The sequence below is a fragment of the uncultured Amnibacterium sp. genome (assembly GCF_964250715.1).
GTDB lineage: Bacteria > Actinomycetota > Actinomycetes > Actinomycetales > Microbacteriaceae > Amnibacterium.
Map to the genome: position 1 here is coordinate 1 of NZ_CAXUGX010000015.1, position 45,753 is coordinate 45,753.

At 70.5% G+C, this 45,753-nt stretch carries 45 protein-coding genes, 1 tRNA gene, 2 rRNA genes and 1 pseudogene; 36 read left to right on the forward strand and 13 right to left on the reverse strand.

The features are described 5' to 3' along the window. From ACFE7H_RS12635 to der, 18 genes are all read left to right on the forward strand, one after another. A 23S ribosomal RNA gene (locus tag ACFE7H_RS12635) occupies positions 1–633 on the forward strand; the annotation flags it as partial. A 165-nt stretch (positions 634–798) separates the two neighbouring features. After that, a 5S ribosomal RNA gene (rrf, locus tag ACFE7H_RS12640) occupies positions 799–915 on the forward strand. A 253-nt stretch (positions 916–1,168) separates the two neighbouring features. Continuing rightward, positions 1,169–2,050 (forward strand): hypothetical protein, encoded by an 882-nt coding sequence (locus tag ACFE7H_RS12645; protein WP_375401596.1) that lies wholly within the window; start codon positions 1,169–1,171, stop codon positions 2,048–2,050. After that, positions 2,040–3,056, forward strand: coding sequence for an HAD-IIA family hydrolase (locus tag ACFE7H_RS12650; RefSeq protein ID WP_375401597.1), 1,017 nt, complete (start codon positions 2,040–2,042; stop codon positions 3,054–3,056). The genes ACFE7H_RS12645 and ACFE7H_RS12650 overlap by 11 nt, the downstream gene beginning before the upstream one ends. 24 nt (positions 3,057–3,080) lie before the next feature. Continuing rightward, positions 3,081–3,215: a hypothetical protein gene (locus ACFE7H_RS12655; RefSeq protein ID WP_375401598.1), complete on the forward strand. Its 135-nt coding sequence runs from the start codon at positions 3,081–3,083 to the stop codon at positions 3,213–3,215. Between the two features lie 13 nt (positions 3,216–3,228). Further along, positions 3,229–4,044 (forward strand): TlyA family RNA methyltransferase, encoded by an 816-nt coding sequence (locus ACFE7H_RS12660; RefSeq protein WP_375401638.1) that lies wholly within the window; start codon positions 3,229–3,231, stop codon positions 4,042–4,044. Next, the gene (locus ACFE7H_RS12665) at positions 4,041–4,985 is read left to right on the forward strand and encodes an NAD kinase (protein WP_375401599.1); all 945 of its coding nucleotides are present in this window, start codon (positions 4,041–4,043) and stop codon (positions 4,983–4,985) included. The genes ACFE7H_RS12660 and ACFE7H_RS12665 overlap by 4 nt, the downstream gene beginning before the upstream one ends. Before the next feature lie 43 nt (positions 4,986–5,028). Then, the gene (gene recN, locus ACFE7H_RS12670; RefSeq protein WP_375401600.1) at positions 5,029–6,735 is read left to right on the forward strand and encodes a DNA repair protein RecN; all 1,707 of its coding nucleotides are present in this window, start codon (positions 5,029–5,031) and stop codon (positions 6,733–6,735) included. A 120-nt stretch (positions 6,736–6,855) separates the two neighbouring features. Beyond that, positions 6,856–8,589 (forward strand): CTP synthase, encoded by a 1,734-nt coding sequence (locus ACFE7H_RS12675; RefSeq protein ID WP_375401601.1) that lies wholly within the window; start codon positions 6,856–6,858, stop codon positions 8,587–8,589. Next, the gene (locus ACFE7H_RS12680; protein WP_375401602.1) at positions 8,582–9,280 is read left to right on the forward strand and encodes an NUDIX domain-containing protein; all 699 of its coding nucleotides are present in this window, start codon (positions 8,582–8,584) and stop codon (positions 9,278–9,280) included. The genes ACFE7H_RS12675 and ACFE7H_RS12680 overlap by 8 nt, the downstream gene beginning before the upstream one ends. An 11-nt stretch (positions 9,281–9,291) precedes the next feature. After that, on the forward strand, positions 9,292–10,230 hold the full coding sequence (xerD, locus tag ACFE7H_RS12685) for a site-specific tyrosine recombinase XerD (RefSeq protein ID WP_375401603.1): 939 nt from the start codon (positions 9,292–9,294) through the stop codon (positions 10,228–10,230). A 371-nt stretch (positions 10,231–10,601) separates the two neighbouring features. Further along, positions 10,602–11,483 carry a ParA family protein gene (locus tag ACFE7H_RS12690; RefSeq protein WP_375401604.1) on the forward strand — a complete coding sequence of 294 codons (882 nt, stop codon included), beginning with the start codon at positions 10,602–10,604 and terminating at the stop codon, positions 11,481–11,483. Beyond that, positions 11,452–12,336 carry a segregation and condensation protein A gene (locus ACFE7H_RS12695; protein WP_375401605.1) on the forward strand — a complete coding sequence of 295 codons (885 nt, stop codon included), beginning with the start codon at positions 11,452–11,454 and terminating at the stop codon, positions 12,334–12,336. The genes ACFE7H_RS12690 and ACFE7H_RS12695 overlap by 32 nt, the downstream gene beginning before the upstream one ends. A gap of 91 nt (positions 12,337–12,427) precedes the next feature. Beyond that, a complete protein-coding gene (gene scpB, locus ACFE7H_RS12700; protein ID WP_375401639.1) occupies positions 12,428–13,033 on the forward strand; it encodes an SMC-Scp complex subunit ScpB in 606 nt (201 codons plus the stop codon). Beyond that, positions 13,023–13,814 carry a pseudouridine synthase gene (locus ACFE7H_RS12705; protein WP_375401606.1) on the forward strand — a complete coding sequence of 264 codons (792 nt, stop codon included), beginning with the start codon at positions 13,023–13,025 and terminating at the stop codon, positions 13,812–13,814. The genes scpB and ACFE7H_RS12705 overlap by 11 nt, the downstream gene beginning before the upstream one ends. Before the next feature lie 226 nt (positions 13,815–14,040). Next, the gene (locus ACFE7H_RS12710) at positions 14,041–15,117 is read left to right on the forward strand and encodes a prephenate dehydrogenase (protein ID WP_375401607.1); all 1,077 of its coding nucleotides are present in this window, start codon (positions 14,041–14,043) and stop codon (positions 15,115–15,117) included. Then, the gene (gene cmk, locus ACFE7H_RS12715) at positions 15,114–15,806 is read left to right on the forward strand and encodes a (d)CMP kinase (protein ID WP_375401608.1); all 693 of its coding nucleotides are present in this window, start codon (positions 15,114–15,116) and stop codon (positions 15,804–15,806) included. Before ACFE7H_RS12710 ends, cmk begins: the two co-directional genes overlap by 4 nt. A gap of 20 nt (positions 15,807–15,826) precedes the next feature. Then, the gene (der, locus tag ACFE7H_RS12720) at positions 15,827–17,341 is read left to right on the forward strand and encodes a ribosome biogenesis GTPase Der (RefSeq protein ID WP_375401640.1); all 1,515 of its coding nucleotides are present in this window, start codon (positions 15,827–15,829) and stop codon (positions 17,339–17,341) included. Positions 17,342–17,613: 272 nt separating this feature from the next. On the opposite strand, the gene ACFE7H_RS12725 is transcribed toward der, so the two are convergent. From ACFE7H_RS12725 to ACFE7H_RS12740, 4 genes are all read right to left on the reverse strand, one after another. Further along, the gene (locus ACFE7H_RS12725) at positions 17,614–19,527 is read right to left on the reverse strand and encodes a gamma-glutamyltransferase family protein (protein ID WP_375401609.1); all 1,914 of its coding nucleotides are present in this window, start codon (positions 19,525–19,527) and stop codon (positions 17,614–17,616) included. Between the two features lie 76 nt (positions 19,528–19,603). Continuing rightward, complete coding sequence (locus ACFE7H_RS12730; protein ID WP_375401610.1) at positions 19,604–20,473, reverse strand: Rieske 2Fe-2S domain-containing protein; 870 nt, start codon at positions 20,471–20,473, stop codon at positions 19,604–19,606. A 109-nt stretch (positions 20,474–20,582) separates the two neighbouring features. After that, on the reverse strand, positions 20,583–22,226 hold the full coding sequence (locus ACFE7H_RS12735; RefSeq protein WP_375401611.1) for an AMP-binding protein: 1,644 nt from the start codon (positions 22,224–22,226) through the stop codon (positions 20,583–20,585). A gap of 13 nt (positions 22,227–22,239) precedes the next feature. Next, positions 22,240–22,920, reverse strand: a complete 681-nt coding sequence (locus ACFE7H_RS12740; protein ID WP_375401612.1) for a QsdR family transcriptional regulator — start codon at positions 22,918–22,920, stop codon at positions 22,240–22,242. A 105-nt stretch (positions 22,921–23,025) separates the two neighbouring features. Here ACFE7H_RS12740 and ACFE7H_RS12745 point away from each other — a divergent pair, with 105 nt between their 5' ends. From ACFE7H_RS12745 to ACFE7H_RS12765, 5 genes are all read left to right on the forward strand, one after another. After that, the gene (locus ACFE7H_RS12745; RefSeq protein WP_375401613.1) at positions 23,026–24,276 is read left to right on the forward strand and encodes an acyl-CoA dehydrogenase family protein; all 1,251 of its coding nucleotides are present in this window, start codon (positions 23,026–23,028) and stop codon (positions 24,274–24,276) included. A 46-nt stretch (positions 24,277–24,322) separates the two neighbouring features. Beyond that, complete coding sequence (locus ACFE7H_RS12750) at positions 24,323–25,816, forward strand: aspartate ammonia-lyase (RefSeq protein ID WP_375401614.1); 1,494 nt, start codon at positions 24,323–24,325, stop codon at positions 25,814–25,816. Positions 25,817–25,839: 23 nt separating this feature from the next. Then, on the forward strand, positions 25,840–26,373 hold the full coding sequence (locus tag ACFE7H_RS12755) for a GNAT family N-acetyltransferase (protein WP_375401615.1): 534 nt from the start codon (positions 25,840–25,842) through the stop codon (positions 26,371–26,373). 70 nt (positions 26,374–26,443) lie between these two features. Then, on the forward strand, positions 26,444–27,859 hold the full coding sequence (locus ACFE7H_RS12760; protein WP_375401616.1) for a GH1 family beta-glucosidase: 1,416 nt from the start codon (positions 26,444–26,446) through the stop codon (positions 27,857–27,859). Beyond that, positions 27,856–29,568 (forward strand): alpha-glucosidase, encoded by a 1,713-nt coding sequence (locus ACFE7H_RS12765; protein ID WP_375401617.1) that lies wholly within the window; start codon positions 27,856–27,858, stop codon positions 29,566–29,568. Before ACFE7H_RS12760 ends, ACFE7H_RS12765 begins: the two co-directional genes overlap by 4 nt. A gap of 53 nt (positions 29,569–29,621) precedes the next feature. Here ACFE7H_RS12765 and ACFE7H_RS12770 read toward each other — a convergent pair whose 3' ends face one another. Then, positions 29,622–30,293 (reverse strand): peroxiredoxin-like family protein, encoded by a 672-nt coding sequence (locus tag ACFE7H_RS12770; protein ID WP_375401618.1) that lies wholly within the window; start codon positions 30,291–30,293, stop codon positions 29,622–29,624. Positions 30,294–30,366: 73 nt separating this feature from the next. Then, positions 30,367–31,023 (reverse strand): NAD(P)H-binding protein, encoded by a 657-nt coding sequence (locus ACFE7H_RS12775; protein ID WP_375401619.1) that lies wholly within the window; start codon positions 31,021–31,023, stop codon positions 30,367–30,369. A gap of 76 nt (positions 31,024–31,099) precedes the next feature. On the opposite strand from ACFE7H_RS12775, the gene trxA reads away from it, so the two are divergent. The 3 genes from trxA to ACFE7H_RS12790 all read left to right on the forward strand — a co-directional run bounded on the left by trxA (position 31,100) and on the right by ACFE7H_RS12790 (position 32,601). Continuing rightward, entirely contained in the window at positions 31,100–31,525 is a 426-nt protein-coding gene (gene trxA, locus ACFE7H_RS12780) for a thioredoxin (RefSeq protein ID WP_375401620.1), read from the forward strand. 68 nt (positions 31,526–31,593) lie between these two features. After that, the gene (locus ACFE7H_RS12785; RefSeq protein WP_375401621.1) at positions 31,594–32,454 is read left to right on the forward strand and encodes an aldo/keto reductase; all 861 of its coding nucleotides are present in this window, start codon (positions 31,594–31,596) and stop codon (positions 32,452–32,454) included. A gap of 73 nt (positions 32,455–32,527) precedes the next feature. Continuing rightward, positions 32,528–32,601 (forward strand) — tRNA-Pro (locus tag ACFE7H_RS12790). A 105-nt stretch (positions 32,602–32,706) separates the two neighbouring features. On the opposite strand, the gene ACFE7H_RS12795 is transcribed toward ACFE7H_RS12790, so the two are convergent. The 4 genes from ACFE7H_RS12795 to ACFE7H_RS12810 are packed head-to-tail and all read right to left on the reverse strand — an operon-like array spanning position 32,707 to position 36,198. Further along, the gene (locus ACFE7H_RS12795; protein ID WP_375401622.1) at positions 32,707–33,633 is read right to left on the reverse strand and encodes a TIGR03564 family F420-dependent LLM class oxidoreductase; all 927 of its coding nucleotides are present in this window, start codon (positions 33,631–33,633) and stop codon (positions 32,707–32,709) included. Then, positions 33,630–34,145 (reverse strand): cupin domain-containing protein, encoded by a 516-nt coding sequence (locus ACFE7H_RS12800; RefSeq protein ID WP_375401623.1) that lies wholly within the window; start codon positions 34,143–34,145, stop codon positions 33,630–33,632. The genes ACFE7H_RS12795 and ACFE7H_RS12800 overlap by 4 nt, the downstream gene beginning before the upstream one ends. Beyond that, positions 34,142–34,987 carry an alpha/beta fold hydrolase gene (locus tag ACFE7H_RS12805; RefSeq protein ID WP_375401624.1) on the reverse strand — a complete coding sequence of 282 codons (846 nt, stop codon included), beginning with the start codon at positions 34,985–34,987 and terminating at the stop codon, positions 34,142–34,144. Before ACFE7H_RS12805 ends, ACFE7H_RS12800 begins: the two co-directional genes overlap by 4 nt. 38 nt (positions 34,988–35,025) lie before the next feature. Next, positions 35,026–36,198, reverse strand: coding sequence for an SDR family NAD(P)-dependent oxidoreductase (locus ACFE7H_RS12810; RefSeq protein WP_375401625.1), 1,173 nt, complete (start codon positions 36,196–36,198; stop codon positions 35,026–35,028). On the opposite strand from ACFE7H_RS12810, the gene ACFE7H_RS12815 reads away from it, so the two are divergent. From ACFE7H_RS12815 to ACFE7H_RS12835, 5 genes and pseudogenes are all read left to right on the forward strand, one after another. Next, positions 36,179–36,931 (forward strand): Lrp/AsnC family transcriptional regulator, encoded by a 753-nt coding sequence (locus tag ACFE7H_RS12815; protein WP_375401626.1) that lies wholly within the window; start codon positions 36,179–36,181, stop codon positions 36,929–36,931. The genes ACFE7H_RS12810 and ACFE7H_RS12815 overlap by 20 nt on opposite strands. Positions 36,932–37,063: 132 nt before the next feature. Beyond that, positions 37,064–37,945 carry a sugar phosphate isomerase/epimerase family protein gene (locus tag ACFE7H_RS12820; protein ID WP_375401627.1) on the forward strand — a complete coding sequence of 294 codons (882 nt, stop codon included), beginning with the start codon at positions 37,064–37,066 and terminating at the stop codon, positions 37,943–37,945. Beyond that, positions 37,945–38,722, forward strand: a pseudogene (locus ACFE7H_RS12825) (MFS transporter). Before ACFE7H_RS12820 ends, ACFE7H_RS12825 begins: the two are co-directional and overlap by 1 nt. A gap of 24 nt (positions 38,723–38,746) precedes the next feature. Continuing rightward, positions 38,747–39,061, forward strand: a complete 315-nt coding sequence (locus ACFE7H_RS12830) for a hypothetical protein (RefSeq protein WP_375401628.1) — start codon at positions 38,747–38,749, stop codon at positions 39,059–39,061. Further along, on the forward strand, positions 39,058–39,219 hold the full coding sequence (locus ACFE7H_RS12835) for a hypothetical protein (RefSeq protein WP_375401629.1): 162 nt from the start codon (positions 39,058–39,060) through the stop codon (positions 39,217–39,219). The genes ACFE7H_RS12830 and ACFE7H_RS12835 overlap by 4 nt, the downstream gene beginning before the upstream one ends. Positions 39,220–39,379: 160 nt before the next feature. On the opposite strand, the gene ACFE7H_RS12840 is transcribed toward ACFE7H_RS12835, so the two are convergent. Continuing rightward, entirely contained in the window at positions 39,380–39,517 is a 138-nt protein-coding gene (locus tag ACFE7H_RS12840) for a hypothetical protein (RefSeq protein WP_375401630.1), read from the reverse strand. Positions 39,518–39,726: 209 nt separating this feature from the next. Here ACFE7H_RS12840 and ACFE7H_RS12845 point away from each other — a divergent pair, with 209 nt between their 5' ends. Continuing rightward, entirely contained in the window at positions 39,727–41,526 is a 1,800-nt protein-coding gene (locus tag ACFE7H_RS12845; RefSeq protein ID WP_375401631.1) for a carboxylesterase/lipase family protein, read from the forward strand. A gap of 18 nt (positions 41,527–41,544) precedes the next feature. Here ACFE7H_RS12845 and ACFE7H_RS12850 read toward each other — a convergent pair whose 3' ends face one another. Then, complete coding sequence (locus ACFE7H_RS12850; protein ID WP_375401632.1) at positions 41,545–41,961, reverse strand: MarR family transcriptional regulator; 417 nt, start codon at positions 41,959–41,961, stop codon at positions 41,545–41,547. A 98-nt stretch (positions 41,962–42,059) separates the two neighbouring features. Here ACFE7H_RS12850 and ACFE7H_RS12855 point away from each other — a divergent pair, with 98 nt between their 5' ends. Genes ACFE7H_RS12855 through ACFE7H_RS12870 form a run of 4 tightly spaced genes read left to right on the forward strand, consistent with a single transcriptional unit; the run spans position 42,060 to position 43,976 of the window. Continuing rightward, positions 42,060–42,596 (forward strand): hypothetical protein, encoded by a 537-nt coding sequence (locus tag ACFE7H_RS12855; RefSeq protein WP_375401633.1) that lies wholly within the window; start codon positions 42,060–42,062, stop codon positions 42,594–42,596. A 25-nt stretch (positions 42,597–42,621) separates the two neighbouring features. Beyond that, positions 42,622–43,071 (forward strand): YdeI/OmpD-associated family protein, encoded by a 450-nt coding sequence (locus tag ACFE7H_RS12860; protein WP_375401634.1) that lies wholly within the window; start codon positions 42,622–42,624, stop codon positions 43,069–43,071. Between the two features lie 39 nt (positions 43,072–43,110). Beyond that, a complete protein-coding gene (locus ACFE7H_RS12865; RefSeq protein ID WP_375401635.1) occupies positions 43,111–43,401 on the forward strand; it encodes a hypothetical protein in 291 nt (96 codons plus the stop codon). A gap of 44 nt (positions 43,402–43,445) precedes the next feature. Further along, positions 43,446–43,976 (forward strand): hypothetical protein, encoded by a 531-nt coding sequence (locus tag ACFE7H_RS12870; RefSeq protein ID WP_375401636.1) that lies wholly within the window; start codon positions 43,446–43,448, stop codon positions 43,974–43,976. A gap of 22 nt (positions 43,977–43,998) precedes the next feature. Here the strand turns inward: ACFE7H_RS12870 and ACFE7H_RS12875 are convergent, their stop codons facing one another. Then, positions 43,999–45,153, reverse strand: a complete 1,155-nt coding sequence (locus tag ACFE7H_RS12875; protein ID WP_375401637.1) for a spore photoproduct lyase family protein — start codon at positions 45,151–45,153, stop codon at positions 43,999–44,001. Positions 45,154–45,753: the final 600 nt, after the last annotated feature.

Consider the following 45,753-nt stretch of genomic DNA (forward strand, 5'->3'; position numbering starts at 1 on the left):
AGTAACGGAGGCGCCCAAAGGTTCCCTCAACCTGGTTGGCAATCAGGTGTCGAGTGTAAGTGCACAAGGGAGCTTGACTGTGAGACTGACAGGTCGAGCAGGGACGAAAGTCGGGACTAGTGATCCGGCAGTTGCGTGTGGAAGCGGTGTCGCTCAACGGATAAAAGGTACCCCGGGGATAACAGGCTGATCTTGCCCAAGAGTCCATATCGACGGCATGGTTTGGCACCTCGATGTCGGCTCGTCGCATCCTGGGGCTGGAGTAGGTCCCAAGGGTTGGGCTGTTCGCCCATTAAAGCGGTACGCGAGCTGGGTTTAGAACGTCGTGAGACAGTTCGGTCCCTATCCGCTGCGCGCGTTGGAAGTTTGAGAAGATCTATCCCTAGTACGAGAGGACCGGGATGGACGAACCTCTGGTGTGTCAGTTGTTCCGCCAGGAGCACCGCTGATTGGCTACGTTCGGACCGGATAACCGCTGAAAGCATCTAAGCGGGAAGCCGTCTTCGAGATGAGACTTCCGTTCCTTTTGGAGAGAGGCTCCCAGTAGACGACTGGGTTGATAGGCCGGATGTGGAAGCAGGGACGAAAGACCTGTGGAGCTGACCGGTACTAATAAGCCGATGACTTGATTACCCAACCTCTCTGTTGATTCGTCAGCAGGCAGTTTGGACAGCAGTATGAAGACTGTTGCTCGCGTCCACTTTGTGGTTCCCGATGTACGGGAACCGGCATCCCGCTTATGGGAGCTCTTCGGTCACGGAGGGTTCTCACGAACGGGACCCGAGACATCCATAGTGTTTCGGCGGCCATAGCGAGAGGGAAACGCCCGGTCACATTCCGAACCCGGAAGCTAAGACTCTCAGCGCCGATGGTACTGCGGGGGGGACCCCGTGGGAGAGTAGGACACCGCCGGACTTCTTTTCACGACACGAGGCCAGCCGGATTTCCGGGTGGCCTCGCTGTCGTTAAGGGGTGGTGTCGTTGGATTCGCCGAAGGAGATGCGTGGCTGAGGATCGCGAGCCCGACGAAGAGCCTCGGCGCCGCCGGGACGACCGACCGGCCGGAGCACGGCATTCCAGGCCGCAGCGGGCCGACCGGCCAGGTGTTCCGGACGGTGGCGGCCGCCACCGCGGCAGTGCTCCCGTCCGGCGTGCGCCTGGTGATCGGGTGCCGGCGCCGCGCGACACCCGCCGGCATGCCGGGGGACCGCGTGACAGCGCGTTCGCCGACCGGCGTGGAGGTCCGGACCGTCGCGCCGGCCAACGTCCCGACGCGGAGCGCCCTCGGAACGCCGAGCGGGCCGACGAGCCGGCCCTGCCCGACGACCTGAAGCCGAACGAGCTGGATCGCTCCGCGCGGGCAGAGTTGAAGACCCTGTCCAAGGAGAACGCCGACGAGGTCGCCCGCCACCTGGTGATGGCGTCCCGCCTGATCGACTCCGACGTGCAGCTGGCCCACCGGCACGCATTGGCTGCCGGCCGTCGAGCCGGCCGCATCGCCATCGTGCGGGAGAGCGTTGCGATCACGGCGTACGCCGTGGGGGACTTCGCCCTCGCACTACGGGAGCTGCGCACCTTTCGCCGAATCTCGGGATCCGACGACCAGATCGGCCTGATGGTCGACAGCGAACGCGGGATGGGGCGTCCGGAGCGGGCACTGGAACTCGGCCGGACCGTCGACCGGGCGGTCCTGCCCGTCGCCGCGCAGGTCTCTCTGTCCATCGCGATGTCCGGAGCCCGCCTGGACTTGGGCGACCCCGCGGCGGCCCTCGACGAGCTGGATCGCGCTCCCCGGGACGATGCGCGGCTCTACCCCTGGTCGCCCGAGCTCTACTTCGCCTACGCGGCGGTCCACGAGGACCTCGGTCACGCCGGCGAGGCTGCAGCATTCGCCCAGCGGGCGACCCGAGCCGGCGAGCTGCTCGATTCGCTCGGCGACGAGCAGGACTCCGTCGACGTGACAGTGGAGGAGCTTCCGCCCGAGCCCGACCCCGAACCCGGCTCCGAGGCCGCACCCGCGACTGAGCAGGATCGCGCGAATGAAGGCTGACCGGATTCCCCTCGGCGACACCGATGTCCTGCTGCTCGACCTGGACGGCGTGGTCTACGTGGGCAGGTCGGCGGTGCCGAACGCGGTCGACACCCTGGCGGCCGTGCGCGAACGGGGTGTCACGGTCGGCTACATCACGAACAACGCCTCGCGGCGGCCCGACGTGGTCGCCGACCAGTTGCGGGGATTCGGGCTGATGGTGACCGACGACCAGGTCGTCACCTCGCCGCAGGCCGCCGTCGTGCTGCTCGCCGAGCACCTGAGTCCAGGTGCCCGGGTGCTGGTGATCGGCGGGGACGGGCTGACGACCGTGGTGCGCGAGGCCGGATTCACGGTCGTCGACTCCGCGGACGACGCCCCCGACGCGGTCGCGCAGGGCTTCGCGCCGGAGGTCGGCTGGAAGGACCTGGCGGAAGCCTCCTTCGCGCTCGCCGACCCCGACCGGTTGTGGGTCGCGACGAACACCGACTGGACGATCCCGGTCGACCGCGGGATCGCCCCCGGGAACGGCACGCTCGTCTCCGCCGTGCACTCCGCGGTCGGGCGGTTGCCCCTGGTGGCGGGCAAGCCGCAGCGGCCGATCTTCGACGCGGCCGTCGCCCGCTTCGGCGCGAAGCGTCCGCTGTTCGTCGGCGACCGGATCGACACAGACATCGCGGGCGCCGTCGCTGCGGGCATGCCCTCCGCGATGGTGCTGACCGGGGTCGACGGCGTGCTGCCCCTGCTCGCCGCCGGCGAGCAGGCCCGACCGGACTACATCCTGCGCGATCTGGCCGGTCTGCTGCAGCCGTACCCGGAGGTGCGGATGAAGCGGGACGGCGCGCACGTCGGTCGGGCGGTGGCGCGGGTGCAGGGCCAGGACCTGCAGGTGGTGCGCGACGGGGATCCCGTCGATGTGCTGCGCGCCTGCTGCGCCGCGGTGTGGTCGGCGGGCGTCGGCGCCTACGCGCTGCGCATCCCCGACGCGGTGCGCTCCCTGCCCGTGCGCTCCGTCGCGGCCCGCTGACCCGCCGGTACGGTGATGGTCGTCATGGCGAGCGACGAACAACAGATCAGTGCCGCACTGAGCGAGACCGAGCAGGCGCCGCTGGAGGAGCGCGCCGCACGCTACCGCGAGCTGGTCGACCGCCTGGTGGAGCGGCTCGAACCGCCGGCGACTTCCTGACGGTGGCGGCGTTCTGACGACCCGGCGGCTCGACGCCGAGCTGCTGTACCGGGGCCTCGTCCGATCCCGCACCGTGGCTGCCCGCCTGATCCGTGACGGCGCCGTGCGCGTGGACGGGGTCGTGGTGCTGCGGCCCGCGCAGCCGGTCTCGGCGGCGGCGGCGCTGGACGTGCAGGACGACGGATGGGTGAGCAGGGCCGCGCTGAAGCTGGATGCTGCGCTGACGGCCTTCGATCTGCCCGTGGCCGGCCGGCTCGCCCTGGACGCCGGAGCGAGCACCGGGGGCTTCACGCAGGTGCTGCTCGCCCGGGGAGCGCGACGGGTGCTGGCGATCGATGTGGGCCACGGTCAGCTGGATCCCCGCATCGCCGGCGACGAGCGGGTGATCGCCGTGGAGGGCATGAACGTGCGCTTCCTCGACTCCGCGGGTCTGCTCGCGGCGACCGGCGAATCCGGCGCGCCCGGAGTGGTCGTCGCCGATCTGTCCTTCATCTCCCTGCGGCAGGTGCTGCCGGCGCTCGCCGCCGTGGCGGCGCCGACCGCCGACCTGGTGCTGCTCGTCAAGCCGCAGTTCGAGGTGGGCCGGCCGCGCATTGGCGGCGGCGTGGTGCGCGACCCGGGGCTTCGCCGATCCGCCGTCGAGGATGTGCTGACCGACGCGTGGCGGCTGGGCCTCGGGACGGCGGGTTTGATCGAGTCGCCGATCGCCGGCGAATCCGGCAACCGCGAGGTGCTCGTCCGGCTCTCGGGACCCTCCGGCACGCATCCGACAGAATGGGCGACGCGCCTGACGGATCTGACGGCGCCGACACGACGGAGGAGCCGGTGACCGAAGCCGCCAGCACCGCCCCCGCCCCGGATGAGCGGACCCGCTACGTCGCGGTCGTCGCGCACACCGGTCGGGACGACTCCATCGACGCCGCGCTCGGCGTGCTCGACCTGCTGCGCGCCGGCGGCATCACGCCCGCACTCACCGTGCAGGAGCGCACCGACCTGGAGCGAGCCCGTGGACCGCTGTCCGGGATCGCGGTGCTGGGGACGGATGTGTCGCTCGGCGATCTGGAGCTGGTCGTCGTGCTGGGCGGCGACGGAACGATCCTGCGAGCGGCCGAGATGGCCCGCGGTACCGGCGCACCGATCCTCGGGGTGAACCTGGGCCACGTCGGGTTCCTCGCCGAGAGCGAGCGGGAGGACCTGACCGACAGCATCCGCCGTGTGATCGCCGCCGAATGGGACGTCGAGGAGCGCATGACGCTCGACGTGCAGGTGCTGCAGGGCCGCGAGGTGGTCCACCGCGACTGGGCCCTGAACGAGGCGACCGTGGAGAAGGCCAGCCGGGAGCGCATGCTGGAGGTCGTGATCGAGGTCGACTCCCGGCCGCTGTCGTCCTTCGGCTGCGACGGCGTCGTCGTCTCCACCCCGACGGGGTCGACCGCCTACGGCTTCAGCGCCGGCGGACCGGTGGTCTGGCCGAACCTGCGGGCGATGCTCTGCGTTCCGCTGTCGGCGCACGCCCTGTTCGCCCGGCCGCTCGTCGTACCGCCGGAGTCCGTGCTGGCCGTCGAGGTGCTGCGCCGCACCGCCGCGACCGGGGTGCTCTGGTGCGACGGCAGGCGCACGGTGCCCTTGGCCGCGGGCGCCCGGGTGGAGGTGCGCGCGTCCGAGGTGCCGGTTCGCCTGGCCCGCCTGCACACCGGCCGCTTCACCGACCGCCTCGTGCAGAAGTTCGATCTGCCGGTCGCCGGCTGGCGCGGCCCCGCCGACTCGTGATGGCGTCATTCGCGATGCGCCGGGAGCGTCGCGGGCGGCGACTGTGATCGAGTCGATCGGCATCCGCGGCATCGGCGTGATCGAGTCCGCGGAGTTGCCGCTCGGGGCCGGCTTCACCGCGCTGACGGGCGAGACCGGCGCCGGCAAGACGATGGTGATCACTGCGCTGTCGCTGCTGCTCGGGGGTCGCGCCGACTCGTCGATGGTGCGGGGCCGAACCGGATCGGCGGTCGCGGAGGGGCGCTGGCTGGTCCCGGTCGCGGGCGACGTGGCCACCCGGGTGGAGCAGGCCGGCGGCGAGTTGGAGCCGGTCGGCGACGCCGCCGCCGAGCTGCTCGTAAGCCGGTCGGTGTCTGCGGAGGGCCGCAACCGGGTCACCGTCGGCGGCCGGAGCGTGCCGGTCGGTGTGCTGGCCGAGCTGGCCGGTCGCCTGGTGGCGGTGCACGGCCAGTCCGAACAGCTGCGCCTGAAGTCGCCGGCGACGCAGCGCGAGATGCTCGACCGGTTCGCAGGCGGCGCCGTCGCTGCTGTCTTCGAGCGGTACACCCACGCGTACCACCGCTGGCGGGCCAATCGCGAGCAGCTCGCCGCCGTCGTCGCGGAGCGCGATGCGCGCACCCGCGAGGCGGACGAGCTGCGCGCCGCGCTCGCCGAGATCGAGGGCGTGGCACCGCAGCCCGAGGAGGACGTGGCCCTCGCCGCCGCCGCGGAGCGGCTCGGCAACCAGGACGAGCTGCGGCTGGCGGCGGCGTTCGCCCACGAGGCGCTCAGCTCCGACGACGTGGGCGGTGCCCCGGACGCGCTCGGACTGCTGGACGCCGCGCGGCGGGCCGTGGAGCGCGCCGCACCCCTCGACCCGGCGCTTGCCGCCCTCGCCGAGCAGCTGACGACCGTTGCGGCACTCGCCGTCGATGCCGCGGCGGACCTGGCCGGCTACCTGGACGGACTCGACCCGGACGCGCCGGGCCAGCTCGCGTTCACGCAGCAGCGCATCAACGAGTTGGCGGTGCTCGCCCGCAAGTACGGCCCGAGCCTGACCGAGGTACTCGACTTCGCCAGCGCGGGCGGCGACCGGCTGTTGGAGCTCGACTCCGACTCCGAGCGCATCGACGCGCTGGCCGCGTCGGACGCCGAGGACGAGCGACTGGTCGGCGAACTCGCCGCCGAGTTGTCGGCCGCCCGTTCCGCAGCGGCGGAACGACTCGCGAGCGCCGTCACCGCCGAGCTGGCCGACCTGGCGATGGGCAGTGCACAGTTGATGGTCGACGTCGCCAGCCGCGAGGAGCCCGGGTCGACCGGCCGCGACACGGTGCAGCTGCTGCTGCAGGCCTATCCGGGAGCCGAGCCGCGGCCCGTCGCCCGGGGCGCATCCGGCGGCGAGCTCTCGCGCGTGATGCTGGCGCTGGAGGTGGTGCTGGCCGGCACCGATCCGGTACCCACGTTCGTGTTCGACGAGGTGGACGCCGGCATCGGCGGAGCGGCGGCGATCGAGGTGGGCAAGCGGCTGGCCCGGCTGGCCGACACCAGCCAGGTCATCGTCGTCACCCATCTGGCCCAGGTCGCCGCCTTCGCGACGAACCACCTGCGGGTCACGAAGAACCCGGACGGCGAGGTGACCGCCTCCACCGTCGCGCGGCTGCAGGGGGCGGCCCGCGTCGCCGAGATGGCCCGGCTGCTCTCCGGGCTGGAATCGAGCGAGACCGCGCTCGCCCACGCCCGCGAACTGCTCGCCCTCGCCGGCACCGCGTGATCGCCCTGCCTCCACCTCCACCTCCACCTCCACCTCCACCTCCACCTCCACCTCCACCTCCACCTCCGCTGCCGCTGATCCGCCGGTCCCGTCGGTCCGCCTGCCATAGGATCGAACTCCGTGGTGGATGCAGGGGCGGGCACGGGCAGCACGGGTGTGAACGGCAGGACGACGAAGCACGTCTTCGTCACGGGGGGTGTGGTCTCCTCCCTGGGCAAGGGCCTGACCGCCGCGAGTCTGGGCAATCTGCTGACCGCGCGCGGGTTGCGGGTGGTCATGCAGAAGCTGGACCCGTACCTGAACGTGGATCCGGGCACCATGAACCCGTTCCAGCACGGCGAGGTGTTCGTCACCGACGACGGCGCCGAGACCGACCTGGACATCGGCCACTACGAGCGGTTCCTGGACATCGACCTGAGTGAAGCCGCGAACGTGACGACCGGGCAGATCTATTCGCAGGTGATCGCCAAGGAGCGGCGGGGCGAGTACCTGGGCGACACCGTGCAGGTGATCCCGCACATCACCGACGAGATCCGCCGACGCATGCGCCTGCAGGCATCCGACGATCCGCAGCCGGACGTGATCATCACCGAGATCGGCGGCACGGTCGGCGACATCGAGAGCCAGCCGTTCCTGGAGGCCGCGCGGCAGGTGCGCCACGAGCTGGGGCGCCGCAACGTCTTCTTCGTCCATGTGTCGCTGGTGCCGTACCTGAATACCGCAGGCGAGCAGAAGTCCAAGCCGACCCAGCACTCCGTCGCCGCTCTGCGCTCCATCGGCATCCAGCCCGACGCGCTGGTGCTGCGCAGCGACCGGCCGGTGTCGGAGGCGAACAAGCGCAAGATCGCGCTGATGTGCGACGTGGACGAGGACGCGGTGGTGAACGCCACCGATGCATTCAGCATCTACGACATCCCGCAGATGCTGCACCAGCAGCGGTTGGACGTGACGATCACCGACGCGCTCGGGCTGGTCGCCGGCGAGGTCGTCTGGGGTCGCTGGGCCGGCGTGCTGCAGGCCGTGCACGAGCCGCGGCACGCCGTGACGATCGCGCTCGTCGGCAAATACGTGGACCTGCCCGACGCCTACCTGTCCGTCACCGAGGCGCTGCGCGCGGGCGGGTTCGCCAACGCCACGCGGGTGACGGTGCAGTGGGTCGTCAGCGACGACTGCGAGACGGTGGAGGGGGCCGCGCGGCAGCTCGCCGACGTGGACGGCATCTGCATCCCCGGCGGGTTCGGCGTGCGCGGCATCGAGGGCAAGCTCGGCGCGTTGCGCTTCGCGCGCGAGAACGGCATCCCGGTGCTCGGGCTGTGCCTCGGCCTGCAGTGCATGGTGATCGAGTACGCGCGGCACGTCGCCGGCATGGCGGACGCGTCGTCGACGGAGTTCGATCCCGACACCACGCACCCGGTGATCGCGACGATGGCGGAGCAGGTGGCGATCCTCTCCGGCGGCGACCTGGGCGGCACGATGCGCCTCGGCCTCTATCGCGCGGATCTGGCGGAGGGGTCGCTGGCGCGCGAGGTGTACGGGCGGGCTGAGGTCAGCGAGCGGCACCGGCACCGCTACGAGGTGAGCAACCACTACCGCGACCGCCTGACCGCCGCCGGGCTGGTCTTCTCCGGCACCTCGCCGGACCACAAGCTGGTCGAGTTCGTGGAGCTGCCGCGCAGCGTGCATCCCTACTACATCGGCACGCAGGCCCATCCCGAGCTGCGGTCGCGGCCGACGCGGGCGCATCCGCTGTTCCGAGGGCTGGTCGCCGCGGCGCTGGAGCGGCAGCGGGCCAGTCGGCTGTTCGACGACGAGGCGGCGGCCCTGGAGGGCGAGCAGGTCGTCGCGGATGTCTGAGGTATCGGAGTCGGGCACGGCGGGATCTGGGCGCCACGCCGCATCGCCGGACCTCGTGGACGTGCCGGAGCACCACCCGATCACGGAGCGGACGGTGCTGCATCACGGCCGGGTCTGGGACGTGGTGCGGGAGGCGTTCACCTACGGCGACGGCACGATCATCCGCGAGGTGGTGGATCACCCGGGTGCGGTGGCGATCCTGGCGCTCGACGACGACGACCGGATGCTGCTGATCCGCCAGTACCGCCATCCCGTGCGGCAGCGGGACTGGGAGATCCCCGCCGGCCTGCTGGACATGGCGGGTGAGCCGCCCCTGACCGCCGCGCAGCGCGAGCTGGGCGAGGAGGCCGACCTGGCGGCGACCGACTGGTCGGTGCTGGCCGAGTTCCTCAATTCGCCGGGCGGCAGCAGCGAGACGATCCGCGTCTACCTGGCCCGCGGCCTCTCCGCCCTGCCGGCGTTCGAACGGCATGACGAGGAGGCGGACATCGAGGTGGCGTGGGCGCCGCTCGACGAGGTCGTGGCCGCGGTGCTCGCCCGCCGCGTGCAGAGCCCGTCCCTGGTCGTCGGCGCGCTGGCCGCCGCCGCCGCGCGGGCGCGGGGCTGGTCGTCGCTCGGCGCCGGGACCGAGCCGTGGGTGCGCCATCCGCGGCTCGGCGAGCCGCCGTGGGCAGTGCCGCGCGACGCCTGAGGCTGTCGCCCGTGAAGGTCGACACCGCGGTCTCCCGCTACCTGCGGCACGTCGCGGTGGAGCGCGGCCTGGCCGACAACACGCTCACCGCGTACCGGGCCGACCTGGGCCGCTACGCCGAGCACCTGCGCGCCGCCGGCGTGGACGAGATCGGCGCGGTCCGCACCCCGCACGTGACGGGCTTCGTCGCCGGACTGCGCCGCGACTCCGGTGCCGCCGCATCGTCGACCGCCCGGATGCTGTCGACGGTGCGGGGCCTGCACCGGTTCCTGGCGGAGGACGGCGCGGTGCCCGAGGACGTGGCGGCCGAGGTGGATCCGCCCAAGCAGCCGATGCGTCTGCCGAAGGCGATCACGATCGACGAGATGGCCCGCCTGCTGGCCGCGACGGACGGCGACGAGCCCGCGCGCATCCGTGACAAGGCGCTGCTGGAGGTGCTGTACGCCACCGGGACCCGCGTGAGCGAGGCGGTGGGCCTCGACGTCGACGACGTGGCGATCGGCGGGGACGGGAACGGCGACGGCGCGACGATCGGCGAGATGGTGCGCGTGCTGGGCAAGGGCGGCAAGCAGCGGATGGTCCCGGTCGGCGGCTACGCGGTCTCCGCGGTGCAGGACTACCTGGTCCGCGTGCGTCCGGTCTTCGCGGTCCGCGGCACCGCCACCCCGGCGCTGTTCCTCGGCGCCCGCGGCGGCCGACTCTCGCGGCAGAGCGCGTGGCTCGTGATCCAGGCGGCTGCGGAGCGCGCGAACCTGGCGGCGCACATCTCGCCGCACACGTTCCGCCACAGCTTCGCGACGCACCTGCTGCAGGGTGGCGCGGACGTGCGCGTGGTGCAGGAGCTGCTGGGCCACGCCTCCGTGGCGACGACGCAGCTGTACACGCTGGTGACGGCCGACTCCCTCCGCGACATGTATACGAGCGCGCACCCGCGTGCGCGCTGGAGCTAGGAGCGAAGGCCTGGGCCCACGGCCCCTTCCGGGCCGGGGATTCTGGCCTTCGCCGCGACGCCAGCGCCGAGGGCCGTCCCGGCCCTCGGGTACGTCCTGAGCCCGCGATCTGAGCCCGCGACCCGACCCCCGCGACGTCAGCACTTCAGCACTTCAGCAGGACAGGGTCCCTATCGCAGGCCGTTGGTCGACCAGCAACCTGCTGTCGGGACGTGGACCTGCTGTCGGGACAGCCGGCGAGCCTCCGCCGCCGCACTCCGCGCAGCCCGACGCCCCCCACTCCGCCGCCCGCGGCGCGCCACCCGGCCGCTTCGACCAGGTCGCCATAGCGTCTGGAAACGAGTTCCGAATCGCCTCCGAAGGACGTCGTGATGACGCACACCCACGCTCTCGAACTGCCCACGGTCGACGACGCGCCGCTCGGGCCCACCGGCCGGCCGCTGCACGAATTCCCCGAGCCGCCGGTGCTGCGCGGCCACGGTCCGGCGCGCATCATCGCGCTCTGCAACCAGAAGGGCGGCGTCGGCAAAACCACGACGACCGTGAACCTGGGGGCGTCGCTCGCCGAGTACGGCCGGCGCGTGCTGGTGATCGACTTCGATCCTCAGGGCGCCCTGTCCGCGAACCTGGGGGCGGAGACGCAGGACGCCTGCACGATCTACGAGCTGCTGCTGGGATCGGAGCGCGACCCGGCTGTTGCGATCCAGCAGACGACCATCCCCGGGCTCGACATCATCCCGGCCAACATCGACCTGTCCGCCGCCGAGGTGCACCTGGTCAACGAGGTGGCACGTGAGCACACCCTCGCCCGGGTGCTGCGGCGCGTCAGCGATCAGTACGACGTGGTGCTGATCGACTGCCAGCCCTCTCTCGGCCTGCTGACGGTGAACGCGCTGACCGCGAGCCACGGCGTGATCATCCCGCTGGAATGCGAGTACTTCGCTCTGCGCGGCGTCGCCCTGCTGGTGGAGACGATCGACAAGGTGCGGGATCGCCTGAACCCGTCGATCGAGCTGGACGGCATCGTCGCGACGATGTTCGACTCTCGCACGCTGCACTCGCGGGAGGTGCTGGACCGGGTCGTCGAGGCGTTCGAGGACGAGGTGCTGGAGACGGTGATCGGCCGCACGATCAAGTTCCCCGACTCCTCCGTCGCCGGGCTGCCGATCATCCAGTTCGCTCCGGAGCACCGAGCGGCGTTGGCGTATCGCACGCTCGCTCGTGAACTCATCGCGCGCGGTGCGATCGCCTGATCTGGCGTCCGCCGGCGCCGGGTCGCCCGACGCAGAATCGGCCGATGCGGAGTCGGCCGGCGCGGCGCCGGGCGGCTTCCGGGTGCGGGTCGGCGACTTCGACGGGCCGTTCGACCTGCTGCTGGCGCTGATCGCCAAGCACGAGCTGGACATCACCGAGATCGCCCTGTCGGTCGTCACCGACGAGTTCCTCACCTCGCTGCACGGCCTCGCCGACGACGACCTGGACCGCACCAGCGGATTCCTCGTGATCGGCGCGACTCTGCTGGACATGAAGCTGGCCGGTCTGCTGCCGCAGGGCGAACTGGTCGACGCGGAGGACGCCGCGGTGCTGGAGGCGCGCGACCTGCTGTTCGCGCGGCTGCTGCAGTACCGGGCGTTCAAGCAGGCCGCGTCATGGCTGGAGGAGACCCTGGCGGCGGAGGCGCACCGCATCCCCGTCGCGTCCCGCGCCGACGAGGTGCCTGCCGGTCCCGCCCCGGCGCTCGACTGGACGACGACGCTGGCGGCGTTCGCCCAGCTCGCCGAGCGGGTGCTGACTCCGGTGCCCGTGCCGGCGGTCGACCTCGGTCACCTGCACGACGACCGGGTGAGCCTGCGCGAGCAGGCGGCGACCGTGGCGGCGATGCTGCGCGGCGGGCGGACGCTGTCGTTCACCGAACTGCTCGGCGACCGCCCCGTGCCGGGGATCGTCGTCGCCCGCTTCCTGGCCGTGCTCGAGCTGTACCGGGCCGGCGCGGTGCTGTTCGAGCAGTTGGAGCCGCTCGGGTCGCTGCTGGTGCGCTGGAGCGCGGAGAATTGGCGCGACGACCTGCTCGACGCGCTCGGAAGGGACTGGGATGGCCAGCACTGAGTCCCGCGAACCCGTCGCCCTGCTGCTCGCCGGCATCGGGATCGACGCTGCTCGGGAGCCGCGCCCTGCGACCCTCCGGGATCAGCCGGTCCTGGATCAGCCGGTACCCGAACGGCCGGCGCCCTCCGTTCCCGTCGCACCGCACCTGCGGGAGCTCGACGCGCGGCTGGAGGCCGTGCTGATGGTCGCGGACGGGCCGATGCCGCTGGCCGCGCTCGCCGCGGCGGTCGACCGTCCGGTCGCGGTCGTCCGTCACGCGATCGAACGCCTGCGGGACGACTACGACGGGCTCGCCGGCGGCGTGCGGCGCGGCTACGAGCTGCGTGAGGTGGTGACCGGCTGGCGGCTCGGGGTGCGCGCCGAGCACGCCGACCTGGTGCGCGAGGTGCTGACGGAGGAGTCGACCGCCCGGCTCAGCCAGGCCGCGCTCGAGACCCTGGCCGTGGTCGCCTACCGCCAGCCCGTCACCCGCGGCCAGATCGCCTCGATCCGCGCGGTCTCCGTCGATGCGGTCGTGCGCACCTTGGTCGCCCGCGGGCTGATCCAGGTGACGGGCCGAGTTCCGGAGACCGGCGCCGCGCTGTACGGGACGACCGACGAGCTGCTGGTGGCGCTCGGGCTCGGCTCGCTGGCCGAGCTGCCGCCGATCGCGCCGATGCTCGAGGACGTGCACGAGCTGGCCGACCGTGTCGGCTGAGGCGGGGCAGGCGAGCGCTGAAGGGGTGCGCCTACAGAAGGTCATGGCGGCGGCCGGCGTCGCGTCCCGGCGGGTGTCCGAGGAGTTGATCGGCGCGGGCCGCGTCACGGTGAACGGCCACGTCGTCACCGAGCTCGGCCGCCGCATCGATCCGGTCGCCGACCGGGTGACGGTCGACGGCTCGGCCGTGCAGCTGGACCCGACCCGCCGCTACGTGATGCTGAACAAGCCGACGGGGATCGTCAGCACCTTGCGCGATGAGCAGGGCCGGCCCGACCTGACCCGGTTCACGGACCGGTACGAGGAGCGGCTGTTCAACGTCGGACGCCTCGACTCCGACACCTCCGGGCTGCTGCTGCTGACGAACGACGGCGAGCTGGCGCATGTGCTGGCGCATCCGTCGTTCGGCGTGGAGAAGACGTATGTGGCGCTGGTCGGCGGGCGGCTCGCGGCGTCGGCGCTCGCGACGTTGCGCTCCGGCGTCGAGCTGGCGGACGGCGTGATCGCGGTCGACCGGGTTCGGGTGACCGGCAGCCGCCCGGGCGCGACCCTGGTCGAGGTGACGCTGCACTCAGGCCGCAACCGGGTGGTGCGGCGGATGTTCGATGCGGTGGGCCACCCGGTGCGCGAGCTGGTGCGCCGCCGGTTCGGCCCCCTGAACCTGGGCCCCCTCGGCACCGGCGCGATGCGCGACCTGACCCCGAAGGAGCTGGGCAGCGTCTTGACCCTCGCGCGCCGCGAGGGCGAAGAGGCACATCTCGCGCGCCGCGAGGGCGAGTAGGCACATCTCGCGCGCCGGGAACCCTTCGCGCGGTAGGTGCGCCTCTGCGCGGGAGGTGTACCTACCGCGCGGAGGGCACAAGTACCGCGCGAAGGAGCGGGGCGGGTGCTGCCGAGCGCGGGAGACGCGCCGCCGCCGGTACCATGGACCGGGCCTTCGCGCGAGTACGCGCCGCCCCGACATCACCGGAGTCGGTCGAATCCGAGTCCGCAAGGAGCGCGCAGCGATGGCACGCACCACGGGCACCGTGCGGATCGTGGGGACCGGCCTGCTCGGCACCTCCGTCGGGCTCGGCTTGACTCCGCAGGGCGTCGACGTGGTGCTGGACGACGCGTCGCCGTCGGCGCTCGCGCTGGCCTTCGACTACGGCGCGGGGCGCCATGCGCGCGCGGACGACGACGTGGCGCTGGTGGTCGTCGCGGTGCCGCCCGACCGCACCGCCGCTGTCGTCGCCGCCGAGCTGGCGGCGCACCCGCGGGCGCTCGTCACCGACGTCGCCAGTGTGAAGGGTCCGATCCTCGACGAGCTGGCCGCCACGGAGACGGACACGGCCCGCTACATCGGCTCCCATCCGATGGCCGGCCGCGAGCGCAGCGGACCGATCGCGGCCCGCGCCGACCTGTTCGTCGGCCGTCCGTGGGTGCTGAGCGCGCACGCCGACGGGCGGGCCGGCGCGGCCGAGGTGGTGGAGGCGCTCGCTCTCGATCTCGGGGCCGTTCCCGTGCATCTCGCCGCCGACCGGCACGATGCGGCGGTCGCCGTGGTGTCGCACGCGCCGCAGCTGGTGGCCAGCCTGCTGGCCGCCCGGCTGATCGACGCGTCGTACGAGACGGTGGGCCTGGTCGGCCAGGGCATGCGCGACGTGACGCGGATCGCCGGCAGCGAGCCCGCGATGTGGGTGCAGATCCTGCGCGCCAATGCCGCGCACGTCGCGCCCGTGCTCACCGATCTGCGCGACGACCTGGACGCGGTGCTGCAGGCTCTGGATGCGCCGGACGCCGCCGGCTCGCCGCGTGCGCTCGCCGATGCGCTGGCCGCCGGCAACTCGGGCGTCGCGCGCATTCCCGGCAAGCACGGCGTGGACCTGAAGCTGACCGGGCTGACGGTGCTGATCGACGACACCCCGGGCCAGCTGGCCCGCCTGCTGACCGAGATCGGCGATCTCGGCGTGAATCTGGAGGACCTGCGGTTGGAGCACTCACCCGGCGCACCGATCGGCATCGTCGAGGTGCAGGTGGCGCCCGAGGCGGCCTCGCCGCTGGTCGACGATTTGACGCGACTCGGCTGGCGGGTGGCCGGATGAGCGGCGCGGGTCCGGTGGTCGTCGCGGTCGACGGTCCGGCCGGCAGCGGCAAGTCCAGTGTCAGCCGCGCGGCGGCCGCCGAGCTCGGGTACGACCTGCTCGACACCGGTGCGGCCTATCGTGCCCTGGCCTGGGGCGCGCTGCAGGCGGACATCGACCTGCCCGCCGTCGACGCCGGCGACGACAGCGCCGCGAAGGCGTTGAGCGCCTTCCTGCCGGGGTTCGTCTACCGCACCGCCACGGTGCCTGAGGAGCGCTGGGTGCGCGTCGGCGACGCCGACGTGACGGACGAGATCCGCTCCTCCCGCATCACCGCCGCGGTCAGCACCGTCGCGAAGGTGCCCGCGGTACGCGCGCACCTGACCGCCCGATTCCGCGACCGGATCAGCGCCGCCGCGACCGGCATCGTGGTGGAGGGCCGCGACATCACCACGGTCGTCGCGCCCGACGCGGACGTGCGGGTGCTGCTGACCGCGGCGCCCGAGGTGCGGGCGACGCGGCGCGCGAGCGAGCTGCCCGACGAGGACCACGGCGCGGTCGCGCGCTCGATCGCGGAACGGGATGCGAAGGATGCCCGCGTGGTCGACTTCTTGACCGCCGCCGACGGGGTCACGACACTGGACTCGACGGATCTGGACTTCGACGGCACCGTCGCCGCGCTGGTCGCCCTCGTGCGGAGTCGCTCGTGAGCGACGTCTCCGGCGACGCCGTGCCTCCGCAGCCCGACGACGGCGACCTCGACGCTGCCGCCCTGGCCGAGCACCTGAGCGCGATCGACGACGAGCTCGCCGAGCAGCGGGCCGCCACCCTGAGGGCGAGCCTGGAGGACTACGGCCTCGACGACGAGGACCGGCTGCTGCTGGAGGCGACCGGCGAGCTGGAGCAGCGCGTCGCGGCGGGCGTCGCACCGCCGGTGCTCGCGGTCGTCGGGCGCCCGAACGTCGGCAAGTCGGCGCTGGTGAACCGCATCCTCGGCCGCCGCGAGGCGGTCGTCGAAGACGTGCCCGGTGTGACGCGGGACCGGGTCTCGTACCGGGGCGAGTGGGAGGGCCGCGACTTCACGTTGGTCGACACCGGCGGTTGGGAGCCCGACGCCTCCGGGCTGGATGCCGCCGTGGCGTCGCAGGCCGAAGTCGCGATCGACCTGGCCGACGCCGTGCTGTTCGTCGTCGACGCCACCGTCGGGCCGACCGCGACGGACGAGGCGGTCGTCCGGATGCTGCGGCAGGGCCGCAAGCCGGTGCGCCTGGTCGCGAACAAGGTGGACGACGCCCGCCTGGAGCCGCTCGCGGCCGAGCTGTGGAGCCTGGGCCTCGGGGAGCCGTGGCCCGTGTCCGCGATCCACGGCCGCGGCGTGGCCGATCTGCTGGACGAGGCGATGCGCATCCTGCCGGCGGAGTCCGGCGTCGCCGCACCCCAGGCGGGAGGCCCGCGCCGCGTAGCGCTGCTCGGCCGGCCGAACGTCGGCAAGTCCAGCCTGCTGAACCGAGCGGCCGGCACGACCCGCGTCGTGGTCGCCGATGTCGCCGGCACGACGCGCGATCCTGTGGACGAGCAGATCGAGCTGGGCGGCCGCACCTGGCGCTTCGTGGACACCGCGGGCATCCGGCGGCGCGTGCACCTGAGCCAGGGCGCGGACTTCTACGCCTCCCTCCGCACGACCACGGCGCTCGAGAAGGCCGAAGTGGCGATCGTGCTGATCGACGTCACCGTGCCGATCAGCGACCAGGACCTGCGCATCATCGACCTGGTGCTGGAGTCGGGCCGCGCGCTGGTGCTCGCCTACAACAAGTGGGACCTGCTCGACGAGGACCGCCGGCGCTACCTGGACCGGGAGATCGAGCAGGACCTGGCACACGTCGCCTGGGCGCCGCGCGTCAACCTGTCAGCGCTGACCGGCCGCCACCTCGATCGCGTGGTCCCTGCACTCGACGCGGCCCTGAAGGGTTGGGACACCCGCATCCCGACCGGCCGGTTCAACGCGTTCTTGAGCGAACTGACGGCGGCCAATCCGCATCCGGTGCGGGGCGGCAAGCAGCCGCGCATCCTGTTCGGAACCCAGGCCTCCAGCCGGCCGCCGACGTTCGTGCTCTTCACGACGGGCTTCCTCGACCCCCAGTACCGCCGCTTCGTGCAGCGCCGCCTGCGCGAGGTCTACGGCTTCGCGGGTACCCCCATCGTCGTCAATATGCGCGTGCGGGAGCGACGCTCCCGCACGAGTTAGTACCGCCGGGAGCGTCGCTCCCGCACGAGTTAGTACCGCCGGGAGCGTCGCTCCCGAACCAACGAGCACAGCCGGGAGCGCCGCTCCCGAACCAACGAGCTCCGCCGGGAGCGTCGCTCCTGAACCAACGAGCTCCGCCGGGAGCGTCGCTCCCGCACGTGCGTCCAGATGACGAACCTGTGTCGCCGCGCGTCTGTGATGGCGTGCCTCAGGACAGCCGCGCGCCTGTCCATGAGTCCCGCACCTGGACACCGGGAGGGCGTGCCGCCGACTCAGCGGCCGGCGGCGTAGCCCTGCGCTCCTCGCGGGTTCGCGGCGGCCCCGAGCACGCCGGTCACCGGGTCCCGGGTGACGGAGCAGAGGCGGCCGAGCGCCCAATCGCCTGCGCGCGTCACCCGGTGGCCGCGTGCCGCGAGCGCCTCGATCACGTCGTCGCCGAGCCGGTCCTCCACCACGACGCCCGCCGGCTCCCAGATGCGGGGCCAGAACGAGGACGGGAACGAGGTCGTGTGGAACGCGGGAGCATCGATCGCCTGCTGCGGCGACCAGCCGCCGACGATCGTGCGCAGCAGGTACAGCAGCTGCCACTGGTCCTGCTGGTCGCCGCCGGGGGAGCCGAGCGCCGCCACGGGCCGGCCGTCGCGCAGCACGAGCGTCGGCGTCAGCGTCGTGCGGGGCCGCGCGCCCGGCCGCAGCGTCGACGCGGTCCCCTCCTCCAGCCAGGTCATCTGCAGGCGGGTGCCCAGGCAGAAGCCCAGGGCGGGGATCGTGGGGGAGGACTGCAGCCAGCCGCCGGAGGGGGTCGCCGAGATCATGTTGCCGTCCCGGTCGACGACGTCGATGTGGCAGGTGTCGCCGCGCGTCGTACCCGACGGCGTGACATCGGCCACCTCGCCGCGAGCGACATCGACCACCTCCCCGGTCGGCCCGACCTGCGGCTCCGCCCCGGCGAAGGAGCCGACCGTCGGTTCGCCGGTGCCGTGCATCCGCTCGCCCTCCAGCCGGAACGAGGTTCGCAGCGGCGGCATGGCATGCGGCGGCACGCCGGCATCGCCCGGCCGCACCTTCGCAGAGGCCTGCTCGCCGATCAGCGTGCGGCGGGCGGCTGCGTAGTCCGCCGACAGCAGCACCGGCAGGGGCACATCGATGTCACCGTCACCGCCGCCGTCGCCGTAGTACGCCTCCCGGTCCGCGAGCGCCAGCTTCATCGCCTCGATTATCGTGTGCGCGCCCTCCGCGGTGGAGGGGTCGAGCAGGGCGTCGTCGAGCGGATCGAGCATCGTCAGCACCTGCAGCAGCGCAGGCCCCTGCCCCCACGGGCCAGTCTTCGCGATCAGGTGGCCGCGGAACGTCGCGGTCGTCGCCGGCTCGGTACTCGCGCGGAACGCCGCCAGGTCGGCGGCGCGGATCACCCCGGCATGGTCGGTGCCGGAGGCGTGCCGGTGCGGCGTGCGCACGAACGCATCGATCTGCTGCGCGACGAAGCCCTCGGCCCACTCGGTGCGCGCCGCCTGGATGCGGGCGCGCCGGCCCGTCTCGTCCGCTGGGGCGTCGAGCGCGGTCCCGGCCGTCACCAGGCGATCGAGCACCGCGGCCCAGGCCGGGTTGCGGACCACCTGGCCCGCGGTCGGTACGTCGCCGCCGGGCAGCCAGCGCTCGGCGGAGGTGGGCCAGTAGTCGCGGAACAGGTGCACGACTTGAGTGATCGTGCGCGCCACCCCGGCGCTCAGCGGATGCCCCTCGCGCGCATACCCGATCGCGAACGCGAGCGTCTCGCTCAGTTCCCAGCTGCCGTGATCGGCGAGCAGCAGCAGCCAGGCGTCGACGGCACCGGGCACCGCCGCCGCCAGCGCCCCGGCGCCGGGGACGAGATCCAGCCCCTCGGCCCGGTAGTGCTCGGGCGTCGCTCCGGTCGGCGCGGGACCCTGCCCCATCAGTACGAGCGGGTTGGCTGGCTCCGCAGCCGTCGCGAACACCGCGGTCATGTCGCCGCCCGGCCCGTTCAGGTGCGGTTCGACGACGTGCAGCACGAACGCGCCCGCGACCGCGGCATCGAACGCGTTGCCGCCGCGTTCCAGCACGGCCTGGGCGCTCGCGGTGGCCAACCAGTGGGTGGAGGCGACCATGCCGAATGTGCCGGCGAGGTCGGGTCGCGTGGTGAAGGCGGGCGGAGGCGTGAAGCTCAACGGCGTTCCTTCCGCAGTTCGGTCGCGAGGCGCGGCATCCCCCCGGCGCCGGCACCGCAGGGTACCGGGCGCGGGATCAGCCTGCGCCGGGCAGCATCACCTCGACCAGGCCGCTGACCACGCGGGTCTCGAACTTGGGCTGCGGCGCCGTCGACGGACCGTGCACGACCTGGCCGGTCGCGAGCGAGTACACGCTGCTGTGCCACGGGCAGGTGATGCACGCCTCGCCCTTGACGTCGGTCAATTCGCCCTGATCGAGCGGGCCGGCGAGGTGGCTGCAGGCGTTCGCGAGCACGTCCACCCGCGTGCCGCGGCGCACCGCGAGCAGCGGCACCTCGCTGACGAGGTGGTGCGTGGGGATGCCCTCCGGAATCGTGTCGAGCGGGGCGAGTGCCTGCCAGCCCTCGGGGAACAGGTGCGGCACGTCCTCCGCGTGGTTGGCGCCGGCTGCCTGCCGATAGGCCATGTGGCCGCCCAGGTAGCCGGATGCCGACACGGCGGCGAAGCCCGCGAACCCGAGCGCCTTGCCGCTGCCGCCGGCCCGGCGCTGCAGGTACGACACCGCGTACAGTCCGACCGCGGCAGCGTTCAGCCACGCGTGCACGATGCCGACCCGCTGCTGCTGCGGGTGCAGCTGCGACCAGTCGGTGTATCCGCTGATCACTGCGGTCGAGGCGCCCAGCACGCCGATGCCGACCAGGGTGCGGGCGCCCTTCTTCTGGCCGGGCATCAGGTCGAGGATCGTCGCGCAGGTCCACGCGCCGACCGGCACCTGCACCTGGATCGGATGCAGCGCGTGGCCGATCGGTACGCCGTGCAGCACATCGCGCAGCGCCTGCGGGCGTACGACCCCGTTCACCACGGCCGCAACGACCTTCACCACGGGATCGAGCAGGGTGGCGTTCTCAAGTGCGGCGACCGCCTTGGCGAACGGCAGTTCCCTCATGGCAGGACAGGTGGTGTCGACGGATGCATGTGCTCACCTCACGGCACCGGGCACCGGCGCGGCGAATCCCCGGGCTGAGACTCGGCGGATGCACGGCCGAGCCGCAGACTCAGCGCGCAGAGATGATCGACTGCGCCCGTTCGCCTGACTGCGCCCGCTCGACCGACTCAGCACTGAGCACGCGCTTCAGTACTTTGCCGGACGGCCCGAGCGGGAACGAGTCGACCAGGTGCACGACGCGGGGGTACTTGTAGGCGGCGATGCGCTCGCCCACGAAGGCGATCAGTTCGTCCGGCGTCGCCGTCTCGCCGTCGACCAGCACGACGGCCGCTTCGATCTCCTGCCCGTGCACGTCGTGCGGCACGCCGTACACGGCGGCGGTCAGCACGGCGGGGTGGCGGACGAGCACGCCCTCCACCTCGGTCGGATACACGTTGTACCCGTTGCGCACGATCATGTCCTTCTTGCGGTCGACGATCGTGACCAGGTCGTCGTCGTCAATGGTGCCGAGGTCACCGGTGCGGAACCAGCCCTCCACCACCGCCTGCGCCGTGGCCGACGGGTTGCCCAGGTAGCCCATGAACAGGTCGTGGCCGCGCACGCAGATCTCGCCCAGCTGACCGACGGCCAGCGGCTGGATGCGGTCGTCCACATTCGCGTCGGCGATGACCACCTCCACGCCCCAGATCGGCCGTCCGACCGTGCCGGGGTGGATCGGTTCGCCCACGCGGTTGAAGGAGACGATCGGCGAGGTCTCGGTCAGGCCGTAACCCTCGTACACGGTCGCGTCGAAGGTCGCCTGAAACGCCTCCAGCAGCGCGAGTGGCAGCGGCGCGCCGCCGGAGACGCCGTAGTGCAGCGCGGGCAGCGCAGCTCCCGCGCGGGCTGCGGCCATCAGTCCGACATACATGGTCGGTACGGCGGTGAACACGGTTGCGCCGTGCTCGACCATCGCCGCCAGGGCGGCCGCCGGCTCGAACCTGGGCAGCAGCACGATCGTGCCGCCCCGCCTGAACGTCGTGTTCAGCACGCAGGTCTGGCCGAAGGTGTGGAACAGCGGCAGCCCGCCGAACACCACGTCGTCGTGTGCCAGGTCGAACAGGTCGATGAGCGCCACGTTCACCTGCTCCACGAGCGCGAAGTGCGAGTTGACCGCGCCCTTCGGCGTCCCCGTCGTGCCGCTCGTGTAGAGCACCGTCGCGGGCTCCAGCGGATTCATCGGCTCGATGCGCTCGATGGGGGCGGCGTCGCCCGCCGCGGTCAGGTCCACCATGCGCGGAACGGGAACGGCGTCGCGCTGCTCGTCGGGCACCAGCACCGAGATCGCCGGGACGCCGACGGCGCCGGCCGCCGGGAGGGCCTCGCCGAGCGAGGGCGCGGCGACGATCAACTGGCTGGCTCCGCTGTCGCGCAGCACGTGCTCGATCTCCTCCCGCTTGAACAGCAGGTGGATCGGCACGGCGACCGCGCCGAGCGCGAGCACCGCGTAGTAGGCGCGGGCGAAGTCGGGCACGTTCGGCACCATGATCGCGACCCGGTCGCCGCGGCCCACCCCGCGGCTGCGCAGCACGCCCGCGACCGCCCGCGTCTGCCGCCACAGGTCGGCGTAGCTCACTCGGGCGTCGGGCCCCGTGCCGCCGGCCCAGATCAGCGCGGTGCTGTCCGGCCAGCGCCGGGCGCTGTCGGCGAGCAGGGAGGCGACGGAGATCGTCGCGAAGCCCTCTGCGGTCAGAACGTCGTCGTTCGTCGCCATGGTTGTGTCTCCTTCAGGGTGAGTCGAGCGAAGGGCGGGTCGAGCGCAGGACCAGGGCGAACGCGGCACTCGCCCGCGCGGCGTCGGGGACCTCGCCCGCGATCAGGTCGGCGTAGGCGAAGGATTCGGCGATACGCACCAGTACCCCGGCCAGGTCGTGGGCGGGCAGGACCGGCAGCATGAAGCCTGCGGCCAACTCCTCCTGCAGCAGGGCCTCGACCACGGCCACGAACCGCCGGTGCACGGGGGAGTGGCGGGCGGTCAGCAGGCGCAGGGCTCGCGCCGGCTCGCGCGCGAGAAAGGTGCGGAACGCCGTGTTCTCGATCAGAGCGTCGACGAATCGGGACAGCAACTGCTGCACCCGATCCGCGCCGTGCAGCGGCACCGCCGCGTCCATCTGATCGATGGTCGGCACAGCCAGGGACCAGAGCACCTCGGCCAGCAGCTCGTCCCGGTTGCCGACCCAGCGGAACAGCGACGTGCGCTCGACGCCGAGCCGCGCCGCGAGCTGACCCATATCGACGCGCTCACCGCCGAGGAATCGGTGCCGGGCGGCACGGAATGCGCGGGCGGCATCGGCGTGCTCGTCGAGGCGAGCCGACAGCCGGCTGGGGATCAGTTCGACGCCGCGACTGCCCAGCCCGCCGCGACTGCCCACGCCTGTCTCCCGAGCGGGAGCGGCGACGGCGACCATCCCCCGATCGTATTCGGCGTATGGCCGTCTCGCTGCAACGTTCTGCGGAACGATGCGTACACTGCCGTCGGCGGGTGCCGACGCCCGCTAGCTCAGGAGACGTCCATGACTCTGCAGACCGACATCACATCCGTTGACCAGCACAGCGTCCACTCGACCGGGGCCGAGGATCTGTCGCGCACCCTCCCCTACCTCACCGCGGACTTCTACCGCTTCCAGGATCAGCTGTCCGACGAGGAGCGCGGGCACATCGGCCGCGTCCGCGCATTCTTCGAGTCCGAGGTCGCACCGATCGCCAACGAGTACTGGGCGAAGGCCGAGTTCCCGATGCACCTCGTGCCGGGGCTCGCCCGCATCGGCGCCTTCGGTCCGTTCGTGCCCGAGGTGCGTCAATTCGAGAACACCGCGGTCTACCGCGGCTGGGCGGCGCTGGAGATGGGCCGCATCGACGCCGGCATCGCCACCTTCGTCGGCGTGCAGAGCGGGCTCGCGATGGGCTCGATCGACGTGGGCGGCTCGCCGCAGCAGCGCGCGGAGTGGCTGCCGAAGCTGGCGAGCGCCGAGGTGCTCGGCGCGTTCGGCCTCACGGAGCCGCTCAGCGGCTCCGACTCCGCGCGCGGCCTGCGCACCACCGCCCGCCGCGAGGGCGACACCTGGGTGCTGAACGGCGCCAAGCGCTGGATCGGCAATGCGACGTTCGCCGACATCGTGATCGTCTACGCCAAGGACGTCGCCGACGGGCAGGTGAAGGGCTTCATCGTCGACACCACGACACCGGGCTTCACCGCGACGAAGATCGAGGACAAGATCGCCCTCCGCAGCGTGCAGAACGCCGACATCACCCTGACCGACGTGCGGGTGCCGGAGTCCATGCGCCTGCAGCGCATCCGCTCGTTCCGCGAAGTCGCCGTCGTGCTGCGCCTGACCCGCTGCGAGGTCGCCTGGCAGGCGGTCGGCGTCGCCATCGGCGCGTACGAGGCGGCGCTCGCCTACGCCCAGGAGCGCGAGCAGTTCGGCAAGCGGATCGTCGCCCACCAGCTGATCCAGGATCTGCTGGTCAGATCCCTCTCCAACATCACCGCCTCGATCGCGATCTGCTCCCGGGCTTCCGCGATGCAGGACGCGGGCGAGCAGGGCGACGAGCACTCCGCGCTCGCCAAGGCCTTCGCCACCTCCCGCATGCGCGAGACCGTCGGCTACGCCCGGGAGATCATGGGCGGCAACGGCATCGTGCTGGACAAGGGCGTCGCCCGGTTCTTCGCGGACGCGGAGGCGATCTACTCCTACGAGGGCACCCGTGAGATGAACACCCTGATCGTCGGCCGCGCCATCACCGGCGAGGCCGCGTTCGTCTGACCGCGAACTCCGGCATCGTCGCCGGGCGCCGCTAGCCTCGCCACTTGTGAACACCCCCGACGAGGCAGCACGCAAGGGCCGGACCGAGACCGACAGCCTGGGCACGGTGCCGATACCCGCGGGTGCCCTCTGGGGCGCGCACACCGCCCGGGCGCTGCAGAACTTTCCGATCTCCGGTCGGCCGATCTCCTCCCACCCGCGGCTCGTCGACGCACTCGTGATCGTCAAGCAGGCAGCCGCCCGCGCCAACCTGCGGCTCGGTGTGCTGGAGCCCGCGAAGGCCGCGATGATCGACGCCGCCTGCGCGGCGATCCGCGACGGCGCGTATCACGACCAGTTCGTGGTCGATGTGGTGCAGGGAGGCGCCGGCACGTCCACCAACATGAATGCCAACGAGGTCGTCGCGAACGCGGCCCTGCTGAGCGCCGGCCACCGGCTGGGCGACTACGGCGTGCTGGACCCGATCGACGACGTCAACCGCAGCCAGAGCACGAACGACGCCTATCCGACCGCGGCCAAGATCGCGATCGCGATGGCGCTGACCGACCTGCTGGTCGAGCACTTCGCGCTGAGGGAGGCGTTCGCCCAGAAGGGCCGGGAGTTCCACGACGTGCTGAAGGTGGGCCGAACGCAGCTGCAGGACGCGGTGCCGATGACCCTGGGGCAGGAGTTCCACGGCTTCGCCACCACGCTCGGCGAGGACGAGGACCGCATCCGCGAGGTGCTGCCCCTGCTGCGCGAGATCAACCTGGGTGCGACGGCCATCGGCACGGGCATCACCGCCGATCCCCGCTACGCCGAGACGGTCTGCACCGAGCTGTCCGCGCTGCTCGGCGAGCCGTACGAGACGGCCGGCGATCTGGTCGAGGCGACGAGCGACACCGGGGTCTTCATGCAGATGTCGGGCGTGCTGAAGCGGGCGGCGGTCAAGCTGAGCAAGATCTGCAACGACCTGCGGCTGCTCTCCAGCGGGCCGCAGGCGGGGCTCGGCGAGATCACCCTGCCGCCCCGGCAGGCGGGGTCCTCGATCATGCCCGGCAAGGTCAACCCGGTGATCCCGGAGGTGGTCAACCAGATTGCGTTCGCGGTGGTCGGCGGCGACGTGACGGTGACGATGGCCGCGGAGGCGGGCCAGCTGCAGCTGAACGCGTTCGAGCCGATCATCCTGCACTCCATCCTGCAGTCCGTCTCGTGGCTGACGGCGGGCTGCCGCACGTTGCGGATGCACTGCGTCGACGGCATCCGGGCGAACTCCGACCGGCTCGACGGCATGGTGCGCACCTCGGTGGGCGTCGTGACGGCGCTGACACCGCACATCGGCTACGCCGCCGCCTCCGCGCTGGCCAAGACCGCCCTGCTGACCGGCCGCTCCGTGACCGACCTGGTTGTGGAGGCGGGCCTGATGGACCGCGACCGCGTGGAGCTGCTCACCTCGCCCGAACGACTGACCGGCCTCGCGGCGATCACGGCGGCGATCCCGGTCGTCGGGCCCGACACCGCCGCGCTCGCACTGCTCGATCCGCCGCGGCCGCCTGCGTGAGGTCGGTTGGGGATACTGGTCGGGTGACCGTGCGACTGGCCGTCCCTACCGACCTGGACGCCCTGGTCGAGGTGGCGGCCGCCACCTTTCCGCTCGCCTGCCCGCCCCACTCGCCGGCGGATGCGGTCCGGCAGCACATCGCCGAGGAATTGTCGCCGGAGCGCTTCGCGGCCTATCTGGCCGACTTGGCCCGCGTGCTGCTCGTCGCCGACGCGGGTCCGGGGGAGCCGTTCGACGGGTACGCGATGGTCGTGGTGCAGGAGCCCCGAGACCCCGACGTGGCCGCAGCGATCCGGGTGCATCCCTCCAGCGAGTTGAGCAAGTGCTATGTGCGGGAGTCCGCCCACGGCACCGGCGTCGCCCATGCGCTCATGTCTGCGGCGCTGGATGCGGCCCGTGACCGTGGCGCCGCCGGGATGTGGGTGGGCACCCACCAGGAGAACGCGCGGGCGCTGCGCTTCTACGCCAAGAGCGGGTTCGAGCGCGTCGGCACCAAGCGGTTCCACCTGGGCGGCACGGTCGAGCACGATTTCGTGCTGGAGCGCGCCCTGCGCTGACCCGGCTCGCTGAGGGAAGCCTCGAAGCGTCCCGCTACGGTGATCGAGCGCGACGACGAAGGAGGATCTCATGGTCGGGGACAGGGCAGAAGACGGGGCGGGCCGGACGTTCCCGGCGGATTTCACCTTCGGGGCGGCGACGGCGTCCTACCAGATCGAGGGGGCGGTCGAGGAGGACGGGCGGGGACCGTCGATCTGGGACACCTTCAGCCACACACCGGGCAAGGTCGACCGGGGCGACACCGGCGACGTGGCCGACGACCACTACCACCGGCTGGAGGAGGACCTCGACCTGCTGCAGTCGCTCGGGCTCGCCGCCTACCGGTTCTCGGTGTCCTGGAGCCGCGTGCTGCCGACCGGCCGCGGACCGGTCAACCAGGCGGGCATCGACTTCTACGGGCGCCTCGTCGACGGTTTGCTCGCTCGCGGTATCCAACCGGTCGCGACGCTCTACCACTGGGACCTGCCGCAGGCGCTGGAGGACGAGGGCGGCTGGACCGTCCGCACCACGGCGGAGGCGTTCCGCGAGTATGCGCGGGTGCTCGCGGCAGCTCTCGGCGACCGGGTCCACACCTGGACGACGCTCAATGAGCCGTGGTGCAGCGCCTACCTCGGCTATGCGAACGGCGTGCACGCCCCGGGCCGGGCCGACCCGCTCGCCGCGCTGCAGGCGGCGCATCACCTGAACCTGGCCCACGGCATGGGCGTGCAGGCGATCCGCGAGGCGCTGCCGGGCGCCCGCTGCTCCGTCACCCTGAACCTGCATGTGTTCCGCCCGGTCGGCGACACCGGAGCGGAGGCGGTGCGGCGGCTCGACGCCGTCGCCAACCGGGTGTTCCTCGGCCCCATGTTGCAGGGCGCCTACCCCGACGACCTGAAGGCGGATACCGCCGCGATCACCGACTGGTCGTTCGTGCGGGCCGACGACCTGCAGCAGATCCACCAGCCGCTCGACGTGCTCGGGGTCAACTACTACTCCAGTAACCGCGTGCGTCTGCGGCCGGATGACACCGGCTCGGTGGACAGTGCGGACGCCGTCGGTCCATCGCCGTTCCCCGGTGCGGAGCAGGTGCAGTTCCTGCCGCCCTCCGGTCCGCTCACCGACATGGGCTGGAACATCGACCCGGCGGGCCTGTCCGATCTGCTGACGAGCCTGGCCGCCACGTACCCGAAGCTGCCGCTGATGATCACCGAGAACGGTGCCGCGTTCCCCGACCGGATCGGCGACGACGGCGTCGTGCACGACGAGGACCGCATCGACTACGTCCGTCGGCACCTGGGCGCGCTGCTCGACGCCATCGACGCGGGCGCCGACGTGCGCGGCTACTTCGTCTGGTCGCTGCTCGACAACTTCGAGTGGGCGCTCGGATACGGCAAGCGCTTCGGCATCGTGCGGGTCGACTACGACACCCTGGAACGCACCCCGAAGGACAGCGCCCGCTGGTACGCCGGAGTGGTCGCGCGTCGAGCCCTCGACGGGCCATGACCTCCGACGCCGACTGGTGGAAGTCCGCCGTCGTGTACCAGATCTACCCGCGCAGCTTCGCCGACTCCGACGGCGACGGGATCGGCGACCTGGGCGGTGTGCTGCAGCACCTGGACCACATCGCGGCCCTCGGCGTCGACGTCGTCTGGCTGTCGCCGGTCGCCCGGTCCCCGCAGGCGGACAACGGCTACGACATCAGCGACTACCGCAGCGTCGACCCGGTGTTTGGCACGCTGGCGCAGTTCGACCTGCTGATCGCCGGCCTGCACGAGCGCGGCATCAAGCTCGTGATGGACCTGGTCGTCAACCACACCTCCGACGAGCATCCGTGGTTCGCCGCCTCGCGTTCGAGCCGCGACGCCCCGCAGCGCGACTGGTACATCTGGCGTGACGCCCGGCCCGGGACCACCCCTGGCAGCCCCGGCGCGGAGCCGAACAACTGGGCGTCGCTGTTCTCCGGTCCCGCCTGGCACTTCGACGGAGCGACCGGGCAGTACTACCTGCACCTGTTCCACCTGAAGCAGCCCGACCTCAACTGGGAGCTGCCGGCGGTGCGGCAGGCGGTGCACGAGACCATGCGCTGGTGGCTGGACCGTGGAGTCGACGGGTTCCGCATGGACGTCATCAACTTCGTCTCCAAGGTGCCCGGCCTGCCCGACGCGCGCCCGGTGCCCGGCCGGACGGTCGCGCCGGCGCAGGAGCTGTACGCGAACGGGCCGCGCATCCACGAATTCCTGGCCGAGCTGCGCCGCGAGGTGTTCGCCGACCGCCCCGGACGGTTCCTGACCGTGGGCGAGATGCCCGGAGTGACGCCCGAGCAGGCGGTGTTGTACACGGACCCAGAGCGGGCCGAGGTCGACATGGTGTTCCAGTTCGAGCATGTCGACATCGACCACGGCCCGGGCGGCAAGTGGGATCACATTCCGCTCGACCGGGTGGCCCTGAAGCAGTCGCTGCACCGCTGGCAGGTCGCGCTGGCGGAGCGCGGATGGAACAGCCTCTACTGGAACAACCACGACCAGCCCCGCGCCGTCAGCCGCTTCGGGGACGACGATCCCGCCTACTGGGCGGACTCCGCCCGGGCTCTCGGCACGATCCTGCACGCCATGCGCGGCACCCCGTACGTGTACCAGGGGGAGGAGCTGGGGATGACGAATTACCCGTTCCGCTCCGCGGCCGATCACCGCGATGTCGAGGCGGTCAACTTCTGGGGCGAGGTGCTGGAGCATCGCCTGGACCAGCAGCAGGCGTTGGCGGCGATGGCGAAGGCCAGCCGCGACAACGCGCGCACGCCGATGCAGTGGGACGCCGGCGAGCAGGCCGGCTTCACGACCGGTCAGCCGTGGCTGCCGGTGAACCCGAATCGAGCGTGGTTGAACGCCGCCGCGCAGGTCGGCGCTCCGGACAGCGTGTTCGCCCACTACGCCGCCCTGATCCGGTTGCGCCACGATCATGCGGTCTTCGCGGACGGCGACTTCACCGGCCTGCTCGAGAACGACCCCGACCTCTGGGCGTTCGTCCGGTCGACCACGTCGCAGCGGCTGCTGATGCTGGCGAACTGCAGCCGGGTGCCCCGCACCCTGGAACTCGGCGACGGCTGGACCGGCGCCCGGCTGCTGCTCGGCTCGGCGGCCGAGACCGCGAACGTGTTGAGGACCGACACCGTCACCTTGGCCGGCTGGGAGTCGCGCCTCTATCTGCTCGGCTGAGCGCTGCTCCGCCTCCGCCTCCGCCTCCGCCTCCGCCTCCGTGCCCGGCGGGCTCAGAGTGCGGCGACGGCCTGCAGGATCCTCGGCACCTCGGTGCGGGTGGTGTAGTCCACGTGCACGTCGGCGAACTGCACGGTGCGGCCAGCGTCCACCACGAGGACCGTCGGGAACGGGATGTCGCCCGTCGAATCCGCGTTGCTGTCGGCCACATCGAAGCCCAGCTGTGAGTGTGCGGCGCGGGCATCTGCGGTCGGCTCGGTCAGGATGCCCAGCTGCCGCACGAGGGCGTTGCCCGGATCGGAGAGCACCGCGAAGCCGAGGTCGCCGTTCTCGACCGCCTGCGCCGACCCCTCCGGGGTCTGCGGGCTGACGGCGACGAGGGCGATCCCGCGATCGGTCAACTGCGGCAGCAGTTCCCGCTGATAGGTCTTCAGCGTGATGTTGCAGTACGGGCACCACGCGCCGCGGTAGAACACGACGACGGCCGGGCGGTCGCCGATCACCTCGTGCAGCGTGGTCGACGTGCCGTCCGCCGTCACCAGCGGTGCGTCGGGCAGGGTGTCGCCGCGTGCGACGGCGCCCGCGGGCGTGCCGGCGGCGTTCAGGCGGGCCTGCTCGTCGGCGAACACGCCGGAGAGCTGCGGCCCGATCTGCGCGGTGAAGCCCTCGTTGAAGACCGCCACCTGCGAGGCGATCGAGTCGGTGGTGGTTGCCTCAGAAGTCATGCCGCGATGCTAGGCAGCGGCGTCTGAGCACCCGCTGGCTGCGGTCATCCGGCGCAACAGGGGCGGGAGGATTTCAGCGGAGGGAGGCCAGCGCGTCCGAGATCGTGTTCGGGCCGCTCGTCAGCTCGAACTGCGAGCCGATCGTGGAGTCGTCCTCCAGTACCGCGACTAGCACGGCGGCGACGTCCGCGCGCGGGACCGAACCGCGCGGCAGGCGCGGTGCCATCTGCACCTGATCGGTCGCCACGTCGTCCGTCAACGCGCCGGGCCGGACGATCGTCCAGTCCAGGCCGCTGGCGCGAAGGGCGGCGTCGGCGTCGCGCTTGGCCTCGACGTACGCCCGCCACACCGGGTCGGTGTCCTCCGGCAGCGGCTCGTCGACGCCCATCGCCGAGACCTGCACGAAACGGGCGATGCCGGCCCGCTTCGCCGCGGCAATCGACTTCAGCGAGCCGCCGAGGTCGACGGTGTGCTTGCGGTCGATGTTCCCGTCGCCGCCCGCTCCGGCGCTGAACACGACGGCGTCCGCCGCCCCGAAGGCGTCGGCGAAGTCGCCGACATCGGCGGATTCGATGTCGAGCGTCCACGGTGCGGCCCCAGCCGCCTCCACCTCCGCCCCGTGCGGCTCCGCCCGGATGGTGCTGCGGACGGAGTGGCCCTGCCCGGTCAGGGCGCGGGCCAGCAGCAGGGCGATCTTGCCGTGGCCGCCGACGATCACGATGGAGCTCATCCCCGCACGCTACCGACAGGGGATGAGCACGAGCCCGTTGCGGAATTTCACAGCCGCGACCTCGGTTCATGTCCTCATGGCCACGCAGACACTCACCATGGAGAACCACAACGAGACCATTGCGGACGGCACGGTGCTCATCGACTTCTGGGCCGCCTGGTGCGGTCCCTGCCGTCAGTTCGCGCCGATCTTCGAGCAGGTCAGCGAGCACCACCCCGACATCAAGTTCACCAAGGTGGACACCGAGGACCAGCAGCAGTTGGCGGGCATGTACGGCATCTCGTCCATCCCCACCCTGATCATCTACCGCGACGGCATCCCGATCTTCGGGCAGCCCGGCGCCCTGCCGGGGACGGCGCTGGAATCGTTGATCGAGCAGGTGCAGGCGCTCGATATGGATCAGGTGCGCACGCAGTGGGAAGAGCAGCAGCGTCAGGCTGAGCTCGCTCCCCAGGGTGGATCCGTTCAGGCCGCATCCGCCCGGACCGGCTCGGCGGAGTAGATCCGCACTCGCAGCCGGTCCTCGTGACCGGCTGCGTCAGCATGCCCACGTACGACGAAGGAGCACATATGAGTGACACCATCACCAACACCGCCGACACCCTCACCATCGGCGGCGACCTGACCGTCAACCGCCTCGGCTACGGCACCATGCAATTGACCGGCGAGGGCATCTGGGGCGACCCGAAGGACCCCGCCGAGGCGAAGCGCGTCCTGCAGCGGGCGGTCGAGTTGGGCGTCAACTTCATCGACACCGCCGACTCCTACGGCCCCTACGTGGCCGAGGACCTGATCCGCGAGGCGCTGCACCCCTATGCCGGCGACGTGGTCATCGCCACGAAGGCGGGTCTCACCCGCACCGGCCCGAACGTGTGGCTGCCCGTCGGCCGGCCCGAGTACCTGCGCCAGGAGGCAGAAATGAGCCTCCGCCGCCTGAAGCTGGAGCGGATCGACCTGTTCCAGTTGCACCGAATCGACGAGAAGGTCCCGCTGGAGGACCAGATCGGCGAGCTGAAGAAGCTGCAGGACGAGGGCAAGATCCGCCACATCGGCCTGTCGGAGGTGTCCGTCGAGCAGCTGCAGGCGGCCCAGAAGATCGCGACGATCGTGTCGGTGCAGAACCTGTTCAACCTCGCGAAGCGCGACGCCGAGCCGCTGCTCGACTACGCCGCCGAGCACGACATCGCGTTCATCCCGTGGTTCCCGTTGGCCACCGGCAAGCTGGCGAAGTCGGGCAGCAAGCTGGACGAACTCGCGACCAAGCACGACGCCAGCCCGTCCCAGCTCGCACTGGCATGGCTGTTGCACCGCTCGCCGGTGATGCTGCCGATCCCGGGCACGTCGACGGTCGCGCACCTGGAGGACAACATCAAGGCGGCGTCGCTGCGACTCTCGGACGACGAGGTCGCCGAGCTGGAGAACGCGGTCTGACCCGCGGGGCCCTCGGTCGGCCCCGGCTACACTGTCGGAGGCTCGCGGGGGCTCCACCCCCCGCGTGTCGCCACGGGCTGTGGCGCAGCTTGGTAGCGCACGTGACTGGGGGTCACGGGGTCGCAGGTTCAAATCCTGTCAGCCCGACTACAGATTCCCGGACCCGTCACGGTCCGGGAATCTTTGGCACGTGCAGATTTGAACCACTGGACAAAACACCCTGGCAGCGCGGATTTCACTTATCGAAACCGGTCATTCGCTCGCCAACTCGGCGAGCATCCGGTAGGTGCGAAGTCGATCGGCATTACCGAGGAGATGCGACCTGGTGAAGACGACATCTGTGGCTCCGGCATCCACGTATCGATGGAACTGGTCGGCGACCTGCTGCTCGTCGCCGATGACGGCGAGGTCGCCGGCGCGCTCGACCCCCTCGAGGTCCATCACGCGCTGATAAGAGGGAATCGCTTCGTAGAGCGCGAGTTCCTTGAGGGCGATTGCGCGCGCCGACTCGGCCTGGGATGTCACGACCCCCATCGCGAACACGATCACCCTCGGCTTCGGCCGCCCGGCGTCCTGCGCCGCGCGAGCGAGCTGCGGGATGATCTCGAGTTTCAGTGTCCTGGGACCGGCCAGAAAAGGGATGATGCCCGACGCGAGCGAACCCGCGACCTTCATGGCCTGCGGCCCCATTCCGGCGATGTAGATCGGGGCCGGCTGGGCGCCGGGAAGCGGAGTCGGCCACGGGGGGGCGGCCGAGACCCGCTCTCCGTGGAAGTCGACGGTTCCCGTTTCTTGCACGCTGTTGATCACGGTCAGCGCCTCGCGCAGCATGCCGATCGGACGGTCGTAGGGGATCCCGAATGCGCGTTCCACGAGGTCGGGCGCCCCGAGTGCCAGTCCGAGACGGAATCGCCCATGGGTGGCGGCCTGGGCGGTCTGTGCTCCCATCGCGAGGGCGAGCGGATGACGGCCGAAGACGGGAACGGCGGCCGTTCCGACCTCGATGCCTTCCACCTCCCTTCCGATGATTGAGGCGAGCGTGATCGCGTCGTAGTCGAATCGTTGACCCACCCAGACCGACGCGAGACCGGCGTCGGCCGCTTCCCGGGCGTGTGCGACGACCGCGTCGACGTAGTTGACTGCGTCGGCCACACCGACCGACACGCCGACAGCGGTCACTGCCTGCTCTGGCCGGTGATGACGATGGCCAGCATCGACGGCTCCGACCCCGGATTACTCCACCGGTGCCAGGTGCCGTTCTGCACGAAGGCGTCACCCGCCTCGAGCCGGGTGCTGGAGCCGTCGCCGAGCCACATCGTCGCGGACCCGGAGATCACGTAGCCGAAGTCGACCGTGTCGGTCCGCTCCAGCCCGTCTGCTCCGTAGTTCGAGAAGAGGCCTGGGAAGATCGACTCGGCTTCGGCCCATTGCGCGGGCGTGGGCGCCTCGCCGGTGAGCGTCGATTCCGGGTCGATTCTGAGTAGGAAAAACCGCCACCCACCGGGGGGTGGGAAGAACGCCGGGTCCCGATGGCGGGACCCGTCGGACGGAAGCGGGACCGGTCCGTCCGATGCGTCGATCGGCACGTTGCCGAAGTAGGGGAATCCGCTCGCGACGAGCTCCGTCGGGTGCTCCTCCCGCACGACGACGGAGCTCCCGTCGGCGATCTCGCCCGTTATGACTACCTTCATGAGTGACTTCCTTCCTTGGGTGAAGCAGCGGTGGATACGACCCATTCGTTCAGATCGCGGAGAAAGCTCTGAGGACGTTCCTGATGGGGCCAATGGCCTCCGGGATGGACGAGCACGCGGTCGGAGGGCCCGGACGTGAGCGTCCGACCGATTGCACCTCGTCGTTCGTTGCGGTAGATCGCAAGTACCGGTGCCCGCAGTGCCCGGAGGACGCGGCGCGCCTCCGATTCGTAGTGCCAGTTGCCTTCGGAGAGGTTGAACTTCTCGAACATCTCCACGACGACGTCCGGTCGGCTCGAGAGCGCGAGTCGACGATGTCTGGCCGCGAGTGCGGCCGGTTCGGGGATCGACGCGATACGATCCGCGACCACTGCCCGAGGATCCTCGACGCGCATCCGTTCGGCCACCAGCTCGAGCTGGCCTCGCTCGTCGTCGGGAACGCCGTAAGCGGGATCGACGACCACGACTCGCGCTGCCAGGTCCGCCCTGGTGAGTGCGAGCTGCGCGACGACTTCGGCTCCTGCCGAGTGGCCGATGAGCATGGCTTCTCGGACGCCGAGGCGGTCGAGCGCCGCCTCGACATCGCTCGCCATTGAGGAGAGGTCGTAGGGCGGATGCTCCGCGGATCGCCCGTGACCTGGAAGATCGAGGGTGATGACTCGGGCGTGATCCTGCAGTGGTGGGACCAGCTCCGCCCAGTCGCTCGAGTCGCACGCCCACCCGTGGACGAGCACGACGACGGGGACATCCCACGCGTCAGCGCCGCGTTTCATCGGATGGTCGGCTACGTAGAGGTCGGTCACCGGGCTCACCTGACGCTCGGCTTCATCGGGCTGGATCATTCGTACCTCCCCATTGAGGGCGCATCACACGTCGAGCTTCAGGGGATCGGCGGCAGTTGGAGGCCCCCGGCGACGTGCAGGACCTCCCCGGTGATGTACGACGAATCGCCTCCAGCCAGGAACGCGACAGCGGTCGCGATCTCCGAGGGCACCGGCGATCGTTTGAGGGCTGACAGAGCGGATTGCCGCGCGACGTAGTCGCTCATCTGCTCGGGAGTGCGCGAACCGGAGACGAACGGGGTCGCGACCAGGCTCGGAGCGACCGCGTTGACACGGATCCCGCGGGGACCGAGCGCGAACGCCGAGGATCTCGTCAGGCCGATGATGCCGGCCTTGCTAGACACGTACGCAGGCGGGCCAGCGGTCGTGTAGGTCCGCGATGCCATGTTGACGATTGAGCCAGTCGACTGGGTGACCCTGAAGCAGGAGGCGAACGCCTGGGTCAGCAGCATCGGCGCTCGGAGGTTGACGGCGAACGCCGCATCCCACTCCTCGACTGTGATGTCGTCGATCGTCGCCCGACTCGGCCTGCCGGCGTTGTTGATCAGGCAATCGATGCCGAGCTTCCACGCATCAGCGGCTCGCACCAACTGGGAGATCTGTGCCGCGTCCGTGAGATCAGCCGTCAGAACGAGCGTGTCGACCCCATGGCGGCTGGCGAGGTCGGCCGCCAGGGCGTCCAACGGATCGGATGGCAGCCCGGAGAGCACGAGCGACCATCCGCGCTCGGCGAGCGTGTCGGCGATTGCCGACCCGAGCCCTCCAGCGGCTCCGGTGATGAGTGCGACGCCACTCGTCTGGAGGTTGGGAGCGCCGTGATCCGTCACTGCGAGTTCTTTCTCACGGCGGTCAGCGTCCACGGCCTTGAGCCGAACATGGCTAGATTCGTTGGAAATCGGCGGCGAGGAGCACTTTTTGCAGGATTCACTACGATTCGACGAAGCCAACGTCGCATTGCTCGAAGCTCTGCGACTCAACCCCCGAGCGCCGTGGGTCGTCATCGGCAGGGCCATCGGCATGGACGGGGTGACTGCTCGGCGCCGATGGACCCGGATCGTCGAGCAGCGAACGGCCTGGACCACGGTGTCGATCGGGAACTGGCCGGGGCAGATCACCGCCATAGTGACCGCGAAGTGCGCGGCGGGCTCGGCTCTATCGGTTGCCCGAGCGCTGGCCGAGAATCCCTGCGTCATGACCATCGAGACGATCATCGGGAGGCAGGACATCCGGTGCACGGTCGTCGTCGATGATCTGCAGACCCTGAGCACGTTCCTCTCGGAGCAGATCGGCGCGATCGTGGGGCTCCACTCCGTCGAGTCCCAACTCGTCGACCACGTCTACGCGCAGGGCAGCAATTGGCGTCCTCGGGCGCTCGACCCGACCGCGGAGAAGGAGCTGAGCTCGATGTCGGCCGATCGCCGCGCACACCCGGACAGGTTGCACGCGATCGACCCAGCGCTGATCAGCCTGCTCGTCGTCGACGCGAGAGCCCCGGCGCTTGTCCTGGCGGAGGCACTCGCGGTGAGCGAGACACTCGTTCGCCGCCGAATTGGCGCTCTGATCGACTCCGGACTGCTCGTCCTTCGAGTGGAGGCCGCGCCTCACCTCATCGGCGTCAGTTACTCCTCAGCGATTTGGTTCTCCTTCTCCGCGCTCGAACTGCATGATGCAGCGAAGCTCCTGTCCACCATTCCCGAGGCGCGATGGACTGTGACGATGGTGGCGGGACGGGCGAACCTGCTTTGCGTGTTCTGGATCCGGGACTTCGCGCGGCTGCACGCGATCGAACGCTCGATCCGAGAGCGATTCGTGAACGTGCAGGTGGTCGATCGCAGTGTTCGACTGCGTTCGGTCAAGCGAATGATGCACCTCCTCGACGACGAGGAATTGACGGTGAAGATCGTCCCTGCTCGGCTGCACGCCGTCGCCAGTGACCGCGGATGACGCGAATGCTGCATCGCGAGCCGTCTGAAGACGAATTGTTCGCACCTTCGCGTTGCACGGGACATTGATCGGCAGTGTTCTCCGCGGCACCGTCACGCGGTGCGTGCCCCCGCTTCACCCCGAAGGACCACGATGAGTGCCCAGCGAGTCAGCATCGCGACCATCTCCCTGCCCGACCTCGAACCGGCGGCGGCTATCGAGCAGATCGCGAACGCCGGGTTCGGAGGGATCGAATGGCGAGTGGAGCCCAGGCCCGGCGCGGTGCGCGACATGGCATCCGCGCACCCGTTTCTCGCTGACGGACATCGCGCGACCATTCGACTCGACGAAGCCCACGCTCGGGACACTGCTGCCGCCACTCGTGCTGCCGGACTGGCCGTCGTCGGCCTGGCTCCGTACGTTGAACTCGGCGACGAAGAGACGCTCGCGACGGCGTTTCGACTCGCGGAGGCTGCCGGCGCTCCTCAGATCCGTCTGCAGGCGCCTCGCCCGGGCCGCACCGGCCTGGGGTACTGGGAGCTGCTCGACCGGTTCCGCGCGTTCTTCTCGATTGCGGCGGCGACCGCTGCGAGGACCGGGATATCGGCGCTGATCGAGATCCACCACCTGACCATCTGCGCGAGCGGCGAACTCGCCCACCGCGTCCTCGCGGACCACGACCCCGATCACGTCGGTGCGATCTACGACGTCGGCAACCTGGTGTGGGAGGGGTACGTGGATCACGAACTCGCCCTCGACCTCCTCGGCACCTATCTCCGACACGTCCACATCAAGAACGCGACGATCTTGCGCGCGCCCGGCGGAACATGGAGACCGGCTTGGACCCCGCTGGAGGATGGCATCGTCGACATCCCTCGATTCGCCGCGCTGCTGCAGCGACGCGGATACCAGGGCTGGATGAGTGTCGAGGAGCTCAGCCAGGACCGCACCCCGACAGATGCGCTCGTGCACAACGCGGATCAACTGCGGGAATGGGGACTCCTACCGGCCAGTGGGGTTCATCGCGATCGATGATGGCTCGTCCACTGGCACACGCGGGCAGGCGTCCGTACGACACTCTCGCGCTGTGCTGCAGCTGGATCTTCCTCGTGTCACTGGACACCTCGATCCTCAACGTCGCGTTACCGAGTCTCAGTGCGGATCTGGGTACGACCCACGCCGGTCTTCAATGGGTCCTGGACGCGTACACCCTCGTACTGGCGAGTCTGCTGCTGTTCGCAGGTGGCCTCGCGGACCGGATAAGACGTGACCGCACCCTTCGACTTGGGTTGACGCTGTTCGCTCTGTCCTTCGACCGTCTCGATTCTGTCCGCAGCCTTCCCCGATCGAGCGGAACGCGCTCGGGCCCTGGGGATTTGGGGCATGTCCACCGGAGTCGCGCTCGCTGTGGATCCGCCTCTCGGAGGCGCGCTCGTCGAGATTGCAGGGTGGCGGACTGTGTTCTGGGTGACCGCTCCACTCGCGGTGGCCGGAGCCGTGCTCGTCGGCTTCATCGTCCCGCGCGCAGCGCCGGCGGAGCCGAGGCGCTTCGACATCCCGGGGCAGCTGCTGATCACGGGGTCCGTCGCTGTTCTCGTGACCTCGCTGATCGAGGGGGACCGGTGGGGACCGTGGCCCTGGCAGGTCGCGGGCTGCCTCCTCTCCGCGTGCGTCTTCGTCGCGTTCGTGGCGGTCGAGTCGCGAGTGCGTAATCCGGTGATCGATGCGGCGTTTCTGAAGCAGCCGTCGTTCTCGGCCGCGGTGCTCACCGCGATCGTGACGTTCGCCAGGTACGGGGAGTCCTTCTCGTGACCACGCTTTACTTTCAGAACGAACGTGGTCTCGCCCGCATCGGCGAAGGCGGCGGCGTCCGCGATCGCGTCGGCGCAGGGCAAGACGGCCGCTCCCGCACCGGCCGGCCCCATCACGACCGGCGACCAGCTCTGCAAGCTCGTCCCCCTCGCCGACGCGCAGGGGTCGCTGGCCGCGAACCCGCCCCTCACGCAGCAGGTGTCGAAGAGCGGCCTCGACAACGAACCCGGCTGTTGGTACACGGACGCCAAGATCACGGAGATCCTCTCCGTCTACCTGTACCTGCTGAAGGACAACCCCTTCGACGGCACGAAGCCCATCATGTCCGGGGCACCGTGAAGGCCGTCGCCGGCGTGGGCGACAAGGCCGGCGTGAACAAGGACGAGTTCGACGTGCTGAAGGGGGACACCGTCATCTCGATCGAGACCGCGGGACCGACCGATCTGACCGAGGACCAGCTGATCGCGGTGGGGAAGCTGTTCGCTTCGCGGCTGTAGACGACCCATCTGCGATCGCGTGTCGGCGACCGAAGCAGGGATCGCCTGCGCGGCGTAGTGCGCGAGCCTGTAAGCAGATCAGACAAGGCTGCTGTCAAGGTCGGTGCCGGGTGCCTCTAGGCACCGAGGCGCCTCGATCCGCTGATGCTGGCCGGGCGGATTACCTCGGCGTGGCCAGTCGCTTCCGCGTCGATGAGTTCTTGCTCAACCCGCTGCGTAGCGCGCAGATCTGGTCGGTCGTCTCGGTGAGCTGCAGTTCCTTCAGCAGCGCGAGCAGGTGATCGTGGTCCAGGGCCACCGTGTATTCCTGTCCTTCGTGACCTCGTGAGTGGGAAGCTCACTGACAGTCACACGGTGGCCTCCCCGCGTTCTACGACGCGAACGAGGGACTCCCGAAACCCCACCACTCCACGGGACGCACCCCTCGCCCGAGTGGTGGCAGCAACACGTCGACTCGCGATACTCGAAATAGCAATGACTGCGCCCGGTTCAGGCTGACAGCTTGCTGTGTTCGAGGCCCCGTCTGCGGCCGCCGATTACTCTGCCAATTGTGCTGACACTGCTGTCGGCGTCGCCATCGGCGCCCGAATTCGACATGACGACGGCTCCCCGCCGTCGCGAAGGATGATGATGTCCACTCGCCGTCCGCCGCTCCTGCTCGCGCTGATCGCACTCGCACTGTCGGCCCTCCTCGTTCCGTCCGGTGTCGCGTCGGCAGCCACTCCGAGCCCCCCGGTGGTGAAGACCACCACCGGGACATTCCAAGGCAGCGCTCCCGACGCCAACGGGATCGAGTCGTTCAAGGGCGTGCCGTACGCCGCGCCCCCGGTAGGTCCGCTTCGCTGGCGCTCTCCCCAGCCGGTCAAGCCTTTGGCAAGCACCCAGCCCGCCACGAGCTTCGGTAACGCCTGCCTCGCCGCGCCCGGTCCGTTCGCGAACCTGCCCAACACGGTCACCGTCCCGCAGAGCGAAGACTGCCTGAACCTCAACGTGTGGACGCAGTCGACGACGAGCACGTCGCCGCGGCCCGTGATGGTCTGGCTGCACGGCGGCGGCTTCGAGTTCGGCGCGTCGGCCGACCCGACCTACGACGGTTCGCTGCTCGCGACGCGCGGCGTCGTCGTCGTCTCGCTCAACTACCGCCTCGGGGTATTCGGCTTCCTCGCCAGTTCCAGCCTGGACGCTCAATCGGGCGGCACGTCTGGAGATTGGGGCCTGCAGGACCAACTCGCGGCCTTGAAGTGGGTTCAGAACAACATCGCCCGGTTCGGCGGGGACGCCTCGAAGGTCACCCTGTTCGGAGAATCCGCCGGAGCACACGCGGTGGGAATGCTCATGACCTCGCCGAAGGCGAAGGGCCTCTTCTCGCGCGCGATCATCGAGAGCGGCGCGTTGTGGGACACCGAACACGGCTCGATCGCCACGCACGCCGAGGCGTTGACGCGAGGAAATCAATTCCTCGACCAATTCGCCGGCCAGGACCCGCGATCGATCCCCGCCGCGGTCGTCAACGCGAAAGCGCCCTGGGACGGTGTTTCCGATCCGACGATCACGGCCTTTGCGCCCAGCATCGACGGCAGCGTGCTGACCGATTCGCCGGGCGACGTCTTTCTCAAGAAGAAGGAGTTGAAGATTCCCATCCTCGGCGGGTGGAACGGGGCCGAGTACTTCATTTTCGCCGGGCGAGCCATCCCCGCCGCCCCGCCCGCAGTGTTCTACTCCGTGGCCAGCAACCTGTTCGGCCCGGCGTGCCTGCCGCAGTTCAAATCGCTGTACCCGCCGACCGACGCGACGAACGCCCAGGCGTCGTCGTTCCAGCTGGACGGCGATATGGGCATCGCCGAGCAGACGTGGGAGACACTCGCGCGCCAATCGGCCGTCGCTCCCAGTTACGCGTACCACTTCACGTATACGTCGGCCTATTCACCCATGCCGATCCATACCGCCGAGGTCCCCTTCGTCTTCGGCACGTTGACGAAAGAGCTGGACGCTCCTGAGGCGACTCCGGCGGCCGCCGACAAGCAGCTCTCGGCGACGATGATGTCGTACTGGACGAATTTCGCGAAACGAGGGAACCCCAACGGTGCCGGTCTTCCGACATGGCCCACGATCGGTTCGGCCGGGTCGCACGTGTTGACCCTGGACAACAACCCCACGGCCACGTCGAACCCTGACCTCGCACGGTTCAGCTTCCTCGCGAAGTACCGCCAGGACGGCCGATTCCCTGCGCAGTGGCGCGCGCTGGGCTCGCCGTATCTCGGGACCTATCAGGGGCCGGGATGTTCCACTTCGACGGCCATCAGATGACGGGCTGCTGAATCACGGTCAGGGCTGAACCGGGGATTCACCGCTCCCTCCGCGCCGGAAGAGCGCTGCCGCCTGGCTGAGGTGGTGGTTCAGCTGTGCCCGCTCTTTCTTCGTGAGTGCGGGCGTGTGAGCTAGAACCGCGCTGTCGGTGCTGCTCGCCGCGCGATCGAGGATGGCCTCGCGCGTCGTCGCCGAGAGCGACACCCGCACCTTTCGACGATCGGCCTCGTCCTGATCGACAGTGAGCGCCCCGGTGGTCGAGGCGGTCTGGACGATCCGCGACACCAGGCTCTGGGCGAGTGCGGTCCGGTCGGTGATCTCGCCGATCGTGGCGCGCGGGTGTCGCGCGATGTCCTCGAGTACGGCCAGCTCGCCCGCATTGACCCGATCGGAGCCGGTGTTCGAGGTCGCCTGGAGCGCGACCTCCCGGATCACCCTCGCGAGGCGGTGGAGCTCGGACGCGCGCACCGGGTCAGTCAATCAGAGGTGATACGTTCCCTCAATCGGATCACTTGTGATGCAGTTGGAGGATCTTGAACGCGTGGAACTGGGGTGGCATCAACCAGGCCGCCGACACCGTCCTGATCGTTGCCGGCGTCGGGGTCCTGATCGTTCGCCAATTCATCTGGCGGTCTGCGGACCCTGCCCGGATGCTCACACCTCCGGTCCTGATCATGGCCGCCGGTCTTGTCTCCCTCGTGATCGAGGTGCACAGCGGACTTCATTGGACGACGGCGGACATCGTCGTCCTCGGTGAACTGGTCCTCGTCGCGGCCACCGGCACGGCCATGGGGCACGTCACGCGATTTCGCGCGCACGAAGGTCAGGTGCAGTACAAGCTGACGGCCAATGGAGTCGTGTTGTGGGCCGCGTTCATCGTGATCCGGCTGGCGAGCCTCTCGCTCGCGTTCCTCCTCGGCGCGACCGCAGCGGATACGACCGGACTCATCCTGATCTCGTTCGGCGTCAACCGCCTGGCGGCGACCCTGGTCGTGCGACGACGCGCTGCTGCCGCAGCCACCGTATCGATCGCCGAATCTCGGTTGCCCGCGGACGCCTCCATCGGGTGATCCGCTGGTGCGGCACGATGGTCGCGTGACGGACGCGGCGGTGCGCTTCAGCGGTGCGATGGCTCAGATCGGCAACAACACAGGGATCGAGGTGCCGCCCGCGGCGCTGGAACAGCTGGGCGGAGGGAAGCGGCCCGCCGTGTCCGTGGTCGTGAACGGGTACGCCTATCGCAGCACGATCGCGTCGATGGGTGGGCGGCACCTCATCTCGTTCTCGTCCGACAAGCGCGCCGAGACCGGGATTCGCGGCGGTGATCCGATCGAGGTGGAGTTGACGCTCGACACCGCGCCGCGGACGGTGGAGTTGCCGCCGGACTTGGCCGCAGCGGTCGATGCCGCAGGAGCGCGTGCCGCATTCGACGCTCTGGCGCCCAGCCGTCAGAAGGCGCATGTGACGAGCGTCGAGGCCGCAAAGGCACCCGAGACGCGGCAGCGGAGAATCGACTCGGTGGTCGTGCAGCTCACCGGGTCCTGACGGCCACGAGGCGACCGCGTCGCGTCTACAGTGCTGCGGATGGCCGACCGTCTGCTGCAGCCGCAGGTCCACGAGGACGGCACGATCACCGTCACCGCGGCGATCCGCATCCGCGTCGCCGATCCGCTCGACCTGCGGGCGAAGATCGCCCTGCCGCAGGTGAACGAGGACGGCGAGCTGACCGTGGGCGACGACGGAGTGCAGCCGGCGATCGCCCGCGCGGTGTCGATCGTGATCGATGCGGCCCCGTTCGGCGCCCTGGGCATCGAGCTGATCAACAACCAGGTTTCCTCCAGCGGAGCGACCGCATTCCATCCGCATCTCGAGTAGCCCTCGCCGGGCGGCACGGGAGGGACACGTCCTAGGCTCCGAGCGTGAGCGACGCCGACGACGAGGCAGTGATCGCGGAAATCCGGGGCCTACTCGGCAGCACCGTCGACCAGCTCGTCGGGGCCGGCGCGCGCGACGAGGCCGTCGCGTCGTTCGTCCCCGCCCGACGGGTGCTGCTCGTGGATCGCCGAGCCTCCATGCAGCCGCTCGGCCGGGCATGGCGCCTGGGCGTCTTCCTGCTGCACCGTGACCGAGTGCTGCGGGCGACCGGGTCGATCACTCGCGCAGTGGAGCCTGGTCATCCGGGGCATCAGGCGGTGTCCGTGGAGCGCCGCCGCGAGCAGCGTGCGGCTGCCTACCGTGCCTTCCCGCTGGGGGAGACGGTCAACTTCGACGCACCCGTCATCGAGCTAGACGCCGACTCGCTCCGCTCCACCGACGGGCCGCTGTTCCTGCGCGAGGGGCGCCCCGTGGTCCGCTGGAACGCGGCGCTCGGCGATGCCGCCGGACGCGACCTGCAGCCCTACCTGGCCGAGTTCGCCGAACTGCTGCTGCACCCGCCCGAGGGCGCCTGAGCCGCGCAGCGCGCAGTGGGCCTCACGTCCAGTAGAGCAGCCGGCTGCCCGGGAGGGTTGCGGCGAGCTCGTCAGTGAACCACTGCCGCATCTCGGTCATCGTCTCGCGTGGATACACGTACTTGACGCCGCCGAACTTGGAGCGCTTCTGCGTGCGCGACTCCTCGTCCATCTCCAGCTTGGTGCGCGGGTACCACTGCAGCAGCACATCCTTGCTGCCGGGCGTGAAGCGGTGAGTGATGATCTCGGCGGTCAGGTCCAGGTCGGCGACGCCGTCGACGGCGGCCGCGACCTGCTGCAGCATCGTGCGGTAGGACTGCTGCCATCCGGGCACGGGCATGACGGGGGCGATCGTGAGGCCGACGCGGTAGCCGGTCTGGGCGACGGCGCGCAGCGCGGCGAGGCGGGCCGGCATGCGGGCGGTGCCGCCCTCGAAGCGGTCCGCGACCTCGGGCGCGTTGATCGAGAAGCGGATGCGGGTGCGGCGCCCGTGGGGGAGTGCGAGCAGGTCGTCGACGCCGTCGAACTTGGTGGTGAAGCGCAGCGAGACGTCGTCGCCGTACTCGCCGCGGCCGACCCGGCTGATCGCCTGCGAGAGCGACCCGGTCAGGTGCTCGATGCCGAGCGGATCGGTGTAGCAGGACAGCTCGAAGGTGGTGCCCTCGTGTCCGCGCGCCTCGGTGCCGCTGGTGATGTGACCCAGCCCGGCGTGGGTGGCGATCGGCGCGAGCACCTGGTCGAGGTTCGCGTAGACGCGGGTGATGGGCGGACCGCCGAGGGAGCCGGCCAGGTAGCAGTACTGGCAGTGCGCGGGGCAGCCGCGGGCCAGGTCGATGCGCCAGTCGGCGCTCGGCGGGATCGGCTGCGGCGAGAGCTGGCTGGGCGGAGCGACGACCACCGCGAGCGTCGCCTTCGCGCGTGCGTAGGTCTCGCGCTCGGTTTCGCCTTTCAGTCCCGTGAGGCGGTTGCCGGAAAGCATGCGGATGTCGGTGACACCGGCTGCTTCGCAGCGGCGCAGGATCTCGGCGGTGTGCGGCAGGCCGGCTGCGGGCGCTGTGACGAGGACGTGCTTAGGCGTCCAGAGCTTGGGCGCAGCTGGCGGATCGGAAGCGCGTGCGGATAGGGCTGAGGCATCGGAGGTAGGGGTGGCCTGGCGGTCGAGCAGAAGTGCTGGCATCGAAGGAGAAAACGCCTGCGACCAGGGATCTCTTCCCCGACACGATCCCCGAAAACGGCTCGTCTCGGGGAGGAATCAGAAGGGGTAGTCGTGGTCTGGCGGTTCGGGGGCGGGGTGGTCGGTGGTGGTGCTGCTCGTCCGACGAGGACGTCGGGTCGGGTGAGCCGGGTGGTGCCCCAGATGGATCGCCATTCTTGGGTGCCGTCGGGGTGGAGTGTGAGGTCCAGCAGCCGTCGTCCTTGATCTGGTGGTGGGTGCGGCAGAGGCAGGAGAGGTTGTCCAGCATGGTGGGTCCGCCGTGCTCGCGTCGGATGGTGTGGTCCACGTCGCAGGTCCCGGCGGAGTGGCTGCAGCCGGGTGCCCGGCAGGTCCCGTCCCGGAGCGTCAGCCAGCGCCGCCACGCGGTCGGGATCCGCTCGGCATGCGCATCCATTCCGGTGAGCGCACCGGTGGTGGGGTCGGTGAACACTCGTGTCCAGTACCCCGCCTCGCCCGCGTGCCGCATCGCGGTCTCGACATCGATCGGCCCGTATCCGGCGACCTCGGCCGGCTCAGCCGACTTCCCGAGCACCGACAGGGCGGGGAGCACGATCAGACAGG

Coding starts and splice junctions, on each gene's coding strand:
- ACFE7H_RS12655 (WP_375401598.1), top strand. CDS start 3,081: ATGGCGAGCGACGAACAACAGATCAGTGCCGCACTGAGCGAGACCGAG.
- ACFE7H_RS12735 (WP_375401611.1), bottom strand. CDS start 22,226: ATGGCGACGAACGACGACGTTCTGACCGCAGAGGGCTTCGCGACGATC.
- ACFE7H_RS12650 (WP_375401597.1), top strand. CDS start 2,040: ATGAAGGCTGACCGGATTCCCCTCGGCGACACCGATGTCCTGCTGCTC.
- ACFE7H_RS12865 (WP_375401635.1), top strand. CDS start 43,111: ATGGCCGACCGTCTGCTGCAGCCGCAGGTCCACGAGGACGGCACGATC.
- ACFE7H_RS12745 (WP_375401613.1), top strand. CDS start 23,026: ATGACTCTGCAGACCGACATCACATCCGTTGACCAGCACAGCGTCCAC.
- cmk (WP_375401608.1), top strand. CDS start 15,114: ATGAGCGGCGCGGGTCCGGTGGTCGTCGCGGTCGACGGTCCGGCCGGC.
- ACFE7H_RS12710 (WP_375401607.1), top strand. CDS start 14,041: ATGGCACGCACCACGGGCACCGTGCGGATCGTGGGGACCGGCCTGCTC.
- ACFE7H_RS12875 (WP_375401637.1), bottom strand. CDS start 45,153: ATGCCAGCACTTCTGCTCGACCGCCAGGCCACCCCTACCTCCGATGCC.
- ACFE7H_RS12810 (WP_375401625.1), bottom strand. CDS start 36,198: ATGATCGTCTCGATGGTCATGACGCAGGGATTCTCGGCCAGCGCTCGG.
- ACFE7H_RS12820 (WP_375401627.1), top strand. CDS start 37,064: ATGAGTGCCCAGCGAGTCAGCATCGCGACCATCTCCCTGCCCGACCTC.
- ACFE7H_RS12805 (WP_375401624.1), bottom strand. CDS start 34,987: ATGATCCAGCCCGATGAAGCCGAGCGTCAGGTGAGCCCGGTGACCGAC.
- ACFE7H_RS12800 (WP_375401623.1), bottom strand. CDS start 34,145: ATGAAGGTAGTCATAACGGGCGAGATCGCCGACGGGAGCTCCGTCGTC.
- ACFE7H_RS12690 (WP_375401604.1), top strand. CDS start 10,602: ATGACGCACACCCACGCTCTCGAACTGCCCACGGTCGACGACGCGCCG.
- ACFE7H_RS12775 (WP_375401619.1), bottom strand. CDS start 31,023: ATGAGCTCCATCGTGATCGTCGGCGGCCACGGCAAGATCGCCCTGCTG.
- ACFE7H_RS12680 (WP_375401602.1), top strand. CDS start 8,582: ATGTCTGAGGTATCGGAGTCGGGCACGGCGGGATCTGGGCGCCACGCC.
- trxA (WP_375401620.1), top strand. CDS start 31,100: ATGGCCACGCAGACACTCACCATGGAGAACCACAACGAGACCATTGCG.
- ACFE7H_RS12765 (WP_375401617.1), top strand. CDS start 27,856: ATGACCTCCGACGCCGACTGGTGGAAGTCCGCCGTCGTGTACCAGATC.
- ACFE7H_RS12730 (WP_375401610.1), bottom strand. CDS start 20,473: ATGAGGGAACTGCCGTTCGCCAAGGCGGTCGCCGCACTTGAGAACGCC.
- ACFE7H_RS12770 (WP_375401618.1), bottom strand. CDS start 30,293: ATGACTTCTGAGGCAACCACCACCGACTCGATCGCCTCGCAGGTGGCG.
- ACFE7H_RS12740 (WP_375401612.1), bottom strand. CDS start 22,920: ATGGTCGCCGTCGCCGCTCCCGCTCGGGAGACAGGCGTGGGCAGTCGC.
- ACFE7H_RS12760 (WP_375401616.1), top strand. CDS start 26,444: ATGGTCGGGGACAGGGCAGAAGACGGGGCGGGCCGGACGTTCCCGGCG.
- ACFE7H_RS12785 (WP_375401621.1), top strand. CDS start 31,594: ATGAGTGACACCATCACCAACACCGCCGACACCCTCACCATCGGCGGC.
- ACFE7H_RS12815 (WP_375401626.1), top strand. CDS start 36,179: ATGACCATCGAGACGATCATCGGGAGGCAGGACATCCGGTGCACGGTC.